Source organism: Accumulibacter sp. (assembly GCF_036625195.1).
GTDB lineage: Bacteria > Pseudomonadota > Gammaproteobacteria > Burkholderiales > Rhodocyclaceae > Accumulibacter.
In genome coordinates this window covers 2,293,786-2,348,833 of record NZ_JAZKUG010000001.1, presented here as the reverse complement: position 1 = coordinate 2,348,833, position 55,048 = coordinate 2,293,786, and the positions used below count along the sequence as shown (strand labels likewise).

The following is a 55,048-nucleotide window of genomic DNA, read 5'->3' as shown; positions in this document are numbered from 1 at the left end:
AGCACCCTGCCGGGTCAGCCAGTACTCGATGCGGCAGTCGAGCGTGTCGCGCTTGCCCCTTTGCTGGCCGCCGGCCCGCTCATCGCCGAGGGCAACGCCGCCCGCGGCCGCAGCGTCGGCCGTCTCCGGCTGCTGCTGCAGCCAGGCTGCGTAATCCGCTGTCCCGAGCGTCAGGCGCGGCAGATCGCGCAGCAAGGCGAGGTTCTTCAGGTCCAGGTTGCCGTAGGTCCAGGCAACGCGATCGGGATGGCGCAATTTGAGCGCGAGCAGCATCTCGACGAGGCGGATCGTGTACGGACCCCGGTCCGTGACATCACCAGCGAAGTACAGGCCGTCGTTCGGGTCGACGAAGTCCAGCACACCATCGATGCAGCTCAGCCTGCCGGCGTCGACCAGATCATCGATCGCGTCGCGCCTGCCCTCGAGGTCGGTGAGCACATGCACCGTGCGGCAGCAGACGGCTGAAACCTGCGGCAACGGATCACTCGGCGCATCTCCGCCGCGCATGGGTGACGGGTACATGAGGTCGAACGCTTCGCTGTTTGGGGATCCGGTTGCACCCGGATGCGGATGGGTGACGCAAGGATAGCAGGCTCTGGCGAACCCTGCGCGGCACGAATGTCGCCAGGATCCGGTCGCGGCGCCGCGCCAGTTGGGGACAAGCCGCCACACGGACAGTGATGCCAGGTCGGACCGCCAGCTGGCAGCGGTCCGCCCATGCCTGGCTTCCGGTTCATGGCACGCCGCCCGGGCGATGCGGGATGCCGACGGGGCGCGCCGTACCGGTGAATCAGCAAAATTGCCACGGCACGGCGGCAGCGAGCGGTCGTGCCGCAGCACATCTGCCGACGAAAATGCGCTACCGTACGCGGACGCCGACACCCGCCACCAACCGCGACCCGCAACGCGTACACACCACAAGGAGCCGAAGAAAGCCGTGAAACGACAGCGCGCCACCATCGTCGTCGAGCTCGACGGCAGCATCCTCCTCGTCGAGAACCGGGGCGGACTCGTCCTCTTGCCGGGCGGCGGGGTGCACACCGGCGAATCCCGCCTGCAGGCAGCCGCCCGCGAGCTCGCCGAGGAAACGCGGCTGGTGGCGCACTCGCTGCTGTTCCTCTTCGAGCACGAGTCGGCGACCAATCGCCATTCGGTCTTCTGGGCTGCAGCGACCGGAACTGCGCTCGCCGGCGATGACGCCACCGCACTGCACCGGTTCGTCGCAGAAGACGAGGCGCTGAGCGGGCGCATGTCGGCCGCCAGCCGGCAGATCATCGCGCGTTTCCTGGAGCTGCCGCGCGACACGACCGGCGTTCCACGGCCACCCATTGAACAGGAAGCCCGCCTCCTCGACGCACTCGCCACGGCCGCGACGTGACGGCTCGACGGCGATCGGCTTGAACTGCGTACCGTCACGGGGGCGCTGGCGATCAGCCTCGCGGCAGCGATCAACGAGGCAGCAGTGGCGCCCGACGGCGGCCGCAACCATCGCTGCGGCGAGCAAAGTGTCCGGCTGAGCGCCGACGGCCAGCGCCTGCAACTCCTGCCGGAGGGCCCAACCGACATCCTGCAACCGGTGGTCGCCGCCTCCGGTGCGCGCTGCGTCGCGACGAGTGACGAGCGGACGGGCTTCTGGTCCAGGGGCGAACGCGCCACGCTGGTCGTTGGCGGCAGGACCTACCCGGAATGTCAGGCTGCTGCCCGGTAAGCAACCGAATGAAGCGGCCGGCAAGAGAAGCGACAGGCTCCGCCTCGGGGCCCCCCGATCTGGCCGGACACCGGGACGGCCCGGTCTACATCCCGCATTGCAGGCACTTTCCGCCCCATCACCAAGCGGTGCGGGGCTCGCTGCCCGCCTTCCTCGACCTGCTGCGAGAACAGTCGGAACCCGCGATGCGTCTCGTGCCGGGTACTTCGTGTTCGTCTACACCCACCCGTACCGGGACGGCAACGGCCGCATGGCCCACCCACTGATCGATGTGACGCTGGCCCGCGGACGGCTGTCCGTGGACCGTCGTCCCGGTCGCGCAGCGCGCCATCCACACGGCCGCCCGCGAAGAGGCACGCGTCAGGCAGAGCAGCGTCCCGCTCTCCGACTTTCTCGCCGGCCTGGTCGAATCGGATTCCAAGGCGCGCCCTCAACGGAAGGATCAGAAACGCGCACGGGGGACAGACAGGCCGCTCTGCGGCCTTCCGACAGGCGCGAAGGCTGCCGCCCGAACTGCACGCGCCCGGGATCACGACCGGATCGCCGGGACAGCAGCAGACCTCCCCGAGCCTCTTCGTCAGCGTCGATCGGACCACTTTGATTCAGGGGCGTGCGAGCGGAAGGCACGGGCGTGCGAGCTGAAGCCGGGGGCGTGCGAGTTGGTGCCAGGAGCGTGCGAGTTGAACCGAGGAGCGTGCGAGCTGGAGCCAGGAGCGTGCGAGCTGGAGCCAGGAGCGTGCGAGTTGAACCAAGGAGCGTGCAAGCTGGGGCCAAGAGCGTGCGAGTTGAACCGAGGAGCGTGCGAGCTGGGGCCCGGGGCGTGCGAGTTGAACCGAGGAGCGTGCGAGTTGAACCGAGGAGCGTGCGAGCTGTGGCCAGGAGCGTGCGAGTTGAACCGAGGAGCGTGCGAGCTGGGGCCAGGAGCGTGCGAGTTGAACCGAGGAGCGTGCGAGCTGGAGCCAGGGGCGTGCGCGCCACCTCTGACTTCCCGGCCCTCGGGCGCTGGGCTAGGGGTGGGGGCGCCCGAAGGGCTCTGCGAGGGCAGTTGTGGCGCCGAGGCGGTTCGACACGAAACGGAGTAGACCCCCTTCGCCCGCCGCTGATGCACAGAGTCTGGCGTCAGAAGCCAGCCGCTTGATGCGCCATCCATGTGGGCTCGCCCACCCGGTTGCGGTGGTTTCGGTCGTCTGGACAGCCACCGGGGTCGAATAAGCTAAGGCCGGTGGTTGGGTGAGGGTTTTGACTTTCCCGGATTTTATCCTGATGAGATTGAGCGCTGTGGAGCTTGTGGGCAGCCGCCGGCCTGTGGGCGGGCGGTGGGAAACGCATCGCGTTTTCCACGGGCCGTCCACAGGATTGCGCGCAGCGCAAAGGCGGGGATCGGCGCAGCCGACTGTCCACAAATCCACAGCGCCGGGCGGCCATCGCTTACGCCACCCTGGATTGCGCCGCCGCTTGGCGGCCGAAATACGCCTCGTCCGGCGTCTGCCAATCGAGCGACTGGTGCGGCCGGCGGCGGTTGTACCAGTCGAAGAGCTCGGCAAGGCTCTTCTTTTGCTCGATGCCGTTGGCGGCCGGGCGCAGATAGACCCACTCGTGCTTGACCGTCCACCACAGGCGTTCGACGAAGATGTTGTCGTGGCAGCGCCCGCGGCCATCCATGCTGATCCGGATGCCATGGGCCTTCAAGACCCCGGTGAAGTCGTCGCTGGTGAACTGGCAGCCCTGGTCGGTGTTGAAGATTTCCGGGGGACCGTATTTGGCAATGGCCTCCTCGAGCGCCGCCACGCAGAAGTCCGCCGTCAGCGTGTTGGACAGCCGCCAAGCCAGCACCCGCCGGGTCGCCCAGTCGAGGATGGCGACCAGGTACAGGAAACCCTTCTGCATCGGGATGTAGGTGATGTCCGTGGCCCACACCTGGTTCGGCCGGTCAATGACGAGGCCGCGCAGCAGATAAGGATAGACCTTGTGCTCGGGGTGAGGCCGGCTGGTGTCGGGCTTGGGGGTAACCGCCCACAGCCCCAGCTTCTTCATCAGCCGCCGGATGCGTCGGCGGCCGACCTCGATGCCTTCCCGGGCCAGCGCCACCTGCAGCCTCCGGCTGCCATAGACCGGGTGCTCGGTGAAGATCCGGTCCAGCCGTTTCAGCAGTTCGGCTTCCTCGGACGACTCCGGCCGCGGTCGGTAATACAGGCTGCTGCGCGACACACCCAGCAGCTGGCTTTGCCGTTGAAGGGACAGCTCCGCGTTCGGCTTGATCATTGCCCGCCTTTCAGCAGCCGGGCAATGGCGGGCTGTCCCGCCAAGAAATCCCGTTCGACCTGCAGTTGCCCAATCTTCTGGTGCAGCCGGTCGATGGTCTTCTGCGGATCGGCGGCCGTCTTGCCGCCGCGCTCGAACAACCCCCCAGCCCGCTTCACCAATTCCTGCTTCCAGGTGCTGATCATCGTCGGATGCACCCCGTATTCCGCCGACAGCTCGGCCAGCGTCTTCTCCCCTGACAGCGCCGCCATGGCGACTTGCGCCTTGAATTGCGCACCGTGTTGCTTGCGTTTCACGCCCATCTTTCATGCCTTCTCGGTTCGGTCGGCCTTAGCTTATCCGACTGTCCGAAAAACCGGAACCGCCGCAGGTGGCTACATACCTGAATGGGCCAACAACCCTGACGGCGAGGCTCCCGCGCACTGTTCGAGAGCGTTGCCGGGCCAGTACAGAAATCTGTACTATCCCGGCATGAAGACGACACTGAACCTCAACGACCAGCTTCTTGCCGATGCCAAGGCCCTTGCGGCTCAGCAACGGACGAGCCTGACGCGCTTGATCGAAGAAGGCCTGCAGCTACGACTGCGCGCGCAGGCGACTGCGTCCGGACGCGGGCAAGTTCGCTTGCCGGTCTTCAAGGGTCGGGGCGGCTTGGTGGAAAGAGTGGACCCGCTGAGCAACAAGGCTTTGCTGCGGGCTCTCGGCGATGACGCCTGACGTCAACGTCCTGCTGGCCGCTTCGCGCACCGATCATCCCATCATGGCGTGGCGCGCGACTGGCTGGAGCAGGCTCTGGGCACTTCCAGCGAAGGCGCAGTCTTCACCTTGATGCCGATGGTGCTGGCCAGCTTTCTCCGGCTCGTCACAAGTCCGAAGATCTTTCAGAACACGACGCCCATCGAAGACGCGATTGCCTTTGTCGACGCGCTGGTGGCATCGCCCGGTGTGCAATTGGCGACCCTTGGACCGGAGAGGGCGAAGCTTCGGCAGCAATGCCTCGACAAGGGCCTCGGTGGAAACGATGTGCCAGATGCCTGGCTGGCGGCGGCTGCCGTCCATCTGGGCGAGCACCTGGTCACCTTCGACCGTGACTTCAGAAGGTTGCTCGCGCGCAATCAACTCACGCTGCTGGCGCCGTCGTAGGCGTTCGCAGATCTGCGCGCGACGAAGTGACTGGAGCCGAGTGGCCCGCCAGCCGATCGGCGCGCGCAGCGGCTACTGCGCGGCCTTCGTCGAGCTCGGCGGCGTGCCGCCGGCGGGCTTCTTCTCGCGCCGCGGCGCGCGCTCGATGTGGCTGGCGCTATCCCAGGCGCGCAGCTTGGCGGGGCTGCGGGCGTACTTGTTGTTGATGATCGCATCGAGCTGCATCACTTCGGCCATTCCTTCGCGGATCAGGCGGCCGACGGCGGCGGTGCTGGCGACGCCGCTCTGGTCGTCGGACTGCATGCTCGACTCGGCGGAACGGATCGCGGCGACATCGTCCGCGAGTTCGGCGACGAAATCCGCGGGCAATTCGTAAGCGATGAACTTCGCCGCGACGGCCGGGTCGGCGAGTTCGCGGGCAAAGGCATCGGCGGCGGTGAGCAGCACGTTCCGGGCCGCGCTTTCCGGGCTGCGAAAACGGTCGGCGAAGCCGGGTTCGCCCGCGTCGATGGCGCGCGCCGTGCGGGCGATGGCCTGCAGATCGAGGCGCAGCGAATCGAAGAGGACGTCCTTGGCGGTCGCCGAACCGCCACCCTGCTGCGCTTTTTCGCCATCCAGGTCCCGGATGATCTGCGCCAGCCGGGCAAAATGCCCGGCCGCCTTGCTGCCGGCAGCAAAGTCCGCAGCGTTGCCATTGCCGAAAGTCTGCACGCGGCCGAACATGTCATAACGGCGAGTTTCCCGGTCATTCATGATGGGGTCTCCGGTAAAGGGTTGATGGCAGGATTGCAGAAGGGAAATTAGCGCGCTGCGCGCTTTCTGGCAAGCGGTTGATGGGGTGCTCGACTGTCTGCGTCGCCGCGCCGAGCGCGGCCGACCGAGCGCGGCCGGGTGTGCATGCGACCGAGCCTGCCGCCCGGCGAGGCCCGTGCCGCGAGCAGAGATTCCGCTGCGACTGCGCGTGGCGTGGCAGCGGTCGCGGCGGCCGTGCTGCGATGACCGGCGGATGTGGATGGCAACGCCGCCGGCACGTCGTTCGTCGGCGTCCCTGCCCTGCGTGGGATGGCGCGCGTTGATCGCGTCGCCACGGCCGGCGCACCGTGCCTGATCGCCGCTGTCCGTCCATTGCTGCGCCGTGCTCGAGCCGGGACATGCCTACCATCCGCCGCTTCAACCGCAAGGGCGCCGACCAGCAGAAACTCCTCGGCCAGCTCTCGGGCGGCGGGCGGCGAGCGCCGGCGGCTGCACCTGGAGAAGACGCTGATCGCCGGTGGCAACCTCCTCCTGCTCGACGAGCCATGGAAGGACCTCGACGTCGAAACGCTGCGCGCACTCGAGGACGCGTTGCTCGAGTTCGCCGGCTGCGTACGGGTGATCTCGCACGATCGCTGGCTTCCTCGACCGCATCTGCTCGCAACTCTTGGCCTGCGAGGGCGACTCACAGTGGCGCTTCTTCAGCGGCAACGATCCCGAGTACGAGCAAGACAAGCGGCGCCGCCTCGACGCGGAAGCCTCCCACCCGCAAAGGATCCCCTACCGGCCGATCACCCGCTACGACCTTCCGGCCCACAGCGCTGCGCGTCGTCACGGGAATGGAAGCACCCAACGACTGCGCGCCATCCGCGATGGTATGCAGACCGCTGGGGCAAGCGCGCGGCGCCAAAGGATCGAGCATCTGGACAACCCGCGCTCCGCTGACTATGCTGGCGCCAGCAAGGGGGTTTTCCGTCGACGGGTGCTGGCTCCGCCGCGACAGCGAGGGGTCTTTCCCGGTCGAGCGGGGTGCATATTCCGCTGACGGTGGTGTCTACCGCGGAACGTTTGGGGGTGTTCATGAAAAAAGCTTGTTATTTTTCCGACTGTTGCGCTGGAGACTTTGAGTTATGCACCGGCTCGCCGGGCAAACTGCCCCGGCGAGCGCCCCGCGGGCCAGCGGGGTCTACGCCGGATTTGGCGTAGACTGAACGTTGGGCGGCAGAAAGGTGCAGCCCCTCAGCTCATCGCTTCGTATCTTGGCGCCGCGTCGTAACGCGTCATCTTGCTCACTTCAAAGGAGGAACCTCAATGAAAGTTCGAAAACAGATATTGACTTGCATCATCGGAATCACCGCTGCTGTTAGTCCGGGTTTGGTCATGGCACAAGCCGACGTTGTTGCAGAGATCTGCAATGAGGCCGGTGTTTGCGCCCCAGTTGATCCAGTCACCGCACTCATTATCATCGGACTCAAGACCATTGGAGATGAACTAAATAAGGGGGACAAGGGGTTCGGCCCAAACGGAGCAATCCTAAAGTCAATTAATACTGTGCTCGGCGATCTCCAGCGAGGCGGGCTTGGCCCCAACAACGACCTAGTTAAGGCATGGGAAACAATGCGCAAAGACGTGCTTGAAGGTCCAGGGAAAAACAATGATGTGATCAAGGCGCTTGAGCGCATGAATATCAAACTCTAGGCGCGTTCTTCAACTACCACTGCCGCAAAGGAAGCATGATATGAAAGCCTCCCCACTCATTATTGCCTCATTTTTTTTCATTCCCTTCGCCTTTCAGCCCGCGCATGCTGCGGGGTTGCTCGACTGGGCCGATCCATGCGTAGATGCCGAAAAAACATTTAATTCGAATAGCGCTGCAATTAGAAGTCGTGCCGATCAAGCTATTCGTGAATGGGATGGCCGAGTCGAACCACCCGGCGAGTTGCGAGGTCTATATGTGGAAGCGATTCGCGAAGGCGCGTACAAGGCGTGGTCCGATGATCCTGGCACCAAGGCGATCTTGGATGCAATGAAGGCAAAGGATCCACAATTTGACGCCCATGCGTTATTCATGAGCCAGGTTTATCCAAAGGTGGTCACGTCGGAGAAGGAGGCAGAATACGTTCGCCTCGTGTACAAGGCTGACTACGATGGCAAGATTCGCCCAAAGCTTGTTGAATCACGCGATGCACTTGAGAAGACTATCAATAGTGAAAAGCAAAAGTTGGATTCATCGTGCAAACCAGACGTTGTGTCACAGGTCTTGCGGGGCACCATAGGCAATGCACTCGCACTCTTGGGTAACAATTGGAGCGCCGCTCAGACCGAGAAGGGTGATCTAGCGAAATATTTTCGTGCCACCAGCGGCATAAGCATTACCGATATTCAGAAATATGGCATTCAGGGCGGGCCGAACAGTGAGCTTAACAAGTTGCTGGGCGGAGATGGGGGCGTCGCAAGGCAAGTTATAAAGGCCCTCGACCCAAGCCAATGGAAAATTGAATTTCCGACAGTCAATTTACCGAATCTTCCTTTGCCAAATATCCCGCTGCCTAATATTCCACTCCCCAAGATTGACCCTCCGACCGCGACGCTACCCGGTGGCACTAGAGTCTGCGTTCCTTGGTGTTGAAATATTGCGTGAAGCGCATGACCACGTAATTTGTCTCAACAAGATGTCGGTCACATTGAGCTATCCACCATGTGCTTCGTCGTGCTCGAAGTAGTGCGCCGCGCCGCCCAACCCGGCAGTCGAGCGGACCTTGCGCATAAAGCCGCGCAAGGCCGCTCACTTCTACGTTAGAGGGCTCCATATGAAGATCCGCCAGATCATTGGAGGCGTCCTTGTAGTTCCTTCCATGTTCGCCATGCCACTTGTTTGGATAAGCGGCGCAATCCTGCATTTCTTCACAGCGATCGTTGCCTACGGTCTAGCTGGGCCGGGCTTCTGGGGTTACGTCGCAGCCGGTGCGGCATTTACCTTTCCCATAGTTGCAGAGATTGTCGTTTTTGTCTCCGCTTGGAGTACGACAGGAAACGCCATTAACGGCTACTCCACGTGGTTGCTTCTCTGGCTCGCCTTTGTCGTGGCGCTCTTTGGACTAATGGCGCTTGGTGGCTGGCTCGCCAGCCGCGCCGAAGATTGAGGACTGGTGGAAAACTGTGACTTCCGAACTCTGGGTGGCTCTCGGTGTTTTTCTGCTTGGTGTTGGCGTGCTTGTCGGCATCTTTGCCACGAAGACACCGGGCTTCGGTCGTTTCTCCACTGGCGTTCTTCTTCTCGCGTTTGGAATTACCATCGCGGGTTTGTTCTTCGATTTCGGAAAGATCGAGGCCTCGCTCTTTGCAAACGTTCTTTTTGCCGTCATCGGGTTCGCTGGCGGACTACTGGCCAATCGCCAAGAGCCCTCTAACACTGCGCTCCAAGGGACGCTGCGCGATAAAGCCGCGCAGCGTCCCTGAGCTTGGACGTTATCCATCTGGAGACACGCTATGAACGCAGTCCTTGGTATTGCTGGTTTTCTTGCCTTTCTCGCGTTTGGCCTCGCGCAGCTTGCGGCCGGCTTCGTCGGAATTGAGCACGGTATGGGCGCAGGGTGGGCATGGGGCGCTCTCATCGCCGCGCTGATGTTCCGTTTCACGTTGCCAATCACCATCGGTTCTTTCTTCGGCGCAATGAACGTGTGGGGCTGGCACTGGGCTTTGGCTGCCCTATTCGCTGCCCCTGGCCTGGCTTTTGTCATCCCCGGTGTCTTGGCATCCGTGTTCGCCTTGGTTAAGCGGTAATGCCCGTTGGAGTTATCTACGCCTGTGCCGCCCTGCTCTTCGTTGGCGCAGCGCCTCTCCCTTACGGCTACTACACCTTGCTACGGCTGGTCGCGTGCGGCGTCTTTGCATTTGCTGCGTTCGTCGCAGCCGATAGAAAGCACAGGGTTCTTCCTTGGGTCTTCGGCTTGGCGGCACTACTGTTCAATCCAATCGTGAAGGTGCATCTCTCAAAGGAGTTGTGGGCGCTCGTTGATATTGCCGCCGCTATCCTGCTCCTTGCGACCGCCAAGAAGGTGAAAACAGATGCATAACCCTGCGGTCCACCGGACGCTGCGCGATAAAGCCGCGCAGCGCCGGTGACCTCCACGTTAGGGGACATCACTGTGCACCCACTCTATTGGGAGCAAAAGGCTTTCTTGGCCATCACCATGCCTTTCCGCTTCGTGGGAACGCTGCTGATGTTTGTTCTCACCCCGGTTTACCTATTGATGCAGGCCTTGAAGTTACCCTTGTTGCTTTTGCTGATGGTATTCAATCTCGTCTGGGTCGTGCTGGTTGGAGCTATCATGGCGCTCGCCAAGCTCTCCAAAGGAATGCCACCGATTCGTGCTGTATCGTTTGTAATAGCTTTGCCGTTCCTGTTGGTCGCCGATTTCTTGGTAACAATTTCTCCCGCCCCAATGCCGAGCGATGCAGAGGCCAAGCTCCTTAAGTGGCAATTCCTCGAAAGTTTCCCTTATTGCTCGCTTACGCAATAGCCCGCGCGCTCATGCACGAGAGTCAGGCCAATTAGCTGATCAGCGATAGAAACCGTGCTCTTTCCCCTATTGTCGTCCTATTGTAGTCATGGTTGTTGAGGTGCGGGAAAAGGACCGAACGATGCTGCAAATACTCGCCGAAATCTGTCTGGCTATCACAACGTATTTTGTCGGGCGTCAGTTCTGGCAGTGCTTTAAGCGAGAGCGCTATCTCCAGGAATTCATGGCCGATCAAGACCTTCTCCAGAGCTTTATATCACGCGAGATGCTTGATAATCCTCCTCCGCCTATCGCCCTATTCGCTCAGCCTAACCAGGAAGGCTACCACATCAACCTTATAGTGATTTCCATCGCGGACAAGAAAGCGACGCGCCGCCTAGTTGGCGGTTTTTCTGCAGCCTTGCTAGTCGTCGCTGTTGCGAGCTGTTTCATTGGGCCAGGATATGCCATGCTTAACGGTATTTTGCTGATCATCACGCGGCAAGAACCGATTTGCCTGGCCGCAAAAAGGAACGCGTTGGACCACGTTTCGGGCCTGGCGCTGATTCTGTACAATTGGTACGCCAAAGACCCTTCTGACTGTGAACAATTCTTCGACCAGCCATTAACTCTGACTCCATTATATAACGCGGTGAAGAATCTCAAATGACCCACTACGAACAAAGATGGCACGGGGCACCGGGGACAGACCACGGTTTTCTGGCCTAACTCGGCGCTGCAGGCGACCGGCCGCATGAAGCCGCGGCCGTCGCCTAAGCTTTCACGTTATGTTTCATTCCGCCGATGAAGTGCTGGGTTTGTGGTGATGAAGCTCGCACTGGCGAGCACATGATCAAGAGATCCGACTTGCGCGCGATCTTTGGCCACGTTTCACAAGACCGGCCGCTATACCGGCATACAGACAAAAGGCGAAATGTTCCCGTCAAAGGGCTAAACGTTGAGCTGCTGAAATCTGGTGGTCTCCTGTGCGCGCATTGCAACAATCAGCGCACTCAGCCATTTGACCGTGCGTGGGAACGGTTTTCCGCAGCATTGCGCGCCAAGTCAGTTATCCGTTCCGGAGAATGCATAAACCTCGGTAAGGTCTTCCCGGGCTCAGTCAGGAAATCGATGCTTCACGTTCATCTCTACTTCGTGAAGCTCTTCGGTTGTCTTATCGCTGAGAACTCATTGCCCATCGATATTGCTGGCTTCTCGCAGGCCATACTGAACACTGCTGCACACCCGAAAATTCATCTCGCCATTTCTCCGCTCACATACGGCCTGGCCTTTGCCTCAGTGGGCTATTCAGACCTCAATCTCGCCCAACTGAATGGGCGCACCGTGTATGCCACATGGCTCCTGACCCTAGATAGATTCACCGTCCGCGTCATGTACGCAGAACCCACTGAGCGTCGAAAGGGCCTTATCGACTCATGGCATCCATCAGCAATCACGAAATGTCTTCGCGTATCGAGACTATGAAACATAACCCTGCGGTCCACCGGACGCTGCGCGATAAAGCCGCGCAGCGTCCGGTGACCTCCACGTTAGGCCACATACATGCGCACAAAACTTGCCACCTTGATCTTTGCACTTGGGTTGCCTGTCAGCGCCAGCGCTGGTGCACGATCGGAGCCCGCTTGGCATCCAGCAGTGTTTAACATGATAGAGAGCTGGATTTCGGACGTCGAGAGCCCTGTAGTTACAGAGCTAAACCTCGATGCTGTGCAACGGAACCGAAATCAGTTTGACCAAGACGAGGTGAAGCAGGAAGGCGGGTGGGTAATTTACCGCGTGCCCGATGGAGGCTTCAAGCGTTACCGCGTAATCGAGCAGAAAGAAAATTACTTCAAGGTGGAGTATCAGGACAATGGGGGCGGAACAATGATCACAAGTTCAAAGATTGGATTTAGGCTTGAAAGGCGAGAGATTCTTGTGGATGGGAGGCCAAAGGTAATCAACACCCTTAGAGTGATTTCATACTCCAAATGAAGATGTGGACTGACATTCGTGTAACACCGCATGGGCCGCTTGTCTCACCGCCGGAAAGTCTCCTCGCTGAAGGTGATCGATGGAGCCGTCGTAAAGCGAACAAAGTATCGAGGCAGTTCACTCGTTGATTCACTGTGACCGCCCGAGTGCATACCCCCTGCATGCAGAAACGAAATATGGGACAGACCACGTTTTCCGAGCCAGCGAATAATGCGGGACAAACCACGGCTTTCTGAACGAGGGCTGAATTCATGAAGCGCAAGATATACCTTGAAACCTCCGTCATCAGCTACCTGACGGCTCGTCCCAGCAGGACCATTATCGGGGCTGCTCATCAGCAAATTACTCTTGCCTGGTGGGAAACCCGCAACCAGTACGAACTGCTGGTGTCAGAGTCGGTATTGCGTGAGTGTGGCGCCGGTGACCCAGATGCAGCCGTGAAACGGCTGGCAGTGTTGAAGGATGTGCCTCTGCTCTTGATCACTGAGCAGGCACTCCATATCGCAGAATCGTTGGTGGGACATGGAATTGTCCCGGCCAAGGCTGCGGAAGATGCGCTGCACATTGCGGTCGCCACGGTCAGTGGTGTGGATTATCTGCTGACATGGAACTGTCGGCATATCGCAAACCCGGAAATGCAAAGATGCATTGCTGACCACCTTGAGCCGATTGGCCTATTTCTGCCCTTTATTTGCACACCGGAAGAGCTTCTTGGAGAAGAGAATGCTGAATGACGAAATCATCGAAGAAGTGCGGGCCATTCGTGACGCCCATGCCGCTAAGTTTGCCTATGACCTGCGCGCGATTTATGCAGACCTGAAAAGGTCGGAAGCTGAGCGTATTGCCGCCGGCCATCCCTTCGTTTCTCCGCCATCGGAACTTCCGTCGTCCAACTCTACATTGCAGCGGACTCGCTTCGCTCACCACTGAATTCGAGCGTTGGGCGTCACATCAACAAAGCAGCGCCATTGATGAAACGTGAAGAGCGTGCTGCTCAACTCTGGAGCCTACTTGTGGACGAGCGTCAAGGAACGCGTGGCGAAGCAGAAGCCCCTCGACAAAATCAGCCTGCGGCGTCTGATCGAGACGGCGCTGGAGCGCTTTAGACGTTGCCAGAGATCGTGCAAGGATTTTTTCGGCATCCGGATTGCGCTCCTACAATATGAATATACCGTGTTTATTGGCTGGTAGCGACAGACCACGGTTTCCCGAACCAAGGCAGAAATGATGAAGCGGCAAATATACATCGAGACCTCCGTCATCAGCTACCTGACGGCTCGACCCAGCAATGATTCAATCAAAACGGCATGCCAGCAGATTACCCGCCTTTGGTGGGACGCCGGACGTGTAGCGGTTTCGGCTTTTATTTCACCTTAGGTGGTTGAAGAGGCCAGCGCGGGCGATCCGCAAGCGGCCAGGGAGCGCATCGAAGCGTTGCGCACCATTCCCGTATTGCCCACTGCTCCCGAGATTATTGAGTTGGCCGAATTCCTGGTACTTGGTGGCGGACTGCCAACCAAGGCTCGTCTTGATGCCCTGCACATCGCCTGCGCGAGCTATCATCAAGTCGACATCTTGCTCACTTGGAATTGTGCGCATATCGCCAATCCGGCAAGGTTGCCGGTGATGCGCGGTTTGTGCGCCGCCAGAGGCTACAAGCTACCTGAAGTCGTGACACCCTTTGCGTTGATGGAGCTACCTCAATGACTGGAACCGCATACTGGCACGACCCCGTTGTGGCTGAAATTCATGCCACGCGCGAACGCCTTGCCGAGCACTATCATCATGACTTGCTCGCTTACTCGGAAGCAGCAGAGGCGCATTGCCGGGCGTTAGGCTTGCACATGGCAGAAGACCAACATCATGCCGCGCGGATTGCTCCTATAGGTGTTGCTGCTGCTTGCCCAGCCCAACTCGGTGGTCCAGCGGACGCTTCGCGATAAAGCCGCGCAGTCCCGCCGACTTGCACGTTCGGCATACCAGTCATCGCCCATGAAAATCGACAGCCTTGATCACTTGGTACTGACCGTCGAGGACATCGACGCCACCGCGTCTTTCTATTCCCAAGTGTTGGGCATGGACATCATCACTTTCGGTGGCGGTCGAAAGGCCCTTGCTTTTGGCGCACAGAAGATCAACCTGCATCAGCACGGAAAGGAGTTCGAGCCAAAAGCACAGAGGCCCACCCCCGGCTCGGCTGATTTGTGCTTCATGACCTCAGTCCCATTGCATGAAGTCACACGCCACCTCTCCGCGTGCAATGTTGCGTTAATCGAAGGTCCGGTTCAGCGCACGGGTGCTGCAGGGCCGATTCTTTCGGTCTATTTTCGCGACCCGGACATGAACCTGATCGAGGTTGCAAATCGCGTTCATGCCTGACAGACGGTTCGCGCCGAACGCTCCGTCAACAGACTTCGCTTGCTCTCTCCGCGCCGCGCAAGCGGCACGGTGGTCCACGAAATAGCGAGAGAGAAGGAGTCGGCAATGTTCCAAGAAGTTCTGACGTTCTGGTTCAAGGAAATTCAACCCAAGCAGTGGTGGATCGCTGATCCGGTATTTGATGGCCTGGTCAAGGAGCGCTATCTGGGTCTATTGCAGCAGGCGGCGGCGGGAGAGCTTCACGAGTGGCGTGTCAGGCCCCATGGACGCCTGGCCGAGATCATCGTGCTGGACCAGTTCTCGCGGAATGTTCATCGAGGTACGCCGCAAGCCTTTGCCCAGGATGCAATGGCGCTGGTTCTGTCGCAGGAGGCCGTTGCGGCAGGGGCGCTTGCCGTTCTTGGCAGCGATGAGCGCAACTTCTTGCTCATGCCCTTCATGCACAGTGAGTCGCGTGTGGTCCATGTGCAGGCCGAGGCCTTGTTCAAGGAGTACGCACCGGCCCGTGGGACTTTCCGTCGCTGCGTCCCTCAAGGAAGCCTGCTCGAGAAGGACAGGAGCGGGCGTCCTGCTTGCCGATCCCTTTCCGCTCGCCAATGGAGATACCATGCAAACCGCCATGAACATTCGCATCGCCACGACCGACAGCGAGATTGCCGCCTGTTTTCCCGTCACGCGGGAGCTTCGTCCGCACCTCGTGCAAGAGCAGTTTCTCGCCCGGATTCGGAGTCAGGAACATGCGGGGTATCGGCTGGCCTACGTTCGCGCAGCGGACCGCATCGTTGCCGTTGCCGGATTTCGGCTTGCTGAAAACCAGGCCTGGGGGCGTTTCCTGTACGTCGACGACCTGGTCACTCTGCCCGAGCAGCGCTCGCAGGGCCATGGTGCCCGGTTGCTTTCCTGGCTCAAGGGACAGGCTGCACGGCAAGGTTGCGAGCAGATGCACCTGGATTCGGGGATGCAGAGAAAGGAGGCGCACCGTTTCTACGCGCGCGAAGGCATGACCATGGCAAGCCTCCACTTCGTCGACCAGATTGCACCCGGCAACGCGCCCCAGGCGCCGCCGGGAAACGACATCCCTGAGCCTTGACGCGGCGCGACACCGATTGGCCGCGCGAAGGCTGCAGCGGTGGTCGTGATTCGATTGATGCGGATCCATATTGGAGCAAGAGCGCATGTATCTGCCAGAGCACTTCGACGAAGCACGCGAGGAAGAACTTCTGCGGACTGTTGCCGCGTACCCCCTGGGTGCTCTGGTGGTCGCTGGACCCGATGGCCTCGATGCCAACCACCTGCCGTTCCTGATCGACGAGACGAGCACGAGTCCGAAAAGGCTGTTGGCGCACGTCGCTCGCGCGAACCCGTTGTGGCAGGAAAGCACGGACGGGAGTGCGGTGCTGGTGATCTTCCGTGCCGGAGACGCCTATGTCTCGCCGAACTGGTATCCCAGCAAGCACGATTTCCACAGGCAAGTCCCGACCTGGAACTACCGCGTCGTGCACGTGCATGGCAAGCTCTACGTCCGGGACGACGAACGGTTCGTGCGTGGCGTCGTGGCGCGACTGACGCGCACCCATGAGGCGCAGACCGGTTCGCCGCGGCCTTGGAAGATGGGCGATTCCCCGCCGGAATACATCGACCGGATGCTCTCGGCGATCGTCGGCATCGAGGTCGAGGTCACCCGGATGATCGGCAAGTGGAAACTGAGCCAAAACAAGGAGGAACGGGATCGCATCAACGCGGCGGAGGAACTGCGCCAGCGTGGTGAGCAGGCAATCTCCGCAGCGATGCTCGACACGGTTGACACGGTTCGACCAACCCTGTTCTGATCTGTCACAGTACGTCCTCAACGTCCAGGCGATCTGCTCAACAGGAAGGAGAAGAAACGATGAAACGACCCCTTGCATCCTTGGGTTCCCTCGTGGGTGGCGCCCTGCTCGCACTGGCCAGCCTCGCCGAGGTTCAGTCACCGCCGGTGATCCCTCCCTCGATCAGCACACCGGACCGGGTCGACAGCCGGATCGGCACGCTCGAATTCAGGGACGGCGCGCCGAGCCAGGCGACCCTGGACAAGGTCTACGACCACCTTGACTACACACGCGCCTTCGAGGCATTCGTGAACACGATGCAGGGCGTGAACGCGGCCGCCATCCGCAAGGGCCTTCTCGATGTCGGCGTGAAGGACAACGAGATCCTCGTGTTCTCCCGCCTGATGGACGCGAAATCGCTGTTCCTGACGGCCAACGCGGACACGGTGTACTTCATCGGCACCCTTGACCTGACGAAGGGACCGATGGTGCTGGAGACGCCGCCCAACGCCCTGGGCACGCTGGACGACATGTGGTGGCGCTGGGTGATCGATTTCGGCGCGCCCGGCCCGGACCGGGGCGCGGGCGGCAAGTACCTGATCCTGCCGCCCGGCTACGACGGTCCGGTACCCGAGGGCGGCTTCTACGTCGCCCGCTCGAAGACCACCCGCGTCCTGATCCTGGGACGCATGTTCATGGAGAACGACAGCCCGGCACCGGCGGTGGAGGCGATCAAGAAGTTCACCAGGATCTATCCGTACCAGGCCGGCGGTGTGGGCACCAGCGTGGCCGAGTTCCTGGGCGGCAAGGCCCGGCTGGGCCCGATCACGGCACCCCCGGCCACCGTGTTCCACGAGGGCAGCGGCAAGGTGATGAACACCATCCCGCCCAACGACTTCAGCTACTTCGAGATGCTCAACGAGGTGGTGCAGCAGGAACCGGCCACCGCGATCGACCCCGAGCTGATGGGCCCGATCGCGGCGATCGGAATCATCAAGGGCAAGCCCTTCGCGCCCGATGCGCGCCTGCGCAAGATCCTCAACGACGCGCTCGCCGTGGCCAACGCAACCTCGCGCAGCCTGTTCATGGCGCCGCGCGCGGCCGACTGGCACTATTACCCCGGCTCGGCATGGACGAACTTCCTGTTCGTCAGCGGTCACGAGTTCGAGACACCGATTCCGATGATCACGCGCGAGGGCGTCAAGCCGTTCGCGCCCACCGGCTACCGCACCCTCGACGCTCGCGCGGCCTTTTTCTACGGCATCACCGGGATCACGCCGGCGATGGCGATGCGGCTGCCGGGCATCGGCTCGCAGTACCTGCTCGCGTTCCAGGACGCGAACAAGCAGTTCTTCGACGGCGCGAAGACGTACAAGGTGACGCTGCCCAAGGGCATCCCCGAGGCGAAGTTCTGGTCGCTGACGCTCTACGACAACCAGTCGCGCTCGATGCTGGACACGCCGCAGCGCTACCCCCGCGCCGGCAGCCAGAAATTCCCGTCCCCTGCCGCTGAGCCGGACGCCTCGGGCGTCACGACGGTGCACTTCGGGCCGAAGCAGCCTGAGGGGGTCAAGCGCGGCAACTGGATCCAGACGACGCCTGGCAAGGGCTGGTTCGTGATCCTGCGGCTGTACAGCCCACTCGAGCCCTTCTTCAACAAGAGCTGGCGGCCGAGCGAGATCGAGCTGGTTCGTTGAGCCGGCCAGCCAACCGGCTCGTGCAGGCGCTGGATATTCTTGGAGACACTGTGCGGATTCGAGAAGCGCTGGCGTCAGATGAGCAGGAAATAAAAGGGGTTCATCTCGCCGCGTTCGGAGATGAAGGCCCAGTGGTCGCCGACCTGGCTTTGGCGTTGATGGCCGATGAATCCGCAAAGCCCATCCTGGTGCTTGTCGCTGAGTCGGAGAAAGGCGTAGTTGGCAGCATAATCTTCGGCTCAGCGCACATACCGGGCGCGGAGTGTGGCCCTTCGTACATACTGGCGCCTTTGGCCGTAGCGCCTGAGATGCAACACATGGGCGTCGGACGACAGCTTGTCGAGTCAGGGCTGACAGTACTTCGGGAGCGTGGTGCTGAGCTGGTCTTCGTTCTCGGAGACCCCCGCTATTACGGTCGGTTCGGATTCGGCACGGGGCACAAAGTGCGTGCACCCCATGCTATTCCGTACCCAGAGGCCTGGATGTGCCTGCCGTTGGGCAAGCTTGTTCCAGATATGGTTGAAGGTCAGTTGGCTTGTGCCGAGTCGCTCAACCGGGCAGAGCATTGGTGACGACAATATCCGGCACTTCGCTGCAGGCGCGCCAGCCCTGACGGGCCGCGGCCCGAGCTCAAACGTTGAGGCCCGTGGCTCCATCTGGCCTGCTCCCCGCGACCAGATCCCTGTGCTTCGCGCGCCACAACCGGTGCGCGTCACCGAGCCGGCCGGCACGGGCGGGTCCGCAGCCCGTCGGCCCGCCGCGGCGGGCGTATAATGCGAGGCTCATTGATCAAGCGAGCGACGCCGCCATGGAAGCCGAACAACTCAACAGCATCGAGAACCGCATCGACGACATCGCCGGTCGCGCCGGCGAGCTGCGGAGGTATCTTTGACTACGATCAGAAAGCGGATCAGCTGAAGGCGGTCGCGCGCGAGCTCGAGGATCCGAAGGTCTGGGACAACGCCGAGCGCGCGCAGGAGCTCGGACGGCAGAAGCGCTCGCTGGAGAACGTCGTGCTGACGCTCGACCGCGTCGGCGATGGCCTGCGCGACGCTGGCGACCTGTTCGCCATGGCGCGCGACGAGGACGACGACGAAACGCTGCAGGCAGTGGTCGCCGACATCGACGGCATCGAGAAGGAAGTCGCCGCGCTCGAGTTCCGGCGCATGTTCAACAACCCGGCAGACCCGCTCAACTGCTTCCTCGACATCCAGGCCGGAGCCGGTGGCACCGAGGCGCAGGACTGGGCGGCGATGCTGCTGCGCATGTACCTGCGCTACGCCGAACGCAAGGGTTACGCCGTCGAGGTGCTCGAGGAGTCCGAAGGCGAGGTCGCCGGCATCAAGACCGCGAGCATCCGGATTTCCGGCGACTACGCCTACGGCATGCTGCGCTCGGAGACGGGCATCCATCGCCTGGTACGCAAGTCGCCCTTCGACTCGAACGCCCGCCGCCATACCAGCTTCTGCTCGGTGTCGGCCTACCCCGAGATCGACGATTCCTTCGCCATCGAGATCAACCCGGCCGACCTGCGCATCGACACCTACCGCGCCTCAGGTGCCGGCGGCCAGCACATCAACAAGACCGATTCGGCCGTCCGCATCACGCACCTGCCGAGCAACATCGTCGTCCAGTGCCAGAACGACCGCTCGCAGCACCGCAACCGCGCCGAAGCGATGGCGATGCTGAAGTCACGCCTCTATGAGGCCGAAATGCGCAAGCGGCAGGCCGAACAGCAGAAGCTCGAGGACGCCAAGTCCGACATCGGCTGGGGCCATCAGATCCGCTCCTACGTCCTCGACCAGTCGCGCATCAAGGATCTGCGCACCAATGTCGAGGTCGGCAACACGCAGGGCGTGCTCGACGGCGACCTCGACCAGTTCATCGAGGCCAGCCTGAAGCAGGGCGTCTGAACCGTGCCCGCCCGGGCGCGGCGACCTGCACTGCACCCTGTTCCTCTGAACGCACGAAAGCCGCAGACCATGCAACCCGACAAGCCGCAGGACCACTCGCCGGCGCTTCCCGCCGAAGACGAAAACCACATCATCGCCGAACGGCGCGCCAAGCTCGCCGAACTGCGCCAGCTCGGCCCGGCCTACCCGAACGATTTCGCGCGCGAGAACACCGCCGGCAAGATCAACGAGTTGTACGACGGCAAGCGCAGCGAGGAACTGGCCGAAGTACCGGTCGAGGTGCGCGTCGCCGGCCGCATCATGTTGAAGAGGGTGATGGGCAAGGCGTCGTTCATCACCCTGCAGGACCTCTCCGGCCGCATCCAGGCCTACGTCAGCCGTGACGACATCGGCGAGGACCTCTACGCGGCTTTCAGGCGCTGGGACATGGGCGACATCGTCGGCGTCGTCGGCACCCTCTTTCGCACGCGCACCGGCGAACTGACCATCCGCTGCGCGGCGATCCGCCTGCTGACCAAGTCGCTGCGGCCGCTGCCGGAAAAGTTCCACGGTCTCACCGACCAGGAACAGAAGTACCGCATGCGCTACCTCGACCTGATCACCAGCGAGCAGTCGCGCTTCACCTTCGCGGTGCGCAGCCGCATCGTGCAGTCGATCCGCAGCTACATGGTGCAGCATGGCTTCCTCGAGGTGGAAACGCCGATGATGCACCCGATTCCCGGCGGCGCGACGGCGCGACCGTTCCGGACGCACCACAACACGCTCGACATGGATCTCTTCCTGCGCATCGCGCCCGAGCTCTATCTCAAGCGGCTGGTCGTCGGCGGCCTGGAGAAGGTTTTCGAGATCAACCGCAACTTCCGCAACGAGGGCATCAGCCCACGCCACAACCCCGAGTTCACGATGATGGAGTTCTACGAGGCGTACTCGGAGTACCGGCAGCTGATGGACTTCACCGAAGGGCTGCTGCGCCAGAGCGCGCGCGAGGCGCTCGGCTGCGAGGTCTTCGAATACCAGGGCCGCACGCTCGATTTCGCGCGCCCCTTCGCCCGCCTGACGATCGTCGAGGCGATCCGCCAGAGCCATCCCGGCTTCAGCGTCGAGCAACTGGGCGATGCCGCCTGGCTGCGCGACCGGCTGCACGCGATGCAGGTCGCCTGTGCGCCGACGGCTGGCGTCGGCGCACTGCAGCTGCAGCTCTTCGAGGAGACGACCGAAGCCGACCTCTGGCAGCCGACCTTCATCGTCGACTACCCGGCCGAAGTCAGCCCGCTGGCACGCCGCAGCGATCGCAACCCGGAGATCGCCGAGCGCTTCGAGCTGTTCATCGCCGGGCGCGAGATCGCCAACGGCTTCTCCGAACTCAACGATCCGGAAGACCAGGCGGCGCGTTTCCTCGAGCAGGCGCGGGCAAAGGAGGCCGGCGACGAGGAGGCGATGTACTACGATGCCGACTACGTGCGGGCACTCGAGTACGGCCTGCCGCCGACCGCCGGTTGCGGCGTCGGCATCGACCGCCTGGTGATGCTGCTCACCGACGCGGCGAACATCCGCGACGTCATCCTCTTCCCGCAGATGCGCCCGGAGTAGGACGGCGGCGGCGGGCACGCATCCGGCAAGCGGTGGAACGGCACGCGATCGTCATCGGCGCCGGCCTCGCCGGCAGCAGCGCCGCCGAACGGCTGGCGGCGCGTGGCTGGCGGATCAGCCTGATCGATCGTGCGACAGCGCCCGGCGAGGGCGCCTCGGGCAATCGTGCCGGCGTCCTGCGACCGCTGCCCTCGCTCGACGACAACCGCCTGGCGCGACTGACGCGCGCCGCTTTCGAGTATGCCCTGAGCCACCTGCAGGCGCTCACCGCCGCCGGCCTGCCGCTGCGCTGGGGACAGACCGGAGTTCTGCACCTGGCGCGCGATGAGCGCCACGCGAGCACGCAGCAGCGTGTCGTCGCCGAGCAGAGCCCGGCTGCTGGCTACCTGCGCTGGCTCGATCGCACCGCCGCCAGCGAACTGGCCGGCTGGCCGGTGGCCAGCGGCGGCTGGTGGTTTGCCGGTGGCGGCTGGGTCGATCCGGCTTCACTGTGCCGCGCCAATCTCGCCCGGCACGGCGCCGCGGTGGTGCCACACTATCGGCGGCAAGTCGAACGCATCGACTACGAGGACGGCTGTTGGCGCTGCTTCACGGGCAGCGGTGAGCTCATCGCCACGGCACCGGTAATGATACTCGCCAACGCCAGCGACGCCCGCCGCTTCGCTGCCACCAGCCACCTGCCGCTGCGCCCGGCGCGCGGTCAGGTGTCGCATCTGCCGGCCGTCCCTGGCTCGCCACCGGCCATCGTCGTCTGCCGTCTCGGCTACGTGACGCCGGCGGTCGACGGTCTGCGCTGTGCCGGCGCCAGCTTCGCGGTCGACGACGACGAGGCCGGACTGCGTGCCGCCGACCACGCCGAAAACCTGGCGCGGCTCGAGCTCATCCTGCCCGGCTACGGCCGACACCTCGACCCCGCAGGGCTCGACGGCCGCGTCGGCTTCCGTCCGCTGTCGCCTGATCGCCTGCCGATGGTCGGCGCCGTCGCCGACGCATCCGTGATCGAGCCCGGGAGCGCTGGCACGTCGCTCGGCGAGTTGCGCCGCGTACCGGGTCTGTACCTAAGCAACGGTTTCGGCGCCCGCGGCATCGTCTGGTCGGCGCTCGCCGGCGAACTGCTCGCCTGCCTGATCGACGGCGGCCGGCCAGCGATCGCCGCCGACCTCATCGACTCCGTCGACCCGGGTCGTTTCCTGCTGCCGGGTCGGCGCCAGCGGCGAGCAGCAGGAGTGCGGCGATGAGCGAGCGACGCGAGGCGGCCAGCATGAGCTTCAGCTTCCACTACAGCGAGAGCGAGGATCGAATCGCCCTGCAGGTACCGACGGAGGACGACGAAACCGTGCTCTGGCTGACGCGACGGATGACCGCGGGCCTGCTGCTGGCACTGGTGACGCTGCTCGCGCGCAGCAACCCGAACGCATTGCTCGCTCCCGAGCACGCCGCCGAGATCCTCGGTTTCGAGCACCAGAACGCGCTCGTCGTCGCCAGCGGAGGCAAGGAACTGACGTTGCAGGCCAGCCGACTGCCGAAAAAGCTGCCGCTGCTTCTCGTCGAGCACGTGGAACTCAGCGCACTGACGAACGGTCGCGGACGCATCGTGCTGCGCGCCGGAGACAATCGGATCAGCCTCGAGCTGCCGCGCGAGAACCTGCACCTGCTGCACGACCAGCTGCTGGGACTGGCGAAGCACGCGCGCTGGAATCTCGATCTCGGCGAACCGTGGCCGGCATCTGCCGCCAGCGGTGACGGTCAGCCGCGCGTCACGCACTGAGCGATAGGCACCGCCTGCCGGCCGCCGCCTGCAGGCCAACAAGGCAGTCCGTACGGCGCACCCGGGAATGCCCGCTGACGCGCTTCAGCCCGCCTGCGGCTGGACGCCGAACGCACCGGCGCGCGCGTTCTCGCTGACCGCTCGCGCAGCGGGATGGGTCAGCCGCCGCTCCGCCGAAATCAGGAAGAAGCGCTCACGAACTTCCTCCGTCTCGCCCAGCTTGACGACGCGGTAGTGTGCCGTCACGTCCGCCACACTGGCTGCCGGCGCCGGAAAGACGCCGGCGCCGGCTTCGCCGAAAGCCTTCATCAGGGCGCTGTCATCGAATTCGCCGACGATGCGCAGCCGCATCCCCTGGCGCTCGAGCCAGCGCGGCAACGTCCCGTGCAGCGTGCTGTCACGTCCGGGCAACAGCAGCGGCGCACCGTCCAGACAATCCGGAAAGCAGCCCGCCAGCCGCGCAGCCAGCACCGGTGCGGCCATGAAAGCCACCGCCGATTCACCGAGCGGGTGGCTGTAGCCCTTGATCTCGGCGCCCGGAGGAATCGGGCGGTCGGCCAGGACCATGTCGAGCCGGTGGATCGCCAGGTCGGCGAGCAGGCGTTCCAGCCGGTCTTCCTGGCAGATCAGGCGCAGCGCCCCGGGAACCTCGAGCACCGGCGCCAGCAGGCGATGGGCGATGAATTTCGGCACGACATCGGCGATGCCGACGCGGAAGGTGATGAAGCGCCCGTCGCTGCCGTTCTGCAGCAGATCCTCGAGCTCGGCCCCGGTCTGGAAGATTTCCTCGGCGTAGGAGAGCGCCAGCTTGCCCGTCTCGGTCAGCTCGAGGCGGCGCCCGACGCGCCGGAAGAGCGAGACACCAAGCCGTTCCTCGAACTGGGCGATCTGCCCGGAGAGCGTCTGCGGCGTCAGGTGCAGCCGCTCGGCGGCGCGGCTGACGCCGCCCGAGCGGGCGACGCTGACGAAGTAATGCAAGTGCTTGTAGTTGATCATGCGACCGCCCGTCCTTCGCTTTTTTCGATCATAACGCATCGTTATATCTGTTTGTGTCGAAAGTTTTCCTGGCCCAGAATGCGCCGGTCTGCTTCCCAAACAGAGAGGAACACCATGAACCTGCAAATCCAGTCACACGACTTCGCCCTCACCGACGCGCTGCGCCAGCATGTCGCGACGCGCCTCGCCTGCGCGCTGAACCATGGTCAGGAGGTCGTCACGCGCATCATCGTGCGTCTTGCCGATGTCAATGGGCCGCGCGGCGGCGAGGACAAGTCCTGCAGCATCGAAGTCCGCCTCAAGGGTGCTCCGGCCCTGGTCGTCGAGGATACCCAGAGCGATCTCTACGTCGCCGTCGATCGCGCCGCCGGGCGAATCGGCCGCACGCTCGACCGCTACCTGGCGCGCAGACGCGAGTCGGCCATGCCGGCGGCCAGCCAGCAGTCGTCGCTCAGCGAGGAAACGCCATGACCGTTCGCTTCGCGTCCACCCTGACCGGGCTGCGCCGTGCGACCTCGCTGGCAGCAGCAGAGCGGGCAGCGATCACTGTCGCGGTACCGATCCGGGCGCTACCGTCGGCCGGCGGCCTCTGGCGGGCATCGGCATGAGCGCCAGCGTCGAGAGTTTCGCCACCGGCCCGATGTGGGCAGGCTTCATCGCTTTCGTCCTCGCCATGCTGGCGCTCGACCTGTTCGTCCTCGGCGGCAACAAGGTACGTCGGGTACCGGTCAGGGAAGCGCTGGCCTGGGTGATCGCTTGGGTCTGCCTGGCACTGGCTTTTGCCGGACTGCTCTGGTGGCACCTGCACGGTACCCAGGGCGCCGATGTGGCGCAGCGCAAGACGCTCGAGTTCCTCACCGGCTACCTGATCGAACAATCGCTGTCGGTCGACAACATGTTCGTGTTCGTCATGATCTTCAGCTACTTCGCGGTGCCACCGGAACTGCAGCGCCGCGTGCTGCTTTATGGCGTCGTCGGCGCCATCGTCATGCGCGCCGGCATGATCCTCGCCGGGGTGTGGCTGGTATCGGAGTTCGCCTGGGTGCTCTACGTCTTCGGCGCCTTCCTGGTGATCACCGGCATCAAGATGCTGATCTTCGCCGACCATGCGCCGGACCTCGAGAAGAACCCGCTGCTGCGCTGGCTGCGCGGGCATCTGCGCATCACCCCGGGCTTCCACGGCGAGTCGTTCTTCGTCCGGCAGAACGGCATCCTCTGGGCGACGCCGATGTTCCTCGTACTCGTCCTGATCGAGGCGAGCGACCTGGTGTTCGCGGTCGACAGCATCCCGGCGATCTTCGCCGTCACCACCGACCCCTTCATCGTCTTCACGTCCAACATCTTCGCCATCATGGGGCTGCGCGCGCTGTATTTCGTGCTCGCCGACATGGCCGACCGCTTCCACCTGCTCAAGTACGGCCTCGCCCTCGTGCTCGTCTTCATCGGCGGCAAGATGCTCGCTGCGCCCTGGTTCCACCTGCCGATCCAGTGGTCCCTGGCGATCGTCGCCGGCACCATCCTGCTATCGGTGGTCGCCAGTCTGGTCGTGACAAGGCCCCGGGCGGCGACGGAAGACACCGCATGAATGCGACGCTGAGCACGCTCCCCGGCAACGATCGCCGCCAGCGGGTACGCGCGTGGATCGGGCAGCCGCGCGTGCAGAACTTCATCATCGGCCTGATCCTGGTGAACGCCGCCCTGCTCGGCCTGGAAACCTCGGCGAGCGCGATGGCGGCGGCAGGCGGGCTGATCGTCGGCCTTGACCGCGCCATCCTGGCGGTGTTCGTCGGCGAAATCGCCCTGCGCCTCTACGCCCATCGCGCGGCGTTCTGGCGCGATCCATGGAGCGTGTTCGACTTCGCCGTGATCGCCATCGCCCTGCTGCCGGCAACCGGACCCCTCGCCGTTCTGCGCGCGCTTCGCGTACTGCGGGTGCTGCGCCTCCTGAGCATGGTGCCTTCGATGCGGCGTGTCGTCGGCGCCCTGCTGGCGGCGATTCCGGGCCTCGGCTCGATCGCCATGGTGCTGCTGATCATTTACTACGTCTTCGCGGTGATCGCCAGCAAGCTGTTCGCGGCAAGCCACCCGGAATGGTTCGGCGATCTCGGTCGCTCGCTGTACACACTGTTCCAGATCATGACCCTGGAGAGCTGGTCGATGGGCATCGCCCGCCCGGTGATGGAGAACTTCCCCCACGCCTGGATCTTCTTCGTCGCCTTCATCCTGGTGGCGACCTTCACCATGCTCAACCTGTTCATCGCCATCATCGTCAACGCCATGCAGAGCTACACCGAGGCGGAGCAGCACGGCACGCAAAGGGTCGTCGAAGCCGCGCGCGAGCACATCGAGGCCGACCTGCACGCCGAGATGCGCAGCCTGCGCGACGAAATCTGCGCGTTGAAATCGATGCTGTCCGGCAGCCAGGCCATGCCGCCCAGGCCGGCGTCGGAGCGCACCGGCAGCACAGAAGGATGAAGCAGCGACGGCAACCTCCTTTTCTTCCTCACGCCGAGACCACGCCAGGCAGCATGTCCGAGCCGGCATCGCCTGCCCAGCCCGACGACGAGGTACCCTGGCACGCCCGCTCCGCGACGACCGCGGCCAGAGACCTGGGTGTAGACCCTGCCGCCGGCCTCGGCAGCGCCGAAGCGGCGGCCAGGCTCGCCCACCACGGTCCGAACCGGCTCGTCGGCAAGGCGCCGGCTACGGCGGCATCGGCAGCATCAGGCCGGAGGACGGCCAGGGCTCACCCGACTGGCTGCCGTTGCTGGCACCGGCGGCGTTGTGCCCCGACAGCCGCATTCGCGATGGCGAGTTGGTCGGCGACCCGACGAAGGGCGCGCTGCTGGCGCTGGCGGCGAAAGGTGGCGTGGACCTCGAGGATCTGAAATGATCACCGGCGACCACCGCGCAACCGCCGCCGCCATCGCGCGCGACCTCGGCTTGCGCGGCGAGGCGCGCGAAGGCCGCGAGATCGAGGGCATCTCCGGCGCGGCGCCGAGCGAGATGGTCGAAGCGACCGCCGTCTTCGCCCGCGTCGCGCCGAGCACAAGTTGCGCATCGTCGAAGCACTGCAGGCGCGTGGCCATGTCGTCGCCATGACCGGCGACGGCGTCAACGATGCACCGGCGCTGGAGGCCGCCGACCTCGGCGTCGCCATGGGCATCACCGGTACCGACGTCACCAGGGAAGCCGCCACCCTGGTGCTCACCGACGACAATTTCGCCACCATCGTCCGGGCGGTCGAAGAGGGACGCACCATCTGCGACAATATCGTCAAGTTCGTGCGCTTCCAGTTGTCCACCAACATAGGCGCCATCCTCACCGTGCTCGGCGCCCCGCTGTTCGGCATGCCGACGCCCTTCACCGCGATCCAGATCCTGTGGGTCAATATCATCATGGACGGCCCGCCGGCGATGACGCTCGGCGTCGAGCCGGCGCGTCCCGGCATCATGCACGGCGTGCCCCGCGCAGCCGACACCCACATCCTGAGTGGCGCGCGCCTCTGGCGCTTGGGTTTCTACGGCCTGACCATGGCGGTCGGTACGCTCGCCGCCTACGCCTGGAGGGCACACGCAGGAAAGGACGGCGGCAGCGGCCACGCCTACGCCGTGACGCTGGCCTTCACCACTTTCGTCCTGTTCCAGTTCTTCAACATCTTCAATGCCCGCGCCGAGTTCGGCACCGCCTTCAATCGCCAGTTCTTCACCAACGGCAAGCTCTGGCTCGCAGTCGCCGGCGTCGTCGCACTCCAGGTGGTCGCCGTGCGTTGGGCGCCGGCACAGGCGGTATTCGACACCGTCGACCTGAGCCTCGGCGACTGGCTGCTGGCGACGGCGATCGCCTCGATGCGAGGAGGCGGCCTTCCGGCAAACCGTTTCGACAAGCGGGGGGGGCTCGCTGTCGATGGTTGCCGAAAGGCCTGCCTGCGCTTGCTGCAGCCGCCCGTGGCAGCACCGGCTGCCGACGTTTCCAGCGGGAATCGTCTGGCCGGACCACAGGCGCAGCCTTGTCTGGCGGCCCGATCACGCAAGGGGCCGAGACACCGACTGCAAGCGGCAAACAGCTTCGGTGACAATAAAGCACGTTTCGTGCCAGTCGGAAAACAATCATTAAAGCAGGACCGGCTGCTTGCGATCGGGAGCATCGTGTAAGAAAGGCCGACAGACGGGTGCGCTGGCAAGCCCTCCCATTGCGCAATACTGCCATGGGCAAACGCTGACATCGATGCGAGCGCCGCCGGTGGCGCCACCCAAGACCGCGGCATCGAGCAGCATCCCGATCAATAGACATGACCAGCGAGATCAGGACGTGAGCGTCGCCCAGATGAAGCCAACATAGAACAGCAGCAAAGCGAAGCCGCGGTCGCGCCCGATCAGGCCGCTGCGGCTGGGCAGCAGCAGGAGCAGCGCGAGGATGCCGCAGGTCAACGTCAGCGCCACCTCGGTCAGCGGTGCCGCGATCGGATGCAGGGTACCCGCTACGCCAACGATGGCCAGACCGTTGAACAGGTTGCTGCCGATCAATGTGCCGACGCCGACATCGTCGTGGCCACGCAGGCGCGAAAGGATCACCGTCACCAGTTCGGGCAGTGATGTGCCGATGGCTACCAGAATCGCCCCGATCACGTACGTGTCGACGGCCAAGGCGGCCGCGATTCCCGTTGCTCCGCTGACGAACAGGCGGCCGGCAACGATCAACGCACCAAGACCGAGCACACCGAGCAGCAGGCTCCTTCCGGCAGACAGTTCGCTGGTCTCGACATCCACCGCCAAGGCGCGCTGGCGCAGGGCACTGCGCACGATCCAGACCAGCCAGGCGAAAAACAGCGCCAACAGCAGCAATGCCTCGGGCCGGTCGATGCGTCCATCAAGAATCAGGACAAGAGTCAGCGCGGGGACTGCGAGGGCAAGGTAGAAATCGCGGCCAAAATCCTGCCGCGACGTCTGCACGCCACCATAAAGCAAGGCGAGACCGAAGATCAGCGCGACATTGACGACGTTGCTCCCCAGCGCATCGCCCAAACCGATTTCCGGTTGGCCGGCGAGAGCGGCGACGGTAGACACGGTGAGCTCCGGGCTGGAGGTGGCGAAGGCCGCCAGTGTCGTGGCCACCACCGCCTTTGGTACGCGCAGATGGCGTGCCGTGCCGAGGATGGACTTGAGGAATGCCTCGCCGCCCGCCGCGGCCAACAGCACGGCGCCCAGGATCAGGGCCGGATCGGTCATGGCGATTCGTCAGGCGCATCACGCGGGTCGCAGATGACCAGCACATCGCATCGCGACTCCGCCAGCACGTGCTTGGTCACGCTACCGAGCAGGAATTCCTCGACGAGATGCGATCCGTGCTTGCCGATGACGATCAGGTCGCTGGCAAGCTCCTGCGCGACGCCGATGATCTGCTGCGCAGGATCGCCATGAATGACCCGGACCAGATACTCCGCCGGCGCCAGACCGGCGGTTGCCGCCAGCTCGTGCAAGCGTTCGCGGCGGTTCTCGCTGCTGCTTGTGACGTACCGGCGGATCTCCTGCGCGTCGACACCTGCAAGCCGCAACTTGCCCTCGTAAGGCAACTCGAACGCGTGCAACAAGACCAGATCGGCCTTTGGCGCCCAGCGCCTTGCCAGGCGAACCGCCTCGAGCGACACCGGCGAGAAATCCACAGCAACCAGGACGCAGCCGTATGTTGCGTGGGGTTCATTCTTCACGACGAGAACCGGACGCTGTGACGACTTGCGCAGCAGCCGGGCTGCCGTCGGCCCCAGTACAGTGTGGCGCAGCGGCGACTCGCCACGCGCGCCGATGACCACCAGACGCGCATCCAGCGCGTCGGCTTCGGCAGCGATCGCGTTCAGCGGCTTCCCCTCGGCGATGCACGTGCGCGCAGCAACGCCACGACGGATCGCTGCGGCGCTGGTGAGCTCATCGAGGTGCTTGCGGGCGTCGCTGTTCAAGGCTGCCTTCACGGCGGATACATCGTCCCCCCACATCTCGCGCAGGCTGTCGAGGGCATCCAGCTCCATTGCGTGCAGAATGCAAAGCTCACTGCCGCTGCTGGCAGCCAGCAGAAACGCGCGCTCGACCGCATGGCGCGCCGGCGCGGAAAGATCGGTGGCGACGAGAATCGTCCGCGCGCTCGTCATTTGGCATCCTCCTCCACTGGGTTTTCAAGCACCGGCTGGTAGTCCCAGTCACGTATGTCCTGCAGCATCCGGTCGATATCGACGGTGGGAATCCGCAACATGCGCAAGGCGGTCGCGCCAAGGCGCAGGCTGGATTCGATCGCCTCCGGATAGGCATGGATCGCACCGGCGTTGACCAAGGCCGAACTGGCTTCCAGGTCGCGGGCACGCGCGATCACCGGCACATGCGGACAATGTTGGCACAGTGCAGCAATCGCCCGCAACGCGATGGCGTGCGAGTCGACGGTGACGATGGCCAGCGTGGCGCGCTCGGCCCTGGCCGCTGCAAGCAGCTCCGGATCGGCAATGTCGCCATAGAGCACCAGATGCCCGTCGGCCTGCCCTTGCTGCACCCGCTTTGGATCGGTGTCGAACGCCACGAAATCGACACCGCTCGCCTTCAGCAGTACCGCGATGGTATGGCCCACGCGCCCGTAGCCGCCGATCAGCACTTGGGGTGCGGGAAAGCCGCCCAACTGCTCTGCCACGGGAGGGGCGGCAACGACCGACCGGGCCAGACCGGAGGCGATCGCATGGTTGTAGCGGATGAGCAGGACGCCTCCGACCAGGGAGAAGAGGACGGCATTGAGCACGACCTGACCGGCCTGCGCATCGATCACGCTGCTGTCCAGCGCGATGGCAAGGAGCGCGAAACCAAACTCACCGCCGACGGCGAGCAGCAAGGCCGTTCGCCATGATGCAAGCGCGTCCATGCCACTGCGACGCACGATCAGTACGACGACGACAATCTTGCTCGACAGCAGCAGCAGGCTGCCCAGCAGGGCCCAATGCCAGATCCGGGGCAGTGAACTCGGATCGATCAGCATGCCGATACCAATGAAGAAGAGGCCGAGCAGCACATCGCGAAACGGACGAATGCTGGATTCCACCTGGTGACGGAACTCGGTCTCGCCCAGCATCATACCTGCCAAAAAGGCGCCAAAGGCCAGCGACAGCCCGAGACTGCTGGTGGTCGAGGCAGCCGCCAGCACGACCAGCAGGACCGTCAGGGTGAACAGCTCGGCGGAACGCCGCTCGGCGACGAGGTGGAAGAGTGGGCGCAAGGCCCAGCGCACGGCATAGAAGACCACGGCGAACGCGAGCATGGCCTTGGCCAGGGCCCAGCCGAGTTCGCCAGCCAGGGCGTAGATACCCGTGGCGCTGCCCAGCACCGGAATCAGGACCAGGAAAGGCACGGCGGTCACATCCTGGAACACGGAGATGGCCAGGCCGAGCCGGCCATGCGCGGTCGCGTCCTCCCCCTGTTCGGCCAATTGCCGGCCGATGATGGTAGACGAAGACTGCGCGAAGACGGCACCGATGACGAAGGCCACCGCCGGGTTCAAGCCAGCCAGCCACAGCAAGGTGGCTACTACAGCCGTGGTCAGTCCAACCTGCGCGGTACCGAGGCCCAGGATCTGATGACGCATCGCATGCAGTTGCGGCAGCGAGTAGTTGAGCCCGATCGAGAACAGCAGGAAGACCACGCCAAACTCGGCCAGCACCTTGAACTCCGGGACATGCACCGTCGGACCAGCCGTATGCGGCCCAAGGATCAACCCGACCAGCAGGTAACCCAGGCTCGAGGGAATACGCAGCCGCTGAAAGGCGACCATGATCGCCACAGTCACGGCCAGCAGGAGAATGATCTGAATCAGATGATCCATTTGGTCTATCCGCTCTCTGCGTTTCCTGGCCGAGACGCGGCGGGTCGGCCGCACCTCACTTGGCCACCCCGTCAAACCGGATCATCGCCGTCAGCACCTCGACCACATGATCGACGGCGTGGCGCATCGGCCACACGATGGTCGGCGCGCCCATTCTCGTCAAGGCTGCGCCGCCGAAGCCGTCGCGGGCGACGATCGCCACTTCGCCGGTGAAATGCAGGTCCCGCAGTCCGCGCAGCAGGTCCCGGTTCGAGACGATTTCCGGCAGGGTGCTGACTACCCAGCAAGGCCAATGGCCCGCGTTGCTGGTTGATGTCTGTGACCTGATATCGAGAAAAGGACTGCGAAGCGCGGTGCCGGCGGCTCGGCATGATCCAGTCCACCCCGGCTACGGGTGGCGCGCGAACGTGTCCGAGTATGTTGCCAAGCGGGCGGAAAAGCAAGGGCTCTGCGACCTCGAGGCGGCGGCTGCCGTTGACGATGCGGTTGCAACGGAACCGGCGAGCCGACTCGACGATCCGAGCCCCGAACAGCGGCGGGAGATCGCGGAGGCCGCTCAGCCGGCGCCGCCGCCGCCCCTACTCGCTGACGACCAACGTCAGTGGCTCCATCTCCCGATACAGCAGACCGAGCGGCGGCTTGCTCGAAATGGTGATGATCCGCGTCCCCGGCGGGTAGATCAGGTGATAGGTGAGGAACATGTGCGCCTCGTCGCAACCGAGCAGCAGTTCGCGCAGCGCCGAATAGCCCGCGGTGGCGAGCACTTCCACCTCGTCGTACTTGCGCCGGTTGAGACGGATCGAGCGCGATCGGAACTCGACTTCGGGATGCTTCTCGGCCAGCAACTGGTGCATCAGCCAGTGTCGCACTTCGGGCAGGACGATGACGCCGACGCTGTCGGCGCCGACCAACCACTCGACGGCACGTGCCTCGCCGAAGGGATCCGGAGCATGGTCACCAAAGGCCTGGCACCAGCGCGGAAAGAAGGCCGAGTAGCGGTGCAGGAGCTTCTCCATGATGCCTCGCCCGACTAGCGCCCACCGACCGCGCGATCGATCAGGCTGCCGACGACGTCGGTATCCGAAACGAAACCCTCGAGCTCGTTGTTGTCGATCACCAGCACGCTCTTCACCGAATACTGGATCATCAGGCGAGCCAGATAGCGCACGTCGAGGTGCTGCGACACCTGCAGCGCCGGTTTCTGGGCGATATCGTAGACGTTGAGCAGGTCGATGTCACCGTCTTCGGCGATCACCGCCCGCGCCACGTCACGATAGGCGATCAGCCCGTAGGCATCACCCGAGTGGCGTTTTTCGACGACCAGCGACTTGACGCCGCGCTCCTTCATCATCATCAGCGCCTCACGGACGGTCGCCATCGGGCTGATGGTGACGACCTTCTTCTTCATGATTCCGGCAACCAGCATGGCAGGGACTCCTTCAATCAATGATCGGGCAGGCAGGGAAAAACGCGGACCGGCGTTCGCCGCTCACAGCCCCTCCTCGACTTCGCGCCGGAAGGCCTGCATCTGCGCCAGGCCGATGCCGACGACACTGCCCAGCGGCAGCGAGAAGGCCAGGCCGCCACCGGGCAGGTCCATCTTCATCTGCATCTTGACGGCGCGCAGGATGCGCATCGCGAGCTGCTTCTCGACGACGCAGAGCAGCAGCGACTCCTTGCGCTCGAGCCCGAGGCCGAGGAAGGTCTTGCGCTCGTTGTGCCGCAGCCCCTTGCCCTTGACGATGGTGATGCCGGTGGCGCCGGCTTCCTTGAGGATATCGACCGCGCGGTTCTCGTCTTCCTCGGGAACGATCAGTACGACGGCGGAAAATTTCATCGTGTTTACTCCGTGACGGGTTTCCTGGCACGCAACAGCCAAGTGGCGAGCATGCCATACGACATGACGATGATCATCGGCAACAGCGAGGCGAAGGCGATCAGCCCGAAGCCGTCGATCATCGGGTCGCGGCCCGGCGTCCGCGCGGCCAGCCCGACGCCGAGCGCGGTGACCAGCGGCACGGTCACCGTCGACGTCGTCACGCCGCCGCAGTCGTAGGCGATCGGAACGATGAACCGCGGTGCGAAGCGGGTCATCAGCAGGACCAGCAGGTAGCCGGGAATCAGCCAGTAGGCGATGTTGGTGCCGTCGACGATGCGCGCGCAGCCGATGACGATGCCGATGCCGACGCCGATCGACACCAGCGTGCGCAGCCAGAAGCCCTTCAACTGACCGAGGCTCACTTCGTCGGCCTTGATCGACAGCGCGATCAGCGCCGGTTCGGCCATCGTCGTCGCAAAGCCGATCAGGAAACCGTAGAGGTAGAGCACCCACATCGCCACGCCATCACGCATCAGGCCGCTGGTCATCTCGTCGCCGAGCGGGAAGAGCCCGACCTGCAGCCCCTCGTCGAACATGAACAGGCCGACGGCCACCAGCACCATGCCCACCGCCAGCCCGCGCGGATCGGCCAGCGGCCGGCGCAGGATGACGAAGCTCGAGAACAGGACGACGGCGATGATCGGCAGCAGGTTCCGCACCATGATCAGGAAGTCGAGCAGCATCTCGAGTGCGGCGTACTGGTGCTGGTCGTCGCTCGGCATCAGCAGCACGACGCTGCCGGCCGCGGCGGGAACGAAGAAGACGATGCCGTAGAGCTGGATGATGATCATCGGCGCCAGCGCGCCAAAGGCGATCAGGCCGAAACCGTCGAGCATCGGATTGCGGCCGCGGATGCTCGTCGCCAGACCGACGCCGAGGGCGGTGAGCAGTGGCGCGGTGACGGTCGAGGCGACGACGCCGCCGGAATCGAAGGCCAGGCCGACCAGTTGCGGGGGCGCGAAGGCCGTCAAGGCGATGACCACGAGGTAGCCGGGGATCAGGTACTTGCCGATCGAGTGGCCGAGGACGATGCGCCAGACGCCGACGACGACCGCCAGCCCGACGCCGAGCGCCGCCACCATGCGCAGCGTCAGCGCGCCCATGCTGCCGCCCGATACCGCCTCGGCCTTGTAGGCGACCGCCATCAGCGCCGGCTCTGCGGCGACCGAGGCGAAGCTGACGCAGAAGGCGAAGAACATCAGCCAGAGAAAGGAACCGCGCCGGGCGAAGTCGAAAGCCATCGTCTCGCCGGCAGGAAAGATCGCCGCGTCCAGCCCCTTGACGAACAGCGCGAGGCCAAGCAGGACGACGGCAAAGCCACCGATCAGCGCCGCCGGGCTGTCGGGCATGCGCTGGATGAAGAAGATCTGGAAGATGAGGACGACGATCAGCGTCGGCGCCAAGTCGCGCGCCGCTTCGTGCAGCAGTTCACGGATGACGCGGACGAGCGAGCCGAGCCTCATCCTAGCTCCCGGCCGTCGCCGGTCGCCGCGAACCGACAGGGAGAGCGGACGACCGGTCAGACTGGATCAGCGGCTGCGCGACACGCAGGAGAGCAGTCGGTCGATCGGTCGTTGTCGTCATGGCCGCGGATGATGCCGGAAGTTCGCGGATGCGGCAAGAGGCGGCAAGATAAATCACCCTGGCATTGCCGGCGCGAATGCCGCGGCGCTCGTGCCACATGGCGCGGGCGGCGCAGGTGGCCCCGGATCAGCCGTCCCGGCGCGCCCGGTCCCGGATTGACGGCGGCAGACCGTAAAGGCCATACTCATGTCCGCATCATCGAGGTTCCAGCACGCTGCCGGAGCGACTTCCTCAACTCGGTCCTGGTGACCCGATTGCCGAGCTGATCGCCGCGTTGTCACCACCGGGACCAAATCCCATCCGTTATCGCCGCAAGGCCTGCCCATGATCGACCGCTTCGCGCCCGTCCTGCACATTCTCGGCATCCTGATCATCGGCTTCGGCGGGCTGATGCTGCTGCCGCTCGGCCTGTCGTGGCTGACCGCCGACGGCGCCCACAGTGCCTACGACGAAGCCGTCCTGATCACGCTGGCCGCAGGCGGGCTGCTGACCTTCACGGCGCGCCACCAGAAGCGAGAGATGCGCGTGCGCGAGAGCTTCCTGCTGGTGGCTCTGATCTGGGCGCTGTTGCCGGCCTTCGGCGCGCTGCCGCTGTATCTGCACATCCGCGAGCTGTCGTGGACCGACGCCTATTTCGAGGCCGTGTCGGGACTGACGGCCACCGGCGCGACGGTACTTTCCGGTCTCGACCACCTACCGCTGTCGATCAACTTCTGGCGCACCTTCATGCACTGGGTCGGCGGTCTCGGCGTCGTCGTCCTGGCGGTGGCGATCCTGCCGCTGCTCGGCTTCGGCGGTCGCAGCATGCTCAAGGCGGAAACGCCGGGGCCGATGAAGGACAGCAAGATCACCCCACGCCTGACCGAAACCGCCAAAGGTCTGTGGGTGGTGTACGTGATCCTGACGACGGCCTGCGGCATCAGCCTCTACCACGCAGGGATGAGCCCCTGGGATGCGATGATGCACGCCTTCTCGGTGATGGGCCTGGGCGGCTTCTCGACCAAGGACGCCAGCCTCGGCCATTTCGCCAGCCTCGAGATCGAGATCGTCGTCACCTTCTTCGCGCTGCTCGCCGGAATCAACTACAGCACGCACTTCCTCGCCCTGTCGAAGCGCTCGCTGCGCGTCTACCGCTTCGACGTCGAGGCACACTATTTCCTCGGCTTCCTCGCCTTCAGCAGTCTCGCGCTGACCCTCTACCTGATGCCCGACGGAATCTACGAGGATTTCCTGACCACCTTCCGCTACGTCGCCTTCCACTCGGTGTCGCTCGCCACCTCGCTCGGCTTCGCCACCACCGATTATGCGCAGTGGCCGCTGTTCGCACAGTTGTGGATCCTGTTCCTCGGCAGTTTCGTCGCCTGCTCGGGATCGGCCGGTGGCGGCATCAAGATGATGCGCGCGGTGATCCTCTACAAACAGGTGTTCCGCGAGCTGATGCGGGCGATGCACCCGCGCGGCCTGCAGAGCGTGCGCTTCGGGACGAGCGTCGTTCCCGACCACGTGCTGCACTCGATCCTCGGCTTCCTCTTCATCTACGTCGTGTCGATCGTCTCGCTGACGCTGCTGATGGTCGCGACGCGGCTCGATGTCATCACCGCCTTTTCCGCCGTCGTCGCCTGCATCAACAACACCGGCCCCGGCCTCAACCTGGTCGGACCAACGACCACCTACGCCGTGCTCAGCGACTTCCAGACGTGGATCTGCACGTGGGCGATGCTGCTCGGCCGGCTCGAGATCTTCACGCTGCTGGTGCTGCTGATGCCGGCATTCTGGCGACGCTAAGGCCGCAGCATCTCGGCCAGCGCCGCCATCAGCCAGGAACGCATGCCGATGACGATGGTGTAGGGACGGCGCTGCTCGGGCGGCAGCTTCTGGTCGGCCAGGTGCTGATTGGAGAAGTCCTGGCCGACGCGCAGCAGCCGTTCGCGAAACGAACTGGCCAGGCTGCGCCCGATTTCGCCGTGCACCACCATCAGCATTTCCGACTCGCCGTCGAAACCGCCGGCGAAGTAGTCGTGCAGCACTTCCCTGCGGAAGAAGTCCATCACCGGCCCGTGCGGCAGCCAGCGGAATCCCTTGGCTACCTTGAGCCGATAGCGGTTGCCGGGGCGCAGGTCGATGATGCCGATGCGATCGAGCTGGGTCAGCGCCTTCACCAGCTGGACCTCGCTCAACTCGTAGGTGGCGAGGATCTCCTCGGCGGGTAACTGGCTGATGACACAGATCGCCACCACCAGCAGGATCCGGTCGGCGACCACCGCCTTCTCCTGCGCCAGGGTCAGTTCCAGCATCAGGGGCTGGGTGTCGGCGATGCGCCGCGCGAGGTCGGCGAAATCGAGGTTGAGCACGCGACAGATGTCGTCGATGCGCGAGAGCGGCATGTCACCCCTTTTGGCGAGCATGCGCTTGACGCTGGACTCGGCCATGCCGAGGCGCTCCGCCAGTGCCGCGTAAGTGATGCCGGCGGACCTGAGTTCGGACTTGAGCAGCGCGATGAGGTCGACGGTGGTGCTCATGGCACGCTGCCTTCCGGAAAGAAGTACCTTCAAACGATACCACGAGTCACTCCTGAAAAGACACCGTATCTCTTCCTTGTACCGCCATCGCACTCATTCCATGATGCGCCCGTCACCTCGATCACCCCAGGAAAGGAGCACAGCATGGAACCAGCACGACACCCGATCCGCCGCGACACCGCCGCCTGGCGCCTGCAGGTCTGGGTTTCGTTCGGCATCGCCCTGTTCGTCTGCGGCAGCGGACTGGCCTGGCTGCCGGGCGACGATCTCGACCGCGCCTTCATGGTCATGGGCTATTCCTTCTGCCTCTCTTCGGTCTTCGTACTCGCCAAATACGTGCGCGACAACGCCGCGACAGAAGCGGACACGCCAACCTGGTCGCTGGTCGTCTGGGGCGGGTTCGCGCTGGCGATGGCGCTGACTGCCTGGGGCCTGTGGCGCATGGACATCAACCCGACGTGGAAAGCCTATCTGCTGGTGAGCTGGCTCTACCTGATCTCGTCGGCCTTCACCCTGGCGAAGACCCTGCGCGACGCCCATGAGGCCGATCGCCTCGAACACGGCCGGGAGTCGTGCGCCACCCACTCTCCCGCCGACAGCGCGCAGCACTGAAACCCACACGCAAGGAGTCGATCATGAACACCGCAACCTCCCGCCGCTCTGCCCTGCGCCAACTCTGCGGGCTTGGCCTCGCCCTGGCAGTCGCGCCGTACGCCAGCCACTGCCTTGCGCATGGCGGCGCAGCCGAAGCCAGCACGGCTTCCGGCCTCTCGCTTTCCCTGCCGGTCGCAGTGCTCAGCGCCGCATCGGTGATGATCCTCAGCGCCGGTGCGGTGCTCACCGTGGTCGCCGTCGAAAGCTCGGCGCGCGGCGCCGTCTGGCTGCTGCGGCGCGCGTCCGACGGTGCCACCGCCAGCCTGCGCTTCACCGGCGAAGCGGCCGCCGCATCATTGGTCGCGGCAGGCACCGTCGTCTCGGTGACGGTCGTCACCGCCGGCTGGCTGCTCTCGGTGGCGGGCGAGGTGATCTGCCTGGTGCCCAATGCCCTGGGCGAGTCACTGCTCTACAACGAAAGGATCCGCTGATGAACACCGGCGACACGATCCGGCGGACCTGGCGCAGCGTCGTGCTGGCGCTGAGCCTGGCATGTCTCGCCGCGCCGGCGCTTGCCGGCCAGAACTGCGAGGCGCGCCGTCCGACCGTCGATTCGATCAGCCGCGACCTCGCGCTGGCGGCAAGCGTTGCCCGCCAACTCGACGACCTGGCGCAGCGCGACGGCAGCAAGGTGGTGCTGATCGCCCGCGCCGGGCAGGATCTCTCGCAGTACGGTCTGCGTTACTCACACCTCGGCATCGCCTATCGCGACGACGCCGTGCTCGACGGGCGTGGCGCCTGGCGCGTGCTGCACAAGCTCAACCAGTGCGGCAGCGGCCGCAGCAGCCTGTACCGTCAGGGCCTCGCCGAGTTCTTCGGCGACGGACTCCATCTGCACGAGGCCGGCGTCGTCGCGCTCGAACACGAGCTCGCGGCCCGCGTCATCGGCCGGATCAAGAATGACGCGCTGCTCGCCACCCTGCACGAGCCGCGCTACAACATGCTCGCCTACCCGTGGTCGGGCCCCTACCAGCAGAGCAACCAATGGGCGATCGAGACCCTGGCGATGCTCGCCGAGCCCGCCGTCGGCAGCCGCGCCGCGGCGCGCGACTGGCTGCGTGCCAGCGGTTACCGTCCCACCACCCTGCAGATCGATCCGCTCAAGCGGCTCGGCGCACGCGTCGCCACCGCCCACATCAGTTTTGACGACCATCCCTTCGGGCGACGAATGGCGGGGCAGATCGAAACGGTCACCGTGGACTCGGTGTTCGACTGGATGGCGCGCAGCGGGCTTGGCAAGGCGCCGCTGCGGCTGCGCACCATGCCGCACCATGTGTTCTCGTTCACCACGCCGCGACCGGTGGAAAGGCCGGCGTGACCGTGCGAGCAGCGGGCCACCGCACAGCGGCAGGCGGGGCGCCCGGGCGCCGCCGCCAGGCGCCGTCTACCAGCGAATCTGAACCTCCTGGATGACCTGCGGCGTCGCGCGCTGGATGGTGAACCGGATGCCTTCGACCTCGATCGTCGTCCCCGGCTTGGGAATCTCGCGCGCGAATTCGAGCAGGAAACCGGAAAGCGTGTCGTGGCTGCCCTCGCCGGGCAGCTTCAGGCCGAGTTTCTCGACCAGCAACTGCGGGTTGGCGCGGGCGCTGACGACGTAGTCGTGATGTCCGAGCTTGCGGAACCACTCCGCCGGTTTCTCCTGCCGATCGTACTCGTCCTCGATGTCCTCGACCACTTCCTCGATGATGTCCTCGATGGTGACGATGCCCTCGGCGCCGCCGAACTCATCCATCACCACCGCCATCGCATCGCCGTCCTTGCGCAGCTCGACAAGCATCGACTCGGCGCTCTTGCTCGCCGGCACGTAGCGGGTCGGACCGACGAATCCCTCGATCGGCGTCGCGGCATCGACGCCGAGCAGGTCCATCGTGTTGAGCACGCCGATGACGCGGTCGATGCGGCCGTCGTACACCGGCAAGCGGACGTGCGCGCTGTCGACCGCCAGGCGCACCGCCTCACCGACCGTGCACCGCCTGTCGATGGCGGTGACGTCGATCAGCGGCACCATCACCTTGTAGACGGTGGTCTCGGAAAAGTTGAACATGCGGCGGATCATCGTCTTCTCGATCTGCTGGATGTCGCCCCCTTCCTGTGGCGGCATCTGCACCATGCTCTGGATCTGTTCGCGCAGGGTGAAGGGGTTGTGCTCATCGCGCGCGCCGGCGAGGCGCGAAAGGAACTTCGACAGCGTGACGAAGACGATCAGGATCGGCGCGAACAGGATCGAGAAGAAGCGCAGGATGTAGATGACGTACGGCGTGATCACGTCGGCGCGCTGCTGGAAGACGCTCTTCGGGACGATCTCGCCGAAAACCCAGATCAGCGGAGCGACGAGGATGACCGCCAACCAGCTGCCGGCATCGCCGAAAAGCTGGATCATCAGCGCGGTGGCGATCGTCGAGTTGGCGACGACAGCGATGTTGGTCCCGACGAGTGTCGTCGACAGCAGCCACTCGGGCCGCTTCTCGAGCATTTCGAGCGCCATCCGCGCGCCACGCGATCCCTTGGCGGCATCGTGGCGCAGTTTCATGCGGTCGGCGCTGACGATGCCGAGTTCCGAGCCCGAGAAGAAGCCCTCGGCGATCAGGCAGACGACCATCAGCAGGGCCGTGAGCAGGATATCAGGCATTTATGCGTCCCCCTTCTTCTCTTCGGTCGTTTCCTGGCTCGCCGCCGCCTCGCCGGCATCCGCGGCGGCCTCGGCCGGCGGCGGCAGCCGTTCGACGAGGACGCGCGTGATCCGGTTGTGCTCGAGCGCCTCGACGGTGAAGCGCAGTCCGTAACGCTCGATCGCCGCGCCGCTCGCCGGCAGTTCGCCAAAAGCCTGCAGCAATGCGCCGGCGAGGGTCTCGACTTCCTCGCTCTCGATGCGGACGCCGAACTCCTGGTTGAAGTCGTCGAGCGACATGCTGGTGTCGATCAGGCGGCGGCCGTCGGCGAGGTCGCTCATCAGGTGCCGCGGCACGACGTCGCTGTCGGACGGACTGGCGATCTCGCCGAAGACGCACTCGAGCAGATCCTCCATCGTCACCAGGCCGGTGACGCCGCCGTACTCGTCGACGATCAGCGCGAACGACAGCTTGCGCTGGCGGAAGGTGTGGAACAGCTCGACGGCCGGCTTCGATTCCGGAAAGAAACTCGGCTGCCGCAGCAGCTTGCGGATTCCCTGCGGGTCACGCTCGAGCCGGGCGAGATCGACCCCGAGCAGGTCGCGCGTGTACAGGATGCCGAGGATGGTGTCGCGATGCCCCTTGAATACCGGATAGCGCGACTGCCGCGTCGCCCGGATCTGTGCCAGCAGTTCGCTCACCGGCAGGTCGGCCGAGAGGAACTGGATGTCGGAGCGTGGCCGCATGATGTCGCTCAGCGACTTGTTGCCGAAATCGAAGATCTTCTCGATGTACTGCGCTTCCTTGCTGTCGAGCGCGCCCTCGCCGACGGCGTCATGCACCAGCGTGCGGATCATGTCCTCGGTGACCAGGTTGCCCTCGGAACGCTGCTTGCCGACGATCAGCGTGATGAAGAAATCGGAGATGTGGCGGATCACCTCGCGCAGCGGCGTGATCAGACGCGCGAACAGCGCGATCGGGCGACACTCGGCGCTGGCGAAGGCGACGTTGTTGCGGATCGCCAGCACCTTCGGTGTGATCTCGCCGAAGAGCAGCAGGATCGGCACCATCACCAACAGGTTGATCATCTCGTTCTCGGCGCCGAAGACGTGGATGATCATCGCCGCCGAGATCACCGACGCCGACACATTGACGAACTCGTTGCCGATCAGGATGGTGACGATCAGCCGCCGCGGCTCGCTGCGCAGGCGTTCGATGAGTTCGATGCGCGGATTCTTCGCCGCGCGCATCTGGTCGAGCTCGAACTGGCTGAGCGAGAACAGCGAGGTTTCAGTGCTCGAGAAGAAGCCCGAGAAACCGAGCAGGACGACAAAGACGATGAGTTCGATCCATAGGGCAGGATCCATGGTTCACACCTTCCTCCAGAAAAGGGACATGGCACGACATTCGCGGGTGGCGGCGACAGGATTGCACGAGGGACCGGCGACGGCAGCGCTGCCGGGACGGCCAACCAGACAGCCCGTCGACGGCGGACTTCCGGCGTCGACGGTCACGACAGGCTTGCGGGGAGGCTCGGAAGTGGCGAAAGCCCGAGCAACGATCCTTCCTGCCGCAAAGCGGGTGTCCGGCGACAGGAGGGAGAGGGGACGCAAATCGCCGGCAGCCGTGCTGCAGCGAGATGGGCGGGATAAAATGGGGAATCAGCCCGAGAACGACATGGGCGCCGATTCTGCACCGGCTTGATGCCAGAGTCAAGGCCGGCGCGACCGCGGGTTCGCGGGCCGAGTCGCCGAGGCCACCTCGCGACGTCCGTGCCAAGCGGGCGCTGCGCGCTCGCCGATTCGCTGCCGGAGCGGCCCCTGCCGCACCGTCCGCAGATCCTTTGCCGTTCTCATGACGAACGACCGGTCACGGCCCGCGGCCGGCTGGCGTGGAATCGTCGCCGGCTGGGCAAGACACGACGGCAGGTTGCCCAAGGGCGCGATCTCGTGTAAATAACCGTTCTGTCATCCATCATGCTGCACGGGGGGCCATAGCGTTCTTCAGCGTGCAGAAAGCCGCCGTCAGATGTTCGAAGCCTTCCTGCTGTTCATCCTGCTGCTGTTCTCGGCCTTCTTCTCCGGCTCCGAGACGGCGATCACTTCGCTCTCGCGGGCGCGCGTCGAGGCGCTGTTGGCCGAGCGCCGTTTCGGAGCACGCGCGCTGCACCGGATGAAGGGCAACCTCAACCGCACGCTGGTGATCATCCTGATCGGCAACAACCTGGTGAATACCGGCGCCGCCACCCTTGCCACGGTCGTCGCCACCGAACGTTTCGGGCACCTCGGCCCTGGTCTGGCGGTCGGCGTGATCACCCTGCTGCTGCTGATGTTCGGCGAGATCACTCCGAAGACCTTCGGCTCGCGTTACGCGATCGCCATCGCGCTGCTCGCCTCCGGACCGCTCGAACTGCTCGGCAGGCTGCTGCTGCCGCTGGTCTGGACGATCGAAGCCTTCATTCGCTGGATGCACAGCCTGACCAGCCCGCCAAAGGACCCGACGGTGACCGAAAGCGAACTGATCGCACTGGCCGAGCACGGAACGCAGGAGGGATCGATCGAGGCCGGCGAGCACCAGATGATCCGACGCATCTTCGACTTCAGCACACTGCGCGCCGGCGACATCATGGTCCACCGGCACCAGATCTTCTCGCTCGACGGCCAGCGGACGATCGGCGATTGCCTGGCCGAGATCGCCGGCCAGTCGCATTACCGTATTCCACTCTACGCCGGCAATCCGGAGGAGATCAGCCGCGTCGTCACCCTGCCCGAGATCCTCAGGGAGGTCGCGCAGGGGAACCTCGACAAGACCCTCGCCGAGGCCGGCAGCGAACCGCTGTTCGTGCCGCCGAACCAGCCCGTGGACCGCTTGCTCGACGTGCTGCGGGCGAACAAGGATCAGTTGATCGTCGTCGTCAACGAGTTCGGTGGTCTGCTCGGCATCTTCACGCTCGAGGACATCCTCGAGGAACTCGTCGGCGAAATCTACGACGACCAGGAAGCACCGCCGGACGAACAGGTCCTGCTGATGAAACCCGACGGCAGCGAACTGGTGGTCGACGGGACCACCGAACTGCGCATCATGGAAGCGCATTTCGAGCAGGACTTCGCCGGCAAACCCTACGATTCGGTCAATCTCTGGATCATCCGCAATCTCGAACGGATTCCAGCCCCTGGCGAGAGCTTCCAGATCGAGGGCCTCGAAGTGAAGATCGAGCGCGCTTCACGGCGCCGCATCCACGAGGTGCGCATCCGGCGCCCGACTGCCAGAGCAGCGGTGGATTCAGCCGGCAGCACAGCGGGCGGCGGCGACCGCGATGGCGACGCTTTACCGCCCTGACCGCCCCCCTGCTCTCGCTGCTTCCGGCGGGCCGTTCGCCGCCTACTCGCGTTGCAGGATCGCCGCCGGCAGCACCGTTCGCGCCATCCGCTTGGCGAAGTAGTAGATCCGCTTCTGCTTCTCGATGATGTCGATCTCCATCGTGTACGCCGGGATGCGGTTCGGTTCCTCGGCGACCAGGCGGCGCGCCTCGTGCAGCGCCGCCGAATCGGCGATCTGGTTGATCTCCTCCTTCATTCCCGTGACCACCTGCGCCGCGCGCTGGTTGCGTTGCGCCACCGCCTGCACGGCGGCGGTCACCGCGCGCGTGATCGCCTGCTGGAAGCCGTTCAGCACACCCTGCGTCGCCTCGCTGATCTCGATGTGGTCCTTGATGCGGTCGTAGCCGAGCACCACCAGATTGGTCTCGATGATGTCGCCGACGTTCTCGAGGTTGCTCACCGCCTCCATCAACTGCAGCAGCTCGCGCGTCTGTTCGTCATTGAGCTGCTGCTTGCTGATCCGGCCGAGGTAGTCGATGATCCCGGCGTGCAGGATGTCGACGGTGTCGTCCATCTTCCGGATCTCCTCGAGCGCCACGCGGTCGCCCTTGATGATCGCCGGCATGATCCGTTGCAGCATCTGGTTGACCGTCTCGCCCATGTGCATCACTTCCATCCGTACCTGGTCGAGCGCCAGCGAGGGCGTGCTCAGCAGTTCCTCCTGCAGGAATCGGGTGCGGACGATGAGCGCTTCCTCCTCGAGCGCCCTGTCGGGCACCAGCCACTCGACGAGGCGCGCGATCTGCGCCGTGAACCAGATGAAGATCAGCGTGTTGGCGATGTTGAAGAAGGTGTGCGCATTGGCGATCTGGCGCGGCGTTTCGGCCGCCAGCCGGGCGGCGCCGCTGAGATCCGGGTACGCCGGCGAGATGCTGGTGACGAAACTGGCGATGAAGCCGATGAAGGGCAGCCAGATCAGCACCCCGCAGACATTGAACAGCAGGTGAACGATCGCTGCGCGGACCGCTTCGCGCGGCTTGCCGATCACCGCCAGCAGCGCCGTCGCACAGGTGCCGATGTTGGCGCCGAAAGCGAGCGCGATGCCCGCCTGCAGGCTGATGAAACCCTGGCTGGCCATGACGATGACGATGCCGGTCGAAGCCGAGGACGACTGGATGATGGCGGTGAACACCGTGGCGATCAGTACGCCGACGAGCGGGTTGTCCATCGTCTTCATCAGGTTCAGGAACGGCTCGTAACTGCGCAGCGGGTGCATCGCCTCGCTCATCACGTGCATGCCGAAGAAAACCATGCCGAGCCCCATCAGCATCGTTCCGTAGTGCTTGATCCGGTCGTCCTTGGCGATGAACAGCATGGCGAAGCCGACCGCGATCATCCCCAGTGCCGCCTTGGTGATCTTGAAGGCGACGATCTGCGCGGTGATCGTCGTGCCGATGTTGGCGCCCATGATGACGCCGACCGACTGCGACAGCGACATCAGGCCGGCGGAGATGAAGCCGACGACGAGCACGGTGGTCACCGACGACGACTGGATCACTGCGGTGACCAGCGCGCCGGTGCCGACGCCCATGAAGCGATTGACCGTCAGCTTGGCGAGGATCGCCTTCATCCGCTCGCCGGCAACGGCCTTCAGTCCATCCTCCATCTGCATCATGCCGAAAAGGAAGATCGCCAGGCCGCCGAGCAGCTCGACGGTCATCATCAGCCAGTCGGGATCGCTGCCGGACGCTTCCGCCGCCAGCGCCGAGCGCGCGAGCAGCGCCGACAGCAGCGCGAAAACACAGACCGCAAGCGGCAGCACGATCGGCTGCCGGCGGTGGAACTGTTCGAGATTCATTTTTCTGTCTCCTCCTGTGGTTGCCAATCAGTCTTTCACCAGCTCCTTGACGATGGTCACCGGCAGCCGCGCCAGGCTGACGACCTGCTCGGCCACCGACCCGAGCAGCAGGTGGCGCAACCCGGTCATTCCCTTGCTGCCGAGTACCAGCAGGCCCGCCTTCTGCTTCTGTGCCACCTGCAGGATGCGCGTCACCGGAATGCCCTTGACCAGCAGCAATTCGGGTTTCTGCTGCGCCTGCCGCTGCGGGTGCTTTTTCTTCGCTTCGGCGAGAAAGGCGTCGAGCATCTCGCCGGCGATGTCCTCCATCCGTGTCAGCGTCTTCTTGCGCGCCATGCGTGCGTAGTAACCTGGCATGTTCAGCGGATCGTGCACGACGTGCAGCACGACCAGGCGGACGCCGAGACCGTCGGCGAGGTCGCTGGCGAGCAGCAGCGCAGCCTCCGAATGCGCCGAGAAATCGACCGCGACGAGAATCGGACCGCGCGCGTGGCCTGAAGCCCGGGATTCACCTTGCTTGTTTTCAGCCATCTGCAGGTACTCCTCCGAAAGAATTTGTTCGACGACGCGCCCACAACCATCTGCCCGGGCCGGCGGCCGGCACGGCGGAAGCGGCCGGACACCCGCGCCGGCGCCCCGCCGCAGCCGGGATCGGGTGCGCATATTGCCGATTGTAGGCAGAAGCCACAGGCTCAGCCGACAAAGATACAATAAATTCCGCGCGCATCAAGGTTTCACTGGCCAGCGGCGAGCACCGGAAAGGCCAAGGAAAACAGCAGAAAGCGGCCGAAATTGCTTGTTTCGCCGCGGCAATGCGCCTATCCTTCACGGCTGCGTGCGTCGCCCGCGGGCGAGCGGCGAAACGCGTGCGGCGGCGTCGGACACGATCCGCGGCGACCGGCGACATCCGCGAAAGTCAACGCGATTTCCTGAAGGGGGGGTGGATGGAAGGGGTGAGCATGTCCGGCGTCCTGGGCAGTCTGGCTTCGCTGGACTGGGAACTGGTGATCCGCATCCTGGTGCAGTGCTTCCTGTTCTCGATGTCGGCCTTCTTTTCGGGGTCGGAGACCGCCCTGTTCTCGCTCAGCCGGATCGATCTGCAGAAACTGCGGAATTCCCGGAATCCTCATTCCGAAAGCATCCACGCGATGCTCGACGAGCCGCGCCGCCTGATCGTCTCGCTGCTCTGCGGCAACGAACTGGTGAACATCGCCGCCGCGGCCAACATGACGATGATCCTGATCAGCGCCTTCGGCGAGGCCGATGCCGGCTGGATCAACGTCGTCGTGATGGTGCCGCTGCTGCTGCTCTTCGGCGAAGTGACGCCGAAGACGATCGCGGTCAACTTCCCGGTGAAGTTCGCCACGCTGCTCTCGGCGCGCTTCCTGCCGAAATGGATCTTCATCGTCACGCCGCTGCGCAACGTCGTGCGGCTGGTCGCCGACCGCGTCACCACCTTCGTCGTCGGCGAGCACGTCAGCCGCGAAAACATCCTGAAGGCTGACGAACTGCGCACGCTGATGGCCGACAGCGAGGAGACCGGGGTCATCCAGGCGTCGGAGCGGGTGCTGATCGACAAGGTGCTCGAGGCGGCGGAAACCGACGTCGCGCGCATCATGACGCCCGGGCCACGCATCCGCTTTCTCGACGGCGACCTGCCGGTCGACGAGCTGATCGAACGCTTCCGCGGCTATCGCCACCCGCGCGTTCCGGTCTACCGCGGCCATTGGGACAACGTCATCGGCTTCCTGCAGGCCGAGGATCTGCTGCGCCGCGTGCGCAGCGGCGGCTCGGCGCGGATCGAGCTGAAGGAGATCCTGCGGCCGGCGCATTTCGTTCCGCCGACGAAGAAGGTCGACGAGATGCTCGAGTACTTCCAGCGCTTCAACACGCGCGCCGCGGTGGTCATCGGCGAGTACGGCGAAGTACTCGGCATCGTCACCATGAAGGACGTGCTCAGTTTCATCTTCGGTGAGATCTCGGGCAAGCTGCGCGGCCAGGAGCACTTCCAGGAGGAAGACAACGACAGCTATACCGTCCCCGGCTACATGCGGCTGGCCGACCTGCGCACGCTGACCAACTTCGACATCGACGACCCACTGATGAACACCATCGGCGGCGTCACGCTGGTCCTCTTCGGGCGCCTGCCGCGGGTCGGCGAGAAGGTGTTCTACGCCGACTACGAGATCACCGTCCGCGAGGTGGTCGGAATGCGCATCACCAAGGTGCGCGTGACGCGCGGCCGCACCCCGGACGAACCGGAGGAGGCACCGGAGGAACCGGAGGAGATCGAAAGCATCGCCACCCCGCTGCCCGACGTCTCGGCCGAGGATCAGGAGCAGCAGGCGCAGGAAGAATACGAAGAGGCGGACCTGCTGCACGAAGCGCCGCCCGAAGAAGAGGAGCCGGAGCAGGAACAGCCGCCGGCCGGCGCAGCGACCACCGGCGAGGACGATGGCGCGGGCAGCGCAGCGCCGAAAGGCGCACTGCGCACAGCGGGCTAGGAAGGGAGAAGACGATGGACCTGATTCTGCAGTTGCTGGTGATCCTGATCTTCCTGCTGCTCAAGGGCTTCTTCTCGGGCTCCGAGCTGGCGATGGTCAATTCCGACAAGATCCACCTGCGCCACGAGGCGCGGATGGGGAACGCCGGTGCGAAACTGGTGCTCAACCTGTTCCGCACGCCCGACGTCATGCTCGGGACGACGCTGGTCGGCACCAACATCGCGACGGTGACGATCACCACCCTCGGCACGCTGATCTTCGTCCGGCTCTTCGGCGACGCCGGCGACCTGGTCTCGGTGCTCGTGTTCACGCCGTTCCTGCTGATCTTCGGCGAGATCGTCCCGAAGAGCATCTTCCAGCAGAAGGCCGACACCATCGTCACCCGCATCATCTACGGCCTGCGCTTCTTCTCCTACGTCTTCTATCCGGTGATCTTCGTCTTCAGCCGTGTCGCCCGCGTCGCTGCCCGCCTCTTCGGCGGCGCCAGTTCGGCGGCGAGCGGCTTCATCAGCAAGGACGAACTGCGCGTCCTGATCGACCTCTCGGAGACCGCATCGGACAGCGCCGCGACCAGCAAGCAGCGGATTCGCCGCATCTTCCGCTTCGCCGACACGACCGTCGGCGAGGTGATGACGCCGCTGGCCGAGGTCATCGGCTTCAACGAGACGCGCGAGATGGCGGAAGCGGTGCGCCGCGTCTGGTCTTCCGGCTTCAACCGCCTGCCGGTGTTCCGCGGCAACATCACCAACGTCACCGGCGTCATGACGCTGAGCACCTGGGATCTCCTGCTGCCGGACATCGAGCAGCGTCCGGTGAGCGACTTCGTCAAGCCGGCGCTCTATCTTTCGCCGCGGCAAAGCCTCGACCAGGTGCTGCCGCTGCTGCGCTCGCGCGCCGATCACATGGCGGTGGTCGTCGACGAGTTCGGTTCGGCGATCGGCATCCTGACGATGGAGGACATCTTCGAGGAGGTCGTCGGCCCGGTCGATTCCGGCTTCGACTTCGACGGCATGAAGAGCCGCCGCATCAGCATCGAGACCGTCAGTGACGATGCGCACCTGATCAGCGGCCGGGCGCCGATTTCCGAACTCAACGATTCACTCAAGCTCGGCCTGCCGGTCGGCGAAGCGCATACGATCGCCGGCTTCCTGATCAACCGCCTGCGGCGCATCCCGCAGGTCGGCGATACGGTGCAGGAACAGGGATACCGCTACACGGTGATCGAAGCCGACGCGCGCACCGCAACCAAGGTGCGCGCCGAGCGCATCTGAACCGGGGCGGCGCTCAGCAGGCCTCGTCCGCCGGGCTGCGGACGCTGAAGCGGCGATGCGAGCGGTGTCGGCCGAAGCGCTGCGGCGCCAGCATCCCCGCCTGGCGCAACTGGCTGACCATGCGCGAGACGGTCTCGAGCGTCAGTGCGGTGATCTCCGCCATGTCCTGGCGCGAAGGCAGGACGACCTGCAAGTCTCCCTGAGCCGCGCCGGCGTCTTCGGACGCGTGGGCGAGCATCAGTACGAGACGGCGGACGCGCTCGGCAGCCTGGCCGCAGCGCAGGGCGATGACTTCCGCCGCCCGCTGCTCGGCCTTGGCGAGCGTTCGCGAGAGCGACTCGGCGGCGGCAGCGGAACGCGTCTCCGGCCAAGGCGCGAGGACGCATTCAGCGAGGGCGGTGGCGCTGAAGCTGTAGCGGTCGAAGAGCAGCGATTCGGCGCCGATGATGTCACCCTTGACCGCGAGACCGGCAAAGCTCTGCTCGCCGGTCGGTTCCTCGCGGTCGAGGCGAACCGATCCGCTCAACACCCGCCAGGCGCCACCGCGACCGCCGCCGGAATGGATTCTCTGGCCGCAGGCGAAGGAGACGCCGCGCCCGTTGCTGCCGCTCGTCCGCGAGCGCCCACGGCGCATGCGTTCCGCCACCGCTGCCACGTCCGGATCCGGCTTCATCGGCGGCACACGTGCCGGCCAGCGACGCTGCCGAGTGGCCGCGCGCTCGTTCGCCACCCGGACGGGACGACGGCAACGGCCCGCGCAGCGGCTTTCCGGCCAGACTCCATGACGTCCTCTCTCGCTGATTGCTGACAGGCGGGATTCTAGGTAGCGCCGTCGGCGGCAGGAATGTGGCAAATCGCCGCAGGCGCGCCCGTTGTCGCAGTCCCATGGGGACACTGCTCGAGTCGCTCAGGCCGGTGGGGTGATGCCGGCGGGCGCTGCCGACAGGTCGTCCGCAACGGCTGGCAGCAGCCTTTGCGCGATTTCCCGCGCCCACGGGTTGATCTCGCCGTAGGTCTTGACGATGCGGCCCTCCGAGGCGCGGAGCAGCAGCCGGGCGCGGGCGTTGTCGATCGAATTGTCGTAGAGGTAGGTGCGGTCGGCGAGCCAGGAGACGAAATAGCAGTAGGCGAGCGATCGGGTGTAGCGGGCGATGATCTTGGGGATCGGCACATCGTGCCCGCCCTCCATGACGCGCATGGCAACCCGTTTGGCGTTGATCGACGGGTCGTCGGTGCCGACGAAGAAAAGGCGGATGAAGAAACCGGCGTCGCGGGCGCGGCGAATGTAGTCGAGCTTGTCGGCCGCCGACAGCACCGTCTCGAAAGCCAGGCTGACTCCGCGCTCGAGGCACTGTTCGCGAATCTCGGTCGCCCGCTGCGCTGCCTGGACGACCGCTGCCGGCGAGTTCCAGTCCCCGAACTCGTCACGCGCGATGAAATCGGGATTGACGTAGACGCAGCCGCCCATCCACTCGTGCATCAGGAGCTGCTGCGTGATCGAGGTCTTGCCCGAGCCATTCGGTCCGGCGACGACGATCAACCGGGGTCTTGCCCCGGGGGTCATGCCTCGCGGCGGAAAGGGGGATTGATTGCCGAGATCTCGGCCCGCAAGCGGAGCAGCAGTTGCGCCCGCGCGGCATCGGCATGCCGGCGTGCCGCTGCGGCGACGGCTTCCATCAGGTCGTCGAGTTGTTCGTCAGAGGGTTCATGGATGATGTCATTCAGATCGAATGGTTGCTGTGGCATCGCTTTCTCCAGACTCGCTCAACGTGGGGACTGTCACCCGGACCGTCACCTCGTTTCCTGCCGGGCGATGACCATTCTACCGTAGAAGAGGCGTCGCCAGTGGCCATCGGCCGGCAGCGGGGAGTGGCACCGCCCATCCCGGCACCGATCCCGGTGGGCAGGTGGGCCGGCCGTTGCGGAGAGCCTACGGCTCCGGCGGTGTGTTGCCGATGTGCCGGGCCGCGATCGGTCCCGCCGGTCTTGCTCCTTGCCGGCCGAGCCTGCGATACTCTTGCCGGCGGCGTCGGCACGTTTTCCCGAGGCGGCGACGCAAAGCCGGCGACCACTCCGATAGCCACCTTCAGTCGACCATGAAGCTGCGACGCATCCATACCCTGCAGCGGCCGTCCGCCGGCCGCAACGACCTGCCGCCCCTGCTCTTCGTCCACGGCGGCTACGCCACGGCCGCCTGCTGGGACGAGTACTTCCTTCCCTGGTTCAGCCGCCAGGGCTTCACCTGCCATGCCCTCGACCTCGCCGGTCATGGCCACAGCGAAGGCCGCGAGAGCCTGCACGGCTTCGGCATCGACGACTACGCCGACGACCTGGCGCAGGTGGTGCGCGGACTCGCGCGGCAGCCCGTGCTGATCGGCCACTCGATGGGCTGCGTCGTCGTCGAGCGCCACCTCGAACGCGAAGCGGCACCGGCAGCGGTGCTGATGGCGCCGGTGCCGCCGGGCGGCATCCTCGGCGCGACGATGAAGATCGCCCTCACCCGGCCCGCCTTCTTCGACCAGCAGGCACGCAGCACGCGCGGCGAGTACGCGGCCGAGAGCCTGCGCACGCTGCGCGAGGTCTACTACTCCGCGGACACCAGCACCGACGACCTGCTGCGCTTCGCGCCGCTGTTCCAGGACGAGTCACGCCGCGCGCTGCTCGATCTGAGCCTGCTGGCGATGCGCTTCGGGCGCCGGCTGCCGGCATTGCCCGTCCTCGTCGTCGGCGGCGAGGCTGACGCGGTGTTTCCGCCCGCGATCCTTGGTTTCACCGCTGCCCGCTGGCGGGCCGAAACGGCCGTGATTCCGCGCGCCGGCCACACGCTGATGCTCGACGCACACTGGCAGGCGGCAGCGGAGGCGATTGCCGAATGGATCCGGCGGCAATGCTGAGACACATGCGCCAGGCTGGCACCTCAGCCGGCGCTTTCCCGGCCAGTTGCGCGGCCTGGCGCGACCGCGTCCACCCGGACGACCTGCCGGCAGCCAAGGCGGCGATCACGGCCCACCTCGCATGCCACAGCAGCGGTTTCAGCAGCGAGTTCGCAGCGCACTCGTGACGGTGACTGGAGTAAGCGCGATGGCAGGGGCACCGGCGGAAGCTTCGATCGGCGGGTTCGCTGACCAGCGAGCGCGAACGCCGGCGCCAGGACGGGAGCACCTTCCCCGTCAAACTCTCGGCCCGCCATTTCGAGCACGGCGGCGAGGCCGACAGCGTCGCCTTCGTGCAGATGGCGACCACCCGGTGCCAGCGGCGCGACGCCCTCAGCCCTCAGCCTTCCGCCGGCGCTTGGCTGCCAAGCAGGCCGGGCAGATCGCGCAGGCGCTCGAAGACGCGGGTCGCACCGGCCGCCCGCAGCGCCGCCGCTGAATCCGGGCGGGCATGACCGCCGCCGTGGAAGCCGAAGACGCGCATGCCGGCAGCGCGTGCCGCCTGGACGCCGGCGATGCTGTCCTCGATGACGACGCAGTCGGCCGGCGGTACCGCCATCGTCGCCGCCGCATGCAGGAACAGGTCGGGTGCCGGCTTGCCACGCGCGACCATCGTGGCGCTGAACAGATGCGGCTCGAGATACTGCAGCAGGCCGGTGAGCGAGAGGTTGCCGCGGATCTTCCCGATCGTTCCCGACGATGCGACGCAGCACGGCAGACCGAGGCTGGCGAGCATCTCGGCCGCCCCGCTGACCGGCTGCAGTTCGGCGGCGAAAGCGGCCTGGTCTCGTTCGCCGAGGCGTGCAGCGAATCCGGCCGGCAGCTGCCGCCGCCAATCGGCCTCGACCAGCGCGAGGACGGCACCGAGGCTGATGCCCGTGTAGCGATCGATCGCCTGCTGCGCCGTCAGCGGAAAACCGATCTCGCTGAGGGCTTCGGCGAGGACGCGACTGGCAATCGGCTCGCTGTCGACGAGCACGCCATCGCAGTCGAAGATGACGAGGAGCGGCGCGCGCCCGACACTCATTCGCACCCTCCCGCGGGCGCCGGCGGCAGCCGGCGGTTGCCGTCAGTCATCGGGGTGCCACTCCAGGACCTCCTCGAAGCGGCGGACGACGAGACAGGACTTCAGCCTGACCCGCACGACGGCAGACGAGGCGGAACCGGCAAAAGCCTCGAGGTAGGGATGCCGGGCGACATAGCCACGACGCAGGCGCGCCTCCTCTTCGCCGGCGACCTCCTGCGCCTCGCCGAGAGCGGTTACCGCGACCGCGTCACGGGTATCCGTGCCAACGTTCTCGCGGTTGTCGATGAACAGGGCGACGCGCGGATTGGCGCGCAGGTTGGCGTACTTGTGCGTGCTCCGTTCGGTGATCAGGGTGAAGTCGCGCAAATCGTCGCTGGCGGCAAAGGCCATCAGGCTGGTATAGGGCTGACCACCGCTGTCGGTCGCCAGGACCGCATAGCGCTGGCTGGCGAGCACGCGCCGCAGCACTTCCCGAACGCTTTCCGGCTGGCTCATCCCGCTGCTCACCCCATCTCCCTACGCTCA

General features: G+C 64.7%; 63 protein-coding genes and 3 pseudogenes (1 of these 66 cut by a window edge). 44 read left to right on the top strand and 22 right to left on the bottom strand.

Annotation, left to right across the window (positions count from 1 at the left end; genetic code table 11):
• A protein-coding gene (locus V5B60_RS10355; protein ID WP_332346923.1) for a metallophosphoesterase crosses the window boundary here: on the bottom strand, positions 1-477 show its 5' end (the start). 1,470 nt of this gene lie to the left of the window's left edge; the window shows 477 of its 1,947 coding nt (coding positions 1-477); its start codon is at positions 475-477; its stop codon lies off the left edge, out of view.
• 460 nt (positions 478-937) lie between these two features.
• On the opposite strand from V5B60_RS10355, the gene V5B60_RS10350 reads away from it, so the two are divergent.
• Positions 938-1,378 carry an NUDIX domain-containing protein gene (locus V5B60_RS10350; RefSeq protein WP_332346922.1) on the top strand — a complete coding sequence of 147 codons (441 nt, stop codon included), beginning with the start codon at positions 938-940 and terminating at the stop codon, positions 1,376-1,378.
• 84 nt (positions 1,379-1,462) lie between these two features.
• Entirely contained in the window at positions 1,463-1,708 is a 246-nt protein-coding gene (locus V5B60_RS10345) for an MliC family protein (RefSeq protein WP_332346921.1), read from the top strand.
• A gap of 1,428 nt (positions 1,709-3,136) precedes the next feature.
• Here the strand turns inward: V5B60_RS10345 and V5B60_RS10340 are convergent.
• Positions 3,137-4,272 (bottom strand): IS3 family transposase gene (locus V5B60_RS10340; protein ID WP_332346920.1). Its coding sequence is split into 2 segments (ribosomal slippage): positions 3,137-4,008 and positions 4,008-4,272, totalling 1,137 coding nucleotides; the frame shifts between segments, so codons are not numbered across the junction.
• A 133-nt stretch (positions 4,273-4,405) separates the two neighbouring features.
• Between V5B60_RS10340 and V5B60_RS10335 the strand changes: the two genes are divergently transcribed.
• Positions 4,406-4,687: a DUF6364 family protein gene (locus V5B60_RS10335; protein ID WP_332346919.1), complete on the top strand. Its 282-nt coding sequence runs from the start codon at positions 4,406-4,408 to the stop codon at positions 4,685-4,687.
• Between the two features lie 48 nt (positions 4,688-4,735).
• Positions 4,736-5,113 carry a TA system VapC family ribonuclease toxin gene (locus tag V5B60_RS10330; protein ID WP_332346918.1) on the top strand — a complete coding sequence of 126 codons (378 nt, stop codon included), beginning with the start codon at positions 4,736-4,738 and terminating at the stop codon, positions 5,111-5,113.
• A 72-nt stretch (positions 5,114-5,185) separates the two neighbouring features.
• Here the strand turns inward: V5B60_RS10330 and V5B60_RS10325 are convergent, their stop codons facing one another.
• Positions 5,186-5,866: a hypothetical protein gene (locus V5B60_RS10325; protein WP_332346917.1), complete on the bottom strand. Its 681-nt coding sequence runs from the start codon at positions 5,864-5,866 to the stop codon at positions 5,186-5,188.
• A 407-nt stretch (positions 5,867-6,273) separates the two neighbouring features.
• Between V5B60_RS10325 and V5B60_RS10320 the strand changes: the two are divergent.
• The 25 genes and pseudogenes from V5B60_RS10320 to V5B60_RS10200 form a co-directional block, all read left to right on the top strand.
• Positions 6,274-6,665, top strand: a pseudogene (locus V5B60_RS10320) (energy-dependent translational throttle protein EttA); the annotation flags it as partial.
• Between the two features lie 512 nt (positions 6,666-7,177).
• Positions 7,178-7,564 (top strand): hypothetical protein, encoded by a 387-nt coding sequence (locus V5B60_RS10315; protein ID WP_332346916.1) that lies wholly within the window; start codon positions 7,178-7,180, stop codon positions 7,562-7,564.
• 40 nt (positions 7,565-7,604) lie between these two features.
• Positions 7,605-8,495, top strand: a complete 891-nt coding sequence (locus V5B60_RS10310) for a hypothetical protein (protein ID WP_332346915.1) — start codon at positions 7,605-7,607, stop codon at positions 8,493-8,495.
• A gap of 181 nt (positions 8,496-8,676) precedes the next feature.
• Positions 8,677-9,009, top strand: a complete 333-nt coding sequence (locus tag V5B60_RS10305; RefSeq protein ID WP_332346914.1) for a hypothetical protein — start codon at positions 8,677-8,679, stop codon at positions 9,007-9,009.
• 16 nt (positions 9,010-9,025) lie between these two features.
• Positions 9,026-9,325, top strand: coding sequence for a hypothetical protein (locus tag V5B60_RS10300; protein WP_332346913.1), 300 nt, complete (start codon positions 9,026-9,028; stop codon positions 9,323-9,325).
• 30 nt (positions 9,326-9,355) lie between these two features.
• Positions 9,356-9,649, top strand: coding sequence for a hypothetical protein (locus tag V5B60_RS10295; protein WP_332346912.1), 294 nt, complete (start codon positions 9,356-9,358; stop codon positions 9,647-9,649).
• Entirely contained in the window at positions 9,649-9,942 is a 294-nt protein-coding gene (locus V5B60_RS10290; RefSeq protein ID WP_332346911.1) for a DUF6804 family protein, read from the top strand. Before V5B60_RS10295 ends, V5B60_RS10290 begins: the two co-directional genes overlap by 1 nt.
• Before the next feature lie 105 nt (positions 9,943-10,047).
• Positions 10,048-10,389 (top strand): hypothetical protein, encoded by a 342-nt coding sequence (locus V5B60_RS10285; protein ID WP_332346910.1) that lies wholly within the window; start codon positions 10,048-10,050, stop codon positions 10,387-10,389.
• A 121-nt stretch (positions 10,390-10,510) separates the two neighbouring features.
• Positions 10,511-11,038, top strand: coding sequence for a hypothetical protein (locus V5B60_RS10280; protein ID WP_332346909.1), 528 nt, complete (start codon positions 10,511-10,513; stop codon positions 11,036-11,038).
• A 179-nt stretch (positions 11,039-11,217) separates the two neighbouring features.
• Positions 11,218-11,853, top strand: coding sequence for a hypothetical protein (locus V5B60_RS10275; protein ID WP_332346908.1), 636 nt, complete (start codon positions 11,218-11,220; stop codon positions 11,851-11,853).
• A gap of 78 nt (positions 11,854-11,931) precedes the next feature.
• Positions 11,932-12,363: a hypothetical protein gene (locus V5B60_RS10270; RefSeq protein WP_332346907.1), complete on the top strand. Its 432-nt coding sequence runs from the start codon at positions 11,932-11,934 to the stop codon at positions 12,361-12,363.
• A gap of 251 nt (positions 12,364-12,614) precedes the next feature.
• Positions 12,615-13,097 (top strand): type II toxin-antitoxin system VapC family toxin, encoded by a 483-nt coding sequence (locus tag V5B60_RS10265; RefSeq protein WP_332346906.1) that lies wholly within the window; start codon positions 12,615-12,617, stop codon positions 13,095-13,097.
• Complete coding sequence (locus V5B60_RS10260; protein ID WP_332346905.1) at positions 13,087-13,293, top strand: hypothetical protein; 207 nt, start codon at positions 13,087-13,089, stop codon at positions 13,291-13,293. The genes V5B60_RS10265 and V5B60_RS10260 overlap by 11 nt, the downstream gene beginning before the upstream one ends.
• A 48-nt stretch (positions 13,294-13,341) precedes the next feature.
• Complete coding sequence (locus tag V5B60_RS10255; protein ID WP_332346904.1) at positions 13,342-13,554, top strand: hypothetical protein; 213 nt, start codon at positions 13,342-13,344, stop codon at positions 13,552-13,554.
• A 186-nt stretch (positions 13,555-13,740) separates the two neighbouring features.
• Positions 13,741-14,070 carry a type II toxin-antitoxin system VapC family toxin gene (locus tag V5B60_RS10250; protein ID WP_332346903.1) on the top strand — a complete coding sequence of 110 codons (330 nt, stop codon included), beginning with the start codon at positions 13,741-13,743 and terminating at the stop codon, positions 14,068-14,070.
• Positions 14,071-14,355: 285 nt separating this feature from the next.
• Positions 14,356-14,742 (top strand): VOC family protein, encoded by a 387-nt coding sequence (locus tag V5B60_RS10245; RefSeq protein ID WP_332350524.1) that lies wholly within the window; start codon positions 14,356-14,358, stop codon positions 14,740-14,742.
• A 105-nt stretch (positions 14,743-14,847) separates the two neighbouring features.
• A pseudogene (locus V5B60_RS10240) lies at positions 14,848-15,186 on the top strand (DUF924 family protein); the annotation flags it as partial.
• 163 nt (positions 15,187-15,349) lie between these two features.
• Complete coding sequence (locus V5B60_RS10235) at positions 15,350-15,832, top strand: GNAT family N-acetyltransferase (protein WP_332346902.1); 483 nt, start codon at positions 15,350-15,352, stop codon at positions 15,830-15,832.
• 85 nt (positions 15,833-15,917) lie between these two features.
• Positions 15,918-16,571 (top strand): FMN-binding negative transcriptional regulator, encoded by a 654-nt coding sequence (locus tag V5B60_RS10230; RefSeq protein ID WP_332346901.1) that lies wholly within the window; start codon positions 15,918-15,920, stop codon positions 16,569-16,571.
• A 59-nt stretch (positions 16,572-16,630) separates the two neighbouring features.
• Positions 16,631-18,247, top strand: coding sequence for a DUF1254 domain-containing protein (locus V5B60_RS10225; protein ID WP_332346900.1), 1,617 nt, complete (start codon positions 16,631-16,633; stop codon positions 18,245-18,247).
• A gap of 20 nt (positions 18,248-18,267) precedes the next feature.
• Complete coding sequence (locus tag V5B60_RS10220; RefSeq protein WP_332346899.1) at positions 18,268-18,819, top strand: GNAT family N-acetyltransferase; 552 nt, start codon at positions 18,268-18,270, stop codon at positions 18,817-18,819.
• A 236-nt stretch (positions 18,820-19,055) separates the two neighbouring features.
• Positions 19,056-20,160, top strand: a protein-coding gene (gene prfB / locus V5B60_RS10215) for a peptide chain release factor 2 (RefSeq protein WP_332346898.1) whose coding sequence is annotated in 2 segments (ribosomal slippage) — positions 19,056-19,136 and positions 19,138-20,160 — 1,104 coding nt in all. Because the reading frame shifts where the segments join, the coding sequence is not laid out codon by codon here.
• Positions 20,161-20,229: 69 nt separating this feature from the next.
• On the top strand, positions 20,230-21,750 hold the full coding sequence (gene lysS / locus V5B60_RS10210) for a lysine--tRNA ligase (protein WP_332346897.1): 1,521 nt from the start codon (positions 20,230-20,232) through the stop codon (positions 21,748-21,750).
• Positions 21,751-21,782: 32 nt separating this feature from the next.
• Positions 21,783-22,988: an FAD-dependent 5-carboxymethylaminomethyl-2-thiouridine(34) oxidoreductase MnmC gene (gene mnmC, locus V5B60_RS10205; RefSeq protein ID WP_332346896.1), complete on the top strand. Its 1,206-nt coding sequence runs from the start codon at positions 21,783-21,785 to the stop codon at positions 22,986-22,988.
• Positions 22,985-23,518 carry a hypothetical protein gene (locus tag V5B60_RS10200; protein WP_332346895.1) on the top strand — a complete coding sequence of 178 codons (534 nt, stop codon included), beginning with the start codon at positions 22,985-22,987 and terminating at the stop codon, positions 23,516-23,518. Before mnmC ends, V5B60_RS10200 begins: the two co-directional genes overlap by 4 nt.
• 84 nt (positions 23,519-23,602) lie before the next feature.
• On the opposite strand, the gene nhaR is transcribed toward V5B60_RS10200, so the two are convergent.
• A complete protein-coding gene (nhaR, locus tag V5B60_RS10195; RefSeq protein WP_332346894.1) occupies positions 23,603-24,514 on the bottom strand; it encodes a transcriptional activator NhaR in 912 nt (303 codons plus the stop codon).
• 114 nt (positions 24,515-24,628) lie between these two features.
• On the opposite strand from nhaR, the gene hpf reads away from it, so the two are divergent.
• From hpf to V5B60_RS10165, 6 genes and pseudogenes are all read left to right on the top strand, one after another.
• Positions 24,629-24,985 carry a ribosome hibernation-promoting factor, HPF/YfiA family gene (hpf, locus tag V5B60_RS10190; RefSeq protein WP_332346893.1) on the top strand — a complete coding sequence of 119 codons (357 nt, stop codon included), beginning with the start codon at positions 24,629-24,631 and terminating at the stop codon, positions 24,983-24,985.
• On the top strand, positions 24,982-25,122 hold the full coding sequence (locus tag V5B60_RS10185; protein WP_332346892.1) for a hypothetical protein: 141 nt from the start codon (positions 24,982-24,984) through the stop codon (positions 25,120-25,122). Before hpf ends, V5B60_RS10185 begins: the two co-directional genes overlap by 4 nt.
• On the top strand, positions 25,119-26,099 hold the full coding sequence (locus V5B60_RS10180; RefSeq protein WP_332346891.1) for a TerC family protein: 981 nt from the start codon (positions 25,119-25,121) through the stop codon (positions 26,097-26,099). Before V5B60_RS10185 ends, V5B60_RS10180 begins: the two co-directional genes overlap by 4 nt.
• A complete protein-coding gene (locus tag V5B60_RS10175; protein WP_332346890.1) occupies positions 26,096-26,989 on the top strand; it encodes an ion transporter in 894 nt (297 codons plus the stop codon). Before V5B60_RS10180 ends, V5B60_RS10175 begins: the two co-directional genes overlap by 4 nt.
• Positions 26,986-27,402, top strand: coding sequence for a cation-transporting P-type ATPase (locus tag V5B60_RS10170; protein WP_332346889.1), 417 nt, complete (start codon positions 26,986-26,988; stop codon positions 27,400-27,402). The genes V5B60_RS10175 and V5B60_RS10170 overlap by 4 nt, the downstream gene beginning before the upstream one ends.
• Positions 27,401-28,362: pseudogene (locus V5B60_RS10165) on the top strand (HAD-IC family P-type ATPase); the annotation flags it as partial. The gene V5B60_RS10170 and the pseudogene V5B60_RS10165, both read left to right, overlap by 2 nt.
• 456 nt (positions 28,363-28,818) lie before the next feature.
• Here V5B60_RS10165 and V5B60_RS10160 read toward each other — a convergent pair.
• The 8 genes from V5B60_RS10160 to V5B60_RS10125 form a co-directional block, all read right to left on the bottom strand.
• On the bottom strand, positions 28,819-29,742 hold the full coding sequence (locus V5B60_RS10160) for a calcium/sodium antiporter (protein ID WP_332346888.1): 924 nt from the start codon (positions 29,740-29,742) through the stop codon (positions 28,819-28,821).
• Positions 29,739-30,656: a universal stress protein gene (locus tag V5B60_RS10155; RefSeq protein ID WP_332346887.1), complete on the bottom strand. Its 918-nt coding sequence runs from the start codon at positions 30,654-30,656 to the stop codon at positions 29,739-29,741. The genes V5B60_RS10160 and V5B60_RS10155 overlap by 4 nt, the downstream gene beginning before the upstream one ends.
• Complete coding sequence (locus V5B60_RS10150) at positions 30,653-32,362, bottom strand: cation:proton antiporter domain-containing protein (protein ID WP_332350522.1); 1,710 nt, start codon at positions 32,360-32,362, stop codon at positions 30,653-30,655. Before V5B60_RS10150 ends, V5B60_RS10155 begins: the two co-directional genes overlap by 4 nt.
• 55 nt (positions 32,363-32,417) lie before the next feature.
• Positions 32,418-32,564: a hypothetical protein gene (locus V5B60_RS10145; RefSeq protein WP_332346886.1), complete on the bottom strand. Its 147-nt coding sequence runs from the start codon at positions 32,562-32,564 to the stop codon at positions 32,418-32,420.
• 376 nt (positions 32,565-32,940) lie between these two features.
• On the bottom strand, positions 32,941-33,378 hold the full coding sequence (locus V5B60_RS10140) for a hypothetical protein (protein WP_332346885.1): 438 nt from the start codon (positions 33,376-33,378) through the stop codon (positions 32,941-32,943).
• A gap of 14 nt (positions 33,379-33,392) precedes the next feature.
• On the bottom strand, positions 33,393-33,788 hold the full coding sequence (locus tag V5B60_RS10135) for a CBS domain-containing protein (RefSeq protein ID WP_332346884.1): 396 nt from the start codon (positions 33,786-33,788) through the stop codon (positions 33,393-33,395).
• 63 nt (positions 33,789-33,851) lie between these two features.
• Positions 33,852-34,199, bottom strand: coding sequence for a P-II family nitrogen regulator (locus tag V5B60_RS10130; RefSeq protein ID WP_332346883.1), 348 nt, complete (start codon positions 34,197-34,199; stop codon positions 33,852-33,854).
• Positions 34,200-34,204: 5 nt separating this feature from the next.
• Complete coding sequence (locus tag V5B60_RS10125; RefSeq protein ID WP_332346882.1) at positions 34,205-35,704, bottom strand: DUF1538 domain-containing protein; 1,500 nt, start codon at positions 35,702-35,704, stop codon at positions 34,205-34,207.
• Positions 35,705-36,149: 445 nt separating this feature from the next.
• On the opposite strand from V5B60_RS10125, the gene V5B60_RS10120 reads away from it, so the two are divergent.
• Positions 36,150-37,610 (top strand): TrkH family potassium uptake protein, encoded by a 1,461-nt coding sequence (locus V5B60_RS10120; protein ID WP_332346881.1) that lies wholly within the window; start codon positions 36,150-36,152, stop codon positions 37,608-37,610.
• Here the strand turns inward: V5B60_RS10120 and V5B60_RS10115 are convergent.
• Positions 37,607-38,344: a helix-turn-helix domain-containing protein gene (locus V5B60_RS10115; protein ID WP_332346880.1), complete on the bottom strand. Its 738-nt coding sequence runs from the start codon at positions 38,342-38,344 to the stop codon at positions 37,607-37,609. The two genes, V5B60_RS10120 and V5B60_RS10115, sit on opposite strands and share 4 nt — an antisense overlap.
• 144 nt (positions 38,345-38,488) lie before the next feature.
• On the opposite strand from V5B60_RS10115, the gene V5B60_RS10110 reads away from it, so the two are divergent.
• Genes V5B60_RS10110 through V5B60_RS10100 form a run of 3 tightly spaced genes read left to right on the top strand, consistent with a single transcriptional unit; the run spans position 38,489 to position 40,316 of the window.
• Positions 38,489-38,956 (top strand): YiaA/YiaB family inner membrane protein, encoded by a 468-nt coding sequence (locus tag V5B60_RS10110; RefSeq protein WP_332346879.1) that lies wholly within the window; start codon positions 38,489-38,491, stop codon positions 38,954-38,956.
• A gap of 23 nt (positions 38,957-38,979) precedes the next feature.
• Entirely contained in the window at positions 38,980-39,429 is a 450-nt protein-coding gene (locus V5B60_RS10105) for a hypothetical protein (RefSeq protein WP_332346878.1), read from the top strand.
• Positions 39,429-40,316, top strand: coding sequence for a DUF2145 domain-containing protein (locus V5B60_RS10100; protein WP_332346877.1), 888 nt, complete (start codon positions 39,429-39,431; stop codon positions 40,314-40,316). Before V5B60_RS10105 ends, V5B60_RS10100 begins: the two co-directional genes overlap by 1 nt.
• Positions 40,317-40,382: 66 nt before the next feature.
• Here V5B60_RS10100 and V5B60_RS10095 read toward each other — a convergent pair whose 3' ends face one another.
• Positions 40,383-41,630, bottom strand: coding sequence for a hemolysin family protein (locus V5B60_RS10095; RefSeq protein WP_332346876.1), 1,248 nt, complete (start codon positions 41,628-41,630; stop codon positions 40,383-40,385).
• The gene (locus V5B60_RS10090; protein ID WP_332346875.1) at positions 41,631-42,977 is read right to left on the bottom strand and encodes a hemolysin family protein; all 1,347 of its coding nucleotides are present in this window, start codon (positions 42,975-42,977) and stop codon (positions 41,631-41,633) included.
• Between the two features lie 661 nt (positions 42,978-43,638).
• On the opposite strand from V5B60_RS10090, the gene V5B60_RS10085 reads away from it, so the two are divergent.
• Complete coding sequence (locus V5B60_RS10085; protein ID WP_332346874.1) at positions 43,639-44,949, top strand: hemolysin family protein; 1,311 nt, start codon at positions 43,639-43,641, stop codon at positions 44,947-44,949.
• Between the two features lie 42 nt (positions 44,950-44,991).
• On the opposite strand, the gene V5B60_RS10080 is transcribed toward V5B60_RS10085, so the two are convergent.
• Positions 44,992-46,788, bottom strand: a complete 1,797-nt coding sequence (locus V5B60_RS10080; protein WP_332346873.1) for a Na/Pi cotransporter family protein — start codon at positions 46,786-46,788, stop codon at positions 44,992-44,994.
• Between the two features lie 27 nt (positions 46,789-46,815).
• The gene (locus V5B60_RS10075) at positions 46,816-47,319 is read right to left on the bottom strand and encodes a universal stress protein (protein WP_332346872.1); all 504 of its coding nucleotides are present in this window, start codon (positions 47,317-47,319) and stop codon (positions 46,816-46,818) included.
• Between the two features lie 428 nt (positions 47,320-47,747).
• Here V5B60_RS10075 and V5B60_RS10070 point away from each other — a divergent pair, with 428 nt between their 5' ends.
• A complete protein-coding gene (locus tag V5B60_RS10070) occupies positions 47,748-49,292 on the top strand; it encodes a hemolysin family protein (protein WP_332346871.1) in 1,545 nt (514 codons plus the stop codon).
• Positions 49,293-49,306: 14 nt separating this feature from the next.
• Positions 49,307-50,563, top strand: a complete 1,257-nt coding sequence (locus V5B60_RS10065; RefSeq protein ID WP_332346870.1) for a hemolysin family protein — start codon at positions 49,307-49,309, stop codon at positions 50,561-50,563.
• 13 nt (positions 50,564-50,576) lie between these two features.
• Here the strand turns inward: V5B60_RS10065 and V5B60_RS10060 are convergent, their stop codons facing one another.
• From V5B60_RS10060 to V5B60_RS10050, 3 genes are all read right to left on the bottom strand, one after another.
• The gene (locus tag V5B60_RS10060) at positions 50,577-51,236 is read right to left on the bottom strand and encodes a Crp/Fnr family transcriptional regulator (protein WP_332346869.1); all 660 of its coding nucleotides are present in this window, start codon (positions 51,234-51,236) and stop codon (positions 50,577-50,579) included.
• 234 nt (positions 51,237-51,470) lie between these two features.
• Positions 51,471-52,127: a zeta toxin family protein gene (locus V5B60_RS10055; RefSeq protein WP_332346868.1), complete on the bottom strand. Its 657-nt coding sequence runs from the start codon at positions 52,125-52,127 to the stop codon at positions 51,471-51,473.
• Positions 52,124-52,309: a hypothetical protein gene (locus V5B60_RS10050; protein ID WP_295355275.1), complete on the bottom strand. Its 186-nt coding sequence runs from the start codon at positions 52,307-52,309 to the stop codon at positions 52,124-52,126. Before V5B60_RS10050 ends, V5B60_RS10055 begins: the two co-directional genes overlap by 4 nt.
• A 350-nt stretch (positions 52,310-52,659) precedes the next feature.
• On the opposite strand from V5B60_RS10050, the gene V5B60_RS10045 reads away from it, so the two are divergent.
• Positions 52,660-53,457, top strand: a complete 798-nt coding sequence (locus V5B60_RS10045; RefSeq protein ID WP_332346867.1) for an alpha/beta hydrolase — start codon at positions 52,660-52,662, stop codon at positions 53,455-53,457.
• Complete coding sequence (locus tag V5B60_RS10040) at positions 53,451-53,624, top strand: hypothetical protein (RefSeq protein ID WP_332346866.1); 174 nt, start codon at positions 53,451-53,453, stop codon at positions 53,622-53,624. Before V5B60_RS10045 ends, V5B60_RS10040 begins: the two co-directional genes overlap by 7 nt.
• Before the next feature lie 212 nt (positions 53,625-53,836).
• Here V5B60_RS10040 and V5B60_RS10035 read toward each other — a convergent pair whose 3' ends face one another.
• Both V5B60_RS10035 and V5B60_RS10030 read right to left on the bottom strand, forming a co-directional pair.
• The gene (locus V5B60_RS10035) at positions 53,837-54,523 is read right to left on the bottom strand and encodes an HAD family hydrolase (RefSeq protein WP_332346865.1); all 687 of its coding nucleotides are present in this window, start codon (positions 54,521-54,523) and stop codon (positions 53,837-53,839) included.
• A gap of 42 nt (positions 54,524-54,565) precedes the next feature.
• Complete coding sequence (locus V5B60_RS10030) at positions 54,566-55,018, bottom strand: pyridoxamine 5'-phosphate oxidase family protein (protein WP_332346864.1); 453 nt, start codon at positions 55,016-55,018, stop codon at positions 54,566-54,568.
• Between the last annotated feature and the right edge of the window lie 30 nt (positions 55,019-55,048).

Coding starts and splice junctions, on each gene's coding strand:
- V5B60_RS10060 (WP_332346869.1), bottom strand. CDS start 51,236: ATGAAGCCGGATCCGGACGTGGCAGCGGTGGCGGAACGCATGCGCCGT.
- V5B60_RS10260 (WP_332346905.1), top strand. CDS start 13,087: ATGCTGAATGACGAAATCATCGAAGAAGTGCGGGCCATTCGTGACGCC.
- V5B60_RS10235 (WP_332346902.1), top strand. CDS start 15,350: ATGCAAACCGCCATGAACATTCGCATCGCCACGACCGACAGCGAGATT.
- V5B60_RS10160 (WP_332346888.1), bottom strand. CDS start 29,742: ATGACCGATCCGGCCCTGATCCTGGGCGCCGTGCTGTTGGCCGCGGCG.
- V5B60_RS10200 (WP_332346895.1), top strand. CDS start 22,985: ATGAGCGAGCGACGCGAGGCGGCCAGCATGAGCTTCAGCTTCCACTAC.
- V5B60_RS10050 (WP_295355275.1), bottom strand. CDS start 52,309: ATGCCACAGCAACCATTCGATCTGAATGACATCATCCATGAACCCTCT.
- V5B60_RS10270 (WP_332346907.1), top strand. CDS start 11,932: ATGCGCACAAAACTTGCCACCTTGATCTTTGCACTTGGGTTGCCTGTC.
- V5B60_RS10070 (WP_332346871.1), top strand. CDS start 47,748: ATGTCCGGCGTCCTGGGCAGTCTGGCTTCGCTGGACTGGGAACTGGTG.
- V5B60_RS10180 (WP_332346891.1), top strand. CDS start 25,119: ATGAGCGCCAGCGTCGAGAGTTTCGCCACCGGCCCGATGTGGGCAGGC.
- V5B60_RS10150 (WP_332350522.1), bottom strand. CDS start 32,362: ATGGATCATCTGATTCAGATCATTCTCCTGCTGGCCGTGACTGTGGCG.
- V5B60_RS10040 (WP_332346866.1), top strand. CDS start 53,451: ATGCTGAGACACATGCGCCAGGCTGGCACCTCAGCCGGCGCTTTCCCG.
- V5B60_RS10280 (WP_332346909.1), top strand. CDS start 10,511: ATGCTGCAAATACTCGCCGAAATCTGTCTGGCTATCACAACGTATTTT.
- V5B60_RS10225 (WP_332346900.1), top strand. CDS start 16,631: ATGAAACGACCCCTTGCATCCTTGGGTTCCCTCGTGGGTGGCGCCCTG.
- V5B60_RS10230 (WP_332346901.1), top strand. CDS start 15,918: ATGTATCTGCCAGAGCACTTCGACGAAGCACGCGAGGAAGAACTTCTG.
- V5B60_RS10095 (WP_332346876.1), bottom strand. CDS start 41,630: ATGCCTGATATCCTGCTCACGGCCCTGCTGATGGTCGTCTGCCTGATC.
- V5B60_RS10075 (WP_332346872.1), bottom strand. CDS start 47,319: ATGGCTGAAAACAAGCAAGGTGAATCCCGGGCTTCAGGCCACGCGCGC.
- V5B60_RS10100 (WP_332346877.1), top strand. CDS start 39,429: ATGAACACCGGCGACACGATCCGGCGGACCTGGCGCAGCGTCGTGCTG.
- V5B60_RS10135 (WP_332346884.1), bottom strand. CDS start 33,788: ATGCTGGTTGCCGGAATCATGAAGAAGAAGGTCGTCACCATCAGCCCG.
- hpf (WP_332346893.1), top strand. CDS start 24,629: ATGAACCTGCAAATCCAGTCACACGACTTCGCCCTCACCGACGCGCTG.
- V5B60_RS10085 (WP_332346874.1), top strand. CDS start 43,639: ATGTTCGAAGCCTTCCTGCTGTTCATCCTGCTGCTGTTCTCGGCCTTC.
- V5B60_RS10155 (WP_332346887.1), bottom strand. CDS start 30,656: ATGACGAGCGCGCGGACGATTCTCGTCGCCACCGATCTTTCCGCGCCG.
- V5B60_RS10170 (WP_332346889.1), top strand. CDS start 26,986: ATGAAGCAGCGACGGCAACCTCCTTTTCTTCCTCACGCCGAGACCACG.
- V5B60_RS10065 (WP_332346870.1), top strand. CDS start 49,307: ATGGACCTGATTCTGCAGTTGCTGGTGATCCTGATCTTCCTGCTGCTC.
- V5B60_RS10295 (WP_332346912.1), top strand. CDS start 9,356: ATGAACGCAGTCCTTGGTATTGCTGGTTTTCTTGCCTTTCTCGCGTTT.
- V5B60_RS10305 (WP_332346914.1), top strand. CDS start 8,677: ATGAAGATCCGCCAGATCATTGGAGGCGTCCTTGTAGTTCCTTCCATG.
- V5B60_RS10140 (WP_332346885.1), bottom strand. CDS start 33,378: ATGGAGAAGCTCCTGCACCGCTACTCGGCCTTCTTTCCGCGCTGGTGC.
- V5B60_RS10290 (WP_332346911.1), top strand. CDS start 9,649: ATGCCCGTTGGAGTTATCTACGCCTGTGCCGCCCTGCTCTTCGTTGGC.
- V5B60_RS10045 (WP_332346867.1), top strand. CDS start 52,660: ATGAAGCTGCGACGCATCCATACCCTGCAGCGGCCGTCCGCCGGCCGC.
- V5B60_RS10315 (WP_332346916.1), top strand. CDS start 7,178: ATGAAAGTTCGAAAACAGATATTGACTTGCATCATCGGAATCACCGCT.
- V5B60_RS10310 (WP_332346915.1), top strand. CDS start 7,605: ATGAAAGCCTCCCCACTCATTATTGCCTCATTTTTTTTCATTCCCTTC.
- lysS (WP_332346897.1), top strand. CDS start 20,230: ATGCAACCCGACAAGCCGCAGGACCACTCGCCGGCGCTTCCCGCCGAA.
- V5B60_RS10175 (WP_332346890.1), top strand. CDS start 26,096: ATGAATGCGACGCTGAGCACGCTCCCCGGCAACGATCGCCGCCAGCGG.
- V5B60_RS10325 (WP_332346917.1), bottom strand. CDS start 5,866: ATGAATGACCGGGAAACTCGCCGTTATGACATGTTCGGCCGCGTGCAG.
- V5B60_RS10080 (WP_332346873.1), bottom strand. CDS start 46,788: ATGAATCTCGAACAGTTCCACCGCCGGCAGCCGATCGTGCTGCCGCTT.
- V5B60_RS10090 (WP_332346875.1), bottom strand. CDS start 42,977: ATGGATCCTGCCCTATGGATCGAACTCATCGTCTTTGTCGTCCTGCTC.
- V5B60_RS10105 (WP_332346878.1), top strand. CDS start 38,980: ATGAACACCGCAACCTCCCGCCGCTCTGCCCTGCGCCAACTCTGCGGG.
- V5B60_RS10185 (WP_332346892.1), top strand. CDS start 24,982: ATGACCGTTCGCTTCGCGTCCACCCTGACCGGGCTGCGCCGTGCGACC.
- V5B60_RS10265 (WP_332346906.1), top strand. CDS start 12,615: ATGAAGCGCAAGATATACCTTGAAACCTCCGTCATCAGCTACCTGACG.
- V5B60_RS10125 (WP_332346882.1), bottom strand. CDS start 35,704: ATGAGGCTCGGCTCGCTCGTCCGCGTCATCCGTGAACTGCTGCACGAA.
- V5B60_RS10120 (WP_332346881.1), top strand. CDS start 36,150: ATGATCGACCGCTTCGCGCCCGTCCTGCACATTCTCGGCATCCTGATC.
- V5B60_RS10110 (WP_332346879.1), top strand. CDS start 38,489: ATGGAACCAGCACGACACCCGATCCGCCGCGACACCGCCGCCTGGCGC.
- V5B60_RS10055 (WP_332346868.1), bottom strand. CDS start 52,127: ATGACCCCCGGGGCAAGACCCCGGTTGATCGTCGTCGCCGGACCGAAT.
- V5B60_RS10115 (WP_332346880.1), bottom strand. CDS start 38,344: ATGAGCACCACCGTCGACCTCATCGCGCTGCTCAAGTCCGAACTCAGG.
- nhaR (WP_332346894.1), bottom strand. CDS start 24,514: ATGATCAACTACAAGCACTTGCATTACTTCGTCAGCGTCGCCCGCTCG.
- V5B60_RS10130 (WP_332346883.1), bottom strand. CDS start 34,199: ATGAAATTTTCCGCCGTCGTACTGATCGTTCCCGAGGAAGACGAGAAC.
- V5B60_RS10030 (WP_332346864.1), bottom strand. CDS start 55,018: ATGAGCCAGCCGGAAAGCGTTCGGGAAGTGCTGCGGCGCGTGCTCGCC.
- V5B60_RS10035 (WP_332346865.1), bottom strand. CDS start 54,523: ATGAGTGTCGGGCGCGCGCCGCTCCTCGTCATCTTCGACTGCGATGGC.
- V5B60_RS10245 (WP_332350524.1), top strand. CDS start 14,356: ATGAAAATCGACAGCCTTGATCACTTGGTACTGACCGTCGAGGACATC.
- V5B60_RS10275 (WP_332346908.1), top strand. CDS start 11,218: ATGATCAAGAGATCCGACTTGCGCGCGATCTTTGGCCACGTTTCACAA.